Origin of the sequence: Mesorhizobium sp. B2-6-1 (assembly GCF_006440475.1) — a bacterium.
In the GTDB taxonomy this organism is placed as follows: Bacteria; Pseudomonadota; Alphaproteobacteria; order Rhizobiales; family Rhizobiaceae; genus Mesorhizobium.
Map to the genome: position 1 here is coordinate 56445 of NZ_VFUH01000006.1, position 56645 is coordinate 113089.

The 56645-nt window shown below is 63.8% G+C and carries 53 protein-coding genes, 1 tRNA gene and 2 riboswitches (2 of these 56 cut by a window edge); of the genes, 14 read left to right on the forward strand and 40 right to left on the reverse strand.

The features are described 5' to 3' along the window. The 3 genes in view from FJ443_RS14460 to FJ443_RS14470 are tightly spaced (each overlapping or abutting the next) and all read left to right on the forward strand, a layout consistent with a single transcriptional unit that may run on beyond the window. A protein-coding gene (locus tag FJ443_RS14460) for an FAD-dependent oxidoreductase (RefSeq protein WP_140664579.1) crosses the window boundary here: on the forward strand, window positions 1-2084 show its 3' portion. It extends 370 nt beyond the left edge of the window; the window shows 2084 of its 2454 coding nt (coding positions 371-2454); its start codon lies off the left edge, out of view; the stop codon is at window positions 2082-2084. Next, window positions 2084-3265, forward strand: a complete 1182-nt coding sequence (locus FJ443_RS14465; RefSeq protein ID WP_140495619.1) for a pyridoxal phosphate-dependent aminotransferase — start codon at window positions 2084-2086, stop codon at window positions 3263-3265. Before FJ443_RS14460 ends, FJ443_RS14465 begins: the two co-directional genes overlap by 1 nt. Continuing rightward, the gene (locus FJ443_RS14470) at window positions 3262-5721 is read left to right on the forward strand and encodes an FAD-dependent oxidoreductase (protein WP_140664582.1); all 2460 of its coding nucleotides are present in this window, start codon (window positions 3262-3264) and stop codon (window positions 5719-5721) included. The genes FJ443_RS14465 and FJ443_RS14470 overlap by 4 nt, the downstream gene beginning before the upstream one ends. Window positions 5722-5767: 46 nt before the next feature. Here FJ443_RS14470 and FJ443_RS14475 read toward each other — a convergent pair whose 3' ends face one another. The 7 genes from FJ443_RS14475 to FJ443_RS14505 form a co-directional block, all read right to left on the reverse strand. Next, entirely contained in the window at window positions 5768-6355 is a 588-nt protein-coding gene (locus FJ443_RS14475; protein ID WP_140516377.1) for an NAD(P)H-dependent oxidoreductase, read from the reverse strand. Then, on the reverse strand, window positions 6355-6936 hold the full coding sequence (locus tag FJ443_RS14480; protein WP_140664585.1) for an NAD(P)H-dependent oxidoreductase: 582 nt from the start codon (window positions 6934-6936) through the stop codon (window positions 6355-6357). The genes FJ443_RS14475 and FJ443_RS14480 overlap by 1 nt, the downstream gene beginning before the upstream one ends. 286 nt (window positions 6937-7222) lie before the next feature. After that, entirely contained in the window at window positions 7223-8626 is a 1404-nt protein-coding gene (locus FJ443_RS14485) for an FAD-binding oxidoreductase (RefSeq protein ID WP_140664588.1), read from the reverse strand. Further along, window positions 8626-9927 carry a cytosine deaminase gene (locus FJ443_RS14490; protein WP_140664591.1) on the reverse strand — a complete coding sequence of 434 codons (1302 nt, stop codon included), beginning with the start codon at window positions 9925-9927 and terminating at the stop codon, window positions 8626-8628. The genes FJ443_RS14485 and FJ443_RS14490 overlap by 1 nt, the downstream gene beginning before the upstream one ends. A gap of 4 nt (window positions 9928-9931) precedes the next feature. After that, window positions 9932-10780, reverse strand: coding sequence for an ABC transporter permease (locus FJ443_RS14495; protein ID WP_140516383.1), 849 nt, complete (start codon window positions 10778-10780; stop codon window positions 9932-9934). Continuing rightward, a complete protein-coding gene (locus tag FJ443_RS14500; RefSeq protein WP_140664593.1) occupies window positions 10767-11588 on the reverse strand; it encodes an ABC transporter ATP-binding protein in 822 nt (273 codons plus the stop codon). Before FJ443_RS14500 ends, FJ443_RS14495 begins: the two co-directional genes overlap by 14 nt. An 11-nt stretch (window positions 11589-11599) precedes the next feature. Next, a complete protein-coding gene (locus FJ443_RS14505) occupies window positions 11600-12604 on the reverse strand; it encodes an ABC transporter substrate-binding protein (protein WP_140664595.1) in 1005 nt (334 codons plus the stop codon). Between the two features lie 269 nt (window positions 12605-12873). Between FJ443_RS14505 and FJ443_RS14510 the strand changes: the two genes are divergently transcribed. Both FJ443_RS14510 and FJ443_RS14515 read left to right on the forward strand, forming a co-directional pair. Further along, window positions 12874-13257 (forward strand): RidA family protein, encoded by a 384-nt coding sequence (locus FJ443_RS14510; protein ID WP_140555017.1) that lies wholly within the window; start codon window positions 12874-12876, stop codon window positions 13255-13257. A gap of 54 nt (window positions 13258-13311) precedes the next feature. Beyond that, a complete protein-coding gene (locus FJ443_RS14515) occupies window positions 13312-14115 on the forward strand; it encodes a creatininase family protein (protein ID WP_140495609.1) in 804 nt (267 codons plus the stop codon). A 3-nt stretch (window positions 14116-14118) separates the two neighbouring features. Here the strand turns inward: FJ443_RS14515 and FJ443_RS14520 are convergent, their stop codons facing one another. Further along, a complete protein-coding gene (locus tag FJ443_RS14520; protein ID WP_140664597.1) occupies window positions 14119-14628 on the reverse strand; it encodes a tyrosine phosphatase family protein in 510 nt (169 codons plus the stop codon). Then, entirely contained in the window at window positions 14625-15671 is a 1047-nt protein-coding gene (cobD, locus tag FJ443_RS14525; RefSeq protein ID WP_140664600.1) for a threonine-phosphate decarboxylase CobD, read from the reverse strand. The genes FJ443_RS14520 and cobD overlap by 4 nt, the downstream gene beginning before the upstream one ends. Between cobD and cbiB the strand changes: the two genes are divergently transcribed. Next, on the forward strand, window positions 15670-16638 hold the full coding sequence (gene cbiB / locus FJ443_RS14530; protein ID WP_140623225.1) for an adenosylcobinamide-phosphate synthase CbiB: 969 nt from the start codon (window positions 15670-15672) through the stop codon (window positions 16636-16638). The two genes, cobD and cbiB, sit on opposite strands and share 2 nt — an antisense overlap. A gap of 331 nt (window positions 16639-16969) precedes the next feature. Here cbiB and cobO read toward each other — a convergent pair whose 3' ends face one another. From cobO to FJ443_RS14550, 4 genes are read right to left on the reverse strand one after another with little or no spacing between them, the layout of a single operon-like run. Continuing rightward, the gene (gene cobO / locus FJ443_RS14535) at window positions 16970-17584 is read right to left on the reverse strand and encodes a cob(I)yrinic acid a,c-diamide adenosyltransferase (RefSeq protein ID WP_140495605.1); all 615 of its coding nucleotides are present in this window, start codon (window positions 17582-17584) and stop codon (window positions 16970-16972) included. 1 nt (window position 17585) lies between these two features. Continuing rightward, a complete protein-coding gene (gene cobU, locus FJ443_RS14540) occupies window positions 17586-18101 on the reverse strand; it encodes a bifunctional adenosylcobinamide kinase/adenosylcobinamide-phosphate guanylyltransferase (protein WP_140521135.1) in 516 nt (171 codons plus the stop codon). Beyond that, on the reverse strand, window positions 18094-18891 hold the full coding sequence (locus FJ443_RS14545) for a CbtA family protein (RefSeq protein ID WP_140555010.1): 798 nt from the start codon (window positions 18889-18891) through the stop codon (window positions 18094-18096). The genes cobU and FJ443_RS14545 overlap by 8 nt, the downstream gene beginning before the upstream one ends. Window positions 18892-18906: 15 nt before the next feature. Continuing rightward, window positions 18907-19086, reverse strand: coding sequence for a CbtB domain-containing protein (locus FJ443_RS14550; protein ID WP_140495602.1), 180 nt, complete (start codon window positions 19084-19086; stop codon window positions 18907-18909). A gap of 35 nt (window positions 19087-19121) precedes the next feature. Further along, a riboswitch (cobalamin riboswitch) is annotated at window positions 19122-19318 on the reverse strand. 140 nt (window positions 19319-19458) lie between these two features. On the opposite strand from FJ443_RS14550, the gene FJ443_RS14555 reads away from it, so the two are divergent. Then, window positions 19459-20628, forward strand: a complete 1170-nt coding sequence (locus FJ443_RS14555; RefSeq protein ID WP_140579844.1) for an aromatic ring-hydroxylating dioxygenase subunit alpha — start codon at window positions 19459-19461, stop codon at window positions 20626-20628. 3 nt (window positions 20629-20631) lie between these two features. Here the strand turns inward: FJ443_RS14555 and FJ443_RS14560 are convergent, their stop codons facing one another. After that, a complete protein-coding gene (locus tag FJ443_RS14560; protein ID WP_140495600.1) occupies window positions 20632-21831 on the reverse strand; it encodes an MFS transporter in 1200 nt (399 codons plus the stop codon). A gap of 231 nt (window positions 21832-22062) precedes the next feature. Here FJ443_RS14560 and FJ443_RS14565 point away from each other — a divergent pair, with 231 nt between their 5' ends. Continuing rightward, window positions 22063-23067 carry a DUF1624 domain-containing protein gene (locus FJ443_RS14565; protein WP_140664603.1) on the forward strand — a complete coding sequence of 335 codons (1005 nt, stop codon included), beginning with the start codon at window positions 22063-22065 and terminating at the stop codon, window positions 23065-23067. Then, window positions 23064-23540, forward strand: coding sequence for an isoprenylcysteine carboxylmethyltransferase family protein (locus FJ443_RS14570; protein WP_140664606.1), 477 nt, complete (start codon window positions 23064-23066; stop codon window positions 23538-23540). Before FJ443_RS14565 ends, FJ443_RS14570 begins: the two co-directional genes overlap by 4 nt. Window positions 23541-23712: 172 nt before the next feature. Here the strand turns inward: FJ443_RS14570 and FJ443_RS14575 are convergent, their stop codons facing one another. The 3 genes from FJ443_RS14575 to FJ443_RS14585 all read right to left on the reverse strand — a co-directional run bounded on the left by FJ443_RS14575 (window position 23713) and on the right by FJ443_RS14585 (window position 25923). Then, a complete protein-coding gene (locus FJ443_RS14575) occupies window positions 23713-24099 on the reverse strand; it encodes a MerR family DNA-binding transcriptional regulator (RefSeq protein WP_006203215.1) in 387 nt (128 codons plus the stop codon). A gap of 125 nt (window positions 24100-24224) precedes the next feature. Continuing rightward, window positions 24225-25643 carry a magnesium transporter gene (gene mgtE / locus FJ443_RS14580; RefSeq protein ID WP_140495597.1) on the reverse strand — a complete coding sequence of 473 codons (1419 nt, stop codon included), beginning with the start codon at window positions 25641-25643 and terminating at the stop codon, window positions 24225-24227. Window positions 25644-25838: 195 nt separating this feature from the next. Then, a tRNA-Leu gene (locus FJ443_RS14585) sits at window positions 25839-25923 on the reverse strand. Between the two features lie 180 nt (window positions 25924-26103). On the opposite strand from FJ443_RS14585, the gene lipB reads away from it, so the two are divergent. Continuing rightward, the gene (lipB, locus tag FJ443_RS14590; protein ID WP_140516401.1) at window positions 26104-26847 is read left to right on the forward strand and encodes a lipoyl(octanoyl) transferase LipB; all 744 of its coding nucleotides are present in this window, start codon (window positions 26104-26106) and stop codon (window positions 26845-26847) included. 16 nt (window positions 26848-26863) lie between these two features. Here the strand turns inward: lipB and FJ443_RS14595 are convergent, their stop codons facing one another. The 23 genes from FJ443_RS14595 to FJ443_RS14705 all read right to left on the reverse strand — a co-directional run bounded on the left by FJ443_RS14595 (window position 26864) and on the right by FJ443_RS14705 (window position 52009). Beyond that, window positions 26864-28111 (reverse strand): site-2 protease family protein, encoded by a 1248-nt coding sequence (locus FJ443_RS14595; RefSeq protein ID WP_140516403.1) that lies wholly within the window; start codon window positions 28109-28111, stop codon window positions 26864-26866. 718 nt (window positions 28112-28829) lie between these two features. Then, complete coding sequence (locus tag FJ443_RS14600; protein ID WP_181165304.1) at window positions 28830-29513, reverse strand: ABC transporter ATP-binding protein; 684 nt, start codon at window positions 29511-29513, stop codon at window positions 28830-28832. Continuing rightward, window positions 29510-30796: a lipoprotein-releasing ABC transporter permease subunit gene (locus FJ443_RS14605; protein WP_140516404.1), complete on the reverse strand. Its 1287-nt coding sequence runs from the start codon at window positions 30794-30796 to the stop codon at window positions 29510-29512. The genes FJ443_RS14600 and FJ443_RS14605 overlap by 4 nt, the downstream gene beginning before the upstream one ends. Next, window positions 30793-32121: a proline--tRNA ligase gene (gene proS / locus FJ443_RS14610; RefSeq protein WP_140664608.1), complete on the reverse strand. Its 1329-nt coding sequence runs from the start codon at window positions 32119-32121 to the stop codon at window positions 30793-30795. Before proS ends, FJ443_RS14605 begins: the two co-directional genes overlap by 4 nt. Before the next feature lie 631 nt (window positions 32122-32752). Next, window positions 32753-33037, reverse strand: coding sequence for a DUF1467 family protein (locus FJ443_RS14615; RefSeq protein WP_140495592.1), 285 nt, complete (start codon window positions 33035-33037; stop codon window positions 32753-32755). Beyond that, complete coding sequence (gene mce / locus FJ443_RS14620) at window positions 33034-33438, reverse strand: methylmalonyl-CoA epimerase (protein WP_140495591.1); 405 nt, start codon at window positions 33436-33438, stop codon at window positions 33034-33036. The genes FJ443_RS14615 and mce overlap by 4 nt, the downstream gene beginning before the upstream one ends. Before the next feature lie 86 nt (window positions 33439-33524). Then, window positions 33525-35195: a ribonuclease J gene (locus FJ443_RS14625; RefSeq protein WP_140495590.1), complete on the reverse strand. Its 1671-nt coding sequence runs from the start codon at window positions 35193-35195 to the stop codon at window positions 33525-33527. A gap of 94 nt (window positions 35196-35289) precedes the next feature. Further along, window positions 35290-36111, reverse strand: coding sequence for a biotin--[acetyl-CoA-carboxylase] ligase (locus tag FJ443_RS14630; protein WP_140516406.1), 822 nt, complete (start codon window positions 36109-36111; stop codon window positions 35290-35292). 4 nt (window positions 36112-36115) lie between these two features. After that, window positions 36116-37552: an NADH-quinone oxidoreductase subunit NuoN gene (nuoN, locus tag FJ443_RS14635; protein WP_140495588.1), complete on the reverse strand. Its 1437-nt coding sequence runs from the start codon at window positions 37550-37552 to the stop codon at window positions 36116-36118. Window positions 37553-37571: 19 nt separating this feature from the next. Continuing rightward, entirely contained in the window at window positions 37572-39077 is a 1506-nt protein-coding gene (locus FJ443_RS14640; RefSeq protein ID WP_140521140.1) for an NADH-quinone oxidoreductase subunit M, read from the reverse strand. After that, the gene (nuoL, locus tag FJ443_RS14645) at window positions 39077-41050 is read right to left on the reverse strand and encodes an NADH-quinone oxidoreductase subunit L (protein WP_140664611.1); all 1974 of its coding nucleotides are present in this window, start codon (window positions 41048-41050) and stop codon (window positions 39077-39079) included. The genes FJ443_RS14640 and nuoL overlap by 1 nt, the downstream gene beginning before the upstream one ends. Before the next feature lie 10 nt (window positions 41051-41060). Further along, window positions 41061-41369, reverse strand: coding sequence for an NADH-quinone oxidoreductase subunit NuoK (gene nuoK, locus FJ443_RS14650; RefSeq protein WP_019858930.1), 309 nt, complete (start codon window positions 41367-41369; stop codon window positions 41061-41063). 1 nt (window position 41370) lies between these two features. Then, window positions 41371-41991: an NADH-quinone oxidoreductase subunit J gene (locus FJ443_RS14655; RefSeq protein WP_140495585.1), complete on the reverse strand. Its 621-nt coding sequence runs from the start codon at window positions 41989-41991 to the stop codon at window positions 41371-41373. Between the two features lie 226 nt (window positions 41992-42217). Further along, window positions 42218-42709 carry an NADH-quinone oxidoreductase subunit NuoI gene (gene nuoI / locus FJ443_RS14660; RefSeq protein ID WP_140495584.1) on the reverse strand — a complete coding sequence of 164 codons (492 nt, stop codon included), beginning with the start codon at window positions 42707-42709 and terminating at the stop codon, window positions 42218-42220. Then, entirely contained in the window at window positions 42709-43752 is a 1044-nt protein-coding gene (nuoH, locus tag FJ443_RS14665) for an NADH-quinone oxidoreductase subunit NuoH (protein WP_140664614.1), read from the reverse strand. Before nuoH ends, nuoI begins: the two co-directional genes overlap by 1 nt. 2 nt (window positions 43753-43754) lie before the next feature. Continuing rightward, entirely contained in the window at window positions 43755-45836 is a 2082-nt protein-coding gene (gene nuoG / locus FJ443_RS14670; protein WP_140664617.1) for an NADH-quinone oxidoreductase subunit NuoG, read from the reverse strand. A 73-nt stretch (window positions 45837-45909) separates the two neighbouring features. Then, complete coding sequence (locus FJ443_RS14675; protein ID WP_140664620.1) at window positions 45910-46605, reverse strand: NADH-ubiquinone dehydrogenase; 696 nt, start codon at window positions 46603-46605, stop codon at window positions 45910-45912. A gap of 76 nt (window positions 46606-46681) precedes the next feature. Then, a complete protein-coding gene (gene nuoF / locus FJ443_RS14680; RefSeq protein WP_140521143.1) occupies window positions 46682-47986 on the reverse strand; it encodes an NADH-quinone oxidoreductase subunit NuoF in 1305 nt (434 codons plus the stop codon). Window positions 47987-47996: 10 nt separating this feature from the next. Continuing rightward, the gene (locus tag FJ443_RS14685) at window positions 47997-49274 is read right to left on the reverse strand and encodes an NADH-quinone oxidoreductase subunit E (RefSeq protein WP_140495579.1); all 1278 of its coding nucleotides are present in this window, start codon (window positions 49272-49274) and stop codon (window positions 47997-47999) included. Then, the gene (locus FJ443_RS14690) at window positions 49275-50465 is read right to left on the reverse strand and encodes an NADH-quinone oxidoreductase subunit D (protein WP_140495578.1); all 1191 of its coding nucleotides are present in this window, start codon (window positions 50463-50465) and stop codon (window positions 49275-49277) included. Then, entirely contained in the window at window positions 50465-51067 is a 603-nt protein-coding gene (locus tag FJ443_RS14695) for an NADH-quinone oxidoreductase subunit C (protein ID WP_140495577.1), read from the reverse strand. Before FJ443_RS14695 ends, FJ443_RS14690 begins: the two co-directional genes overlap by 1 nt. 4 nt (window positions 51068-51071) lie before the next feature. After that, window positions 51072-51653, reverse strand: coding sequence for an NADH-quinone oxidoreductase subunit B (locus FJ443_RS14700; RefSeq protein WP_140495576.1), 582 nt, complete (start codon window positions 51651-51653; stop codon window positions 51072-51074). Then, complete coding sequence (locus tag FJ443_RS14705; protein WP_140495575.1) at window positions 51644-52009, reverse strand: NADH-quinone oxidoreductase subunit A; 366 nt, start codon at window positions 52007-52009, stop codon at window positions 51644-51646. Before FJ443_RS14705 ends, FJ443_RS14700 begins: the two co-directional genes overlap by 10 nt. 333 nt (window positions 52010-52342) lie before the next feature. On the opposite strand from FJ443_RS14705, the gene FJ443_RS14710 reads away from it, so the two are divergent. The 4 genes from FJ443_RS14710 to FJ443_RS14725 all read left to right on the forward strand — a co-directional run. Further along, window positions 52343-53542 carry a winged helix-turn-helix domain-containing protein gene (locus tag FJ443_RS14710; RefSeq protein ID WP_140664623.1) on the forward strand — a complete coding sequence of 400 codons (1200 nt, stop codon included), beginning with the start codon at window positions 52343-52345 and terminating at the stop codon, window positions 53540-53542. A gap of 29 nt (window positions 53543-53571) precedes the next feature. Beyond that, a riboswitch (cobalamin riboswitch) is annotated at window positions 53572-53776 on the forward strand. A gap of 37 nt (window positions 53777-53813) precedes the next feature. Further along, the gene (locus FJ443_RS14715; RefSeq protein WP_140495573.1) at window positions 53814-54260 is read left to right on the forward strand and encodes a DUF1636 family protein; all 447 of its coding nucleotides are present in this window, start codon (window positions 53814-53816) and stop codon (window positions 54258-54260) included. A gap of 2 nt (window positions 54261-54262) precedes the next feature. Beyond that, on the forward strand, window positions 54263-55315 hold the full coding sequence (gene cobW / locus FJ443_RS14720; RefSeq protein ID WP_140664626.1) for a cobalamin biosynthesis protein CobW: 1053 nt from the start codon (window positions 54263-54265) through the stop codon (window positions 55313-55315). Between the two features lie 16 nt (window positions 55316-55331). Continuing rightward, window positions 55332-56645: the beginning of a cobaltochelatase subunit CobN gene (locus FJ443_RS14725; protein WP_140664630.1), read on the forward strand. 2430 nt of this gene lie beyond the right edge of the window; 1314 of the gene's 3744 nt are visible here — the first part of the coding sequence; it begins with the start codon at window positions 55332-55334; the stop codon falls past the right edge of the window.

Sequence of the window (56645 nt, forward strand, 5' to 3'; positions counted from 1 at the left end):
CGGACGAGATCAAGCGCCGCTATCCCTTCATCGAGACGCATGAGCTGGAAGGCGCCCTCTACGACCCGAGCGACGGCGACATAGATCCGGCGCAGCTGACCCAGGCGCTGGCCAAGGGCGCGCGCGACATGGGTGCCCGGATCATACGCTTCTGCCCGGTGACAGGCGTGCGCCGCGAAAGGGACGAATGGGTGGTCGTGACGCCGCAAGGCGAGATCCGCTGCGAGATCGTCGTCAACGCCGCCGGCTACCGTGCCGCCGAAGTCGGAAAAATGTTCGGCCGCGAGGTGCCGATGATGGTGATGAGCCATCAGTATATCCTGTTCGAGGAGATCCCCGAACTCGCGGCATGGTCGAAGGAACAGGGCAGAAAGTTGCCGCTGCTGCGCGACGTCGATACCTCCTATTATCTGCGCCAGGAAAAGAACGGCATGAATCTCGGTCCCTATGAGCGCAATTGCCGCGCGCATTGGGCTGGTCACAACGACCCGATGCCGGAGGATTTTTCCTTCCAGCTTTTCCCCGACGATCTCGACCGGCTGGAACACTATCTGGCAGACGCCGTCGCCCGCGTGCCGATCCTGGGTACCGCCGGCCTGTCCAAGGTCATCAACGGCCCGATCCCCTATGCGCCGGACGGCAATCCGCTGATCGGGCCGATGCCGGGCGTCCCCAATGCGTTCGAGGCCTGCGTCTTCACCTTCGGCATCGCGCAAGGCGGCGGTGCAGGCAAGGTGTTGGCCGAATGGGTCACGCAAGGCCAGACCGAATGGGACATGTGGTCTTGCGACCCGCGCCGCTTCACGTCCTTCGCTTCGGCTCCGGATTACTGCGTTGCCAAAGGCATGGAGATCTACGGCAACGAATACGCCATCCAGTTTCCGCGCCATGCCTGGCCGGCGGGACGCGACAGGAAATTGTCGCCGATCCATGATCGCATGAAGGCGTTCGGCGCGCGCTTCGACGCCTATAATGGCTGGGAGCGCGCCACCTGGTATGCGCAGGATGGCGACGACGTCTCGGAGGAAGCAACGCTCACCTTCCGTCGCGACGGGCCGTGGCAGCACCGCGTGCGCGAGGAATGCCTGGCCGTCCGCGACGCCGCCGGCATCCTCGACCTGCCGGGTTTTTCGCGCTTCAACCTCGAAGGTCCGGGCGCCGCCGAATGGCTTAGCCGGCAAGTGACCGGCCTCGTGCCGAAGCCCGGCCGCATCGGTCTCGTCTATTTCTCCGACGACAAGGGCCGCATCGTCACCGAAATGTCGGTGGTGCGCCACGGCGAGGAATCCATGACGCTGATCACCGCGGCGGTGGCGCAATGGCATGATTTCGAATGGCTGAAATCGCACATGCCCGTGGATGCGACTTTCAAGCTGATCGACCGGACCGAGGAATTCTCCACCCAAATCCTGGCCGGACCCAAGTCGCGGGAAATCCTCGCCGCCGTCTGTGAGGCCGACCTGACCTTGCCGTGGCTCACGCATCAGGAAACCAAGATCGCCGGGCGCTGGGCGAAGCTGGTCCGCGTCTCCTTCGCCGGCGAACTCGGCTGGGAAATCCACACCAGGGTCGACGACACCGCCGCCGTTTTCGACACCATCTACGCGGCGGGACAGCCGCACGGCCTGAAACCATTCGGCATGTACGCGCTGGATTCGCTGCGGCTCGAAAAGGGCTACCGCACCTGGAAGGGCGACCTTTCGACCGACTATTCGATCCTGCAAGGCGGGCTCGAGCGGTTCGTCAAATGGGACAAGCCCGAGTTCCGCGGCAAGGCAGCGCTGCAGAACGAGAAACAGCAGGGCGTCAGGAAGCGCTTCGTCACGCTGGTGGTGGAAAACCCCGGCGATTGCGACGCGCCCTACATGTCGACGCTGTGGCGTGAAGGCCAGATCGTCGGCGAGACGACGTCGGGCGGCTGGGGTCATCGCGTCGGCAAGTCGATCGCGCTCGGCATGCTGCGTGCCGATCTGGCGGAGCCCGGCACCGCCGTGGAGATCGAGATCTTCGGCGACCGTTTCAAGGCGGTCGTGCAGAACGATGAGCCTTTGTGGGATCCGAAAAACGAAAGGTTGAGAGCCTGATGCCAAAACCATCATCGCGCATTTCAGGCATCGTGCCGTCGGGCAAGGATGGCTGGGAAGTCCATTTCGCCGCGTGGGCCCGCAAGGAAGCCGGCGAGGACATCATCATGCTGTCGGTCGGCGATCACGATTTCGACACACCTTCCGAAACGATCGAGGCCTGCGTGACCGCGGTTCGCGGCAGCAATCACCACTATACCCCTTTGCCCGGCCTGCCGCGCCTGCGCAAGGCGATGGCGGCGGCCTCGGTCGCCTGCACGGGCGTCGGGACGACGCCGGACCAGGTCATCGCCACGCCGGGCGGCCAGGCGGCGCTCTACGCCGCCGTGCAGGCCGTGCTCGATCCGGGCGACCACGCCATCGTGGTCGCGCCATACTACGCGACCTACCCCAACACCTTCAGCGCCGCGGGCGCGACCTTCACGGTTGTCGAGACGCCGGCCGAGGACGGTTTCCAGCCCCGCGCCGACATGATCCGGGCGGCACTTCGGCCGAATACGCGCGCCATCCTGATCAACACGCCGAACAACCCGACCGGAGCCGTCTATTCGCGCGAACGGTTGGAACAGCTGGCCGAGGTCTGCCGCGAGCACGATTTGTGGCTGCTGTCCGACGAAGTCTACTGGACGCTCGGCGGTGGCGAGCACATCTCGCCGCGTTCCCTGCCCGGCATGGCCGAGCGCACGCTGGTCATCAATTCCATGTCCAAGAGCCATGGCATGACCGGTTGGCGCATGGGCTGGCTGACCGGCCCCAGCGAGATGATCTCGCTGCTGACCAACCTCAATCTGGTGACGACCTACGGCCTCCCGGCCTTCATCTCGATCGCTTGCACCGAGGCTCTGGAGAAGGGTTATGGCGTGAAGGAAATCGCCGAACGCTATGCGGCGCGACGCGCCGTCCTGCTCGACGCCGTGCGAGGCATGAACGATGTCGGCGTGCGCGGCTCCGAAGGCGGCATGTATGTCATGCTCGACATATCGGCCGTCGAATCCGACGACGAGAAATTCGCTTTCGCCTTCCTCGACAAGGAGAAGGTCGGCGTCATGCCCGGCTCCAGCTTCGGCGAGGCCGCGGCAGGCCATATCCGCGTCAGCCTGTGCCAGCCGGAACCCGTCTTGCGGGAAGCAGCACTCCGGCTGCGCCGCTTTGTCTCCAGCTACCGCCGCGAGGCCGCATGAACATCCCTTCCCCCAGAACCATTCCCGCCAAGGCAAGGGCCGTCATCATCGGCGGCGGCGTTTCGGGCTGCTCGGTCGCCTATCACCTGGCCAAGCTCGGCTGGACCGACATCGTCCTTCTGGAGCGCAAGCAGCTGACCTCGGGCACGACATGGCATGCCGCCGGCCTGATCGGCCAGTTGCGCGGCTCGCAGAACATGACGCGGCTGGCGAAATATTCGGCCGACCTCTACGTCAAGCTGGAAGCCGAGACCGAGGTCGGCACCGGCATGCGCCAAGTCGGCTCGATCACCGTCGCGCTGACCGAGGAGCGCAAGCACGAGATCTATCGTCAGGCGTCACTCGCCCGCGCCTTCGATGTCGACGTGCGCGAGATTTCGCCCAGGGAAGTCAAGGAGATGTACCCGCATCTCAACGTGTCCGACGTCGTCGGCGCCGTGCATCTGCCGCTTGATGGCCAGTGCGACCCCGCCAACATCGCCATGGCGCTGGCGAAGGGCGCGCGCCAACGCGGCGCCACCATCGTGGAGAATGTGAAGGTCACCAAGGTCCACACCAAGGCGGGCCGCGTCACCGGCGTGTCCTGGGCGCAGGGCGAAGAGCAAGGCACGATCGAGGCCGACATCGTCGTCAACTGCGCCGGCATGTGGGCGCGCGAACTGGGCGCCCAGAACGGCGTCACCATCCCGCTGCACGCCTGCGAGCATTTTTACCTCGTCACCGAGCCGATCCCGGGGCTGAGCCGCCTGCCGGTGCTGCGCGTGCCCGACGAGTGCGCCTATTACAAGGAAGACGCCGGCAAGATGATGCTCGGCGCCTTCGAGCCGGTGGCCAAGCCCTGGGGCATGGACGGCATCCGCGAGGACTTCTGCTTCGATCAACTGCCCGAGGACATGGACCATTTCGAGCCGATCCTGGAAATGGGCGTAAACCGCATGCCGATGCTGGCGACCGCCGGCATCCACACCTTCTTCAACGGCCCCGAGAGTTTTACGCCCGACGACCGCTACTATCTCGGCGAGGCGCCGGAACTGCGTGGCTACTGGATGGCGACCGGCTACAATTCGATCGGCATCGTCTCGTCAGGCGGCGCCGGCATGGCGCTGGCACAGTGGATCAACGACGGCGAGGCACCGTTCGACCTGTGGGAAGTCGACATCCGCCGCGCCCAGCCTTTCCAGAAGAACCGCCGTTACCTCAAGGAGCGCGTCTCCGAAACGCTCGGCCTGCTCTATGCCGACCATTTCCCCTATCGCCAGATGGCGACATCGCGCGGCGTGCGCCGTTCACCCCTGCATGAGCATCTGAAGGCGCGCGGCGCCGTGTTCGGCGAGGTCGCCGGCTGGGAGCGCGCCAACTGGTTCGCGCGCGAGGGACAGGAGCGCGAGTACCGCTATTCCTGGAAGCGGCAGAACTGGTTCGACAACCAGCGCGAGGAGCACCTCGCCGTCCGCAACAAGGTCGGCCTGTTCGACATGACCTCGTTCGGCAAGATCCGCGTCGAGGGCCGCGACGCCTGCGCGTTCCTGCAAAAACTCTGCGCCAACAACATAGACGTGGCGCCGGGCAAGATCGTCTACACGCAGATGCTCAACCGGCGCGGCGGCATCGAGAGCGATCTCACGGTGTCGCGCCTGTCGGACACCGCCTATTTCCTCGTCGTGCCCGGCGCCGCGCTGCAGCGCGACCTCGCCTGGCTACGCCGGCACGTCGATGAGGCGTTTGTCGTCATCACCGATGTAACCGCTGCCGAAAGCGTGCTCTGCCTGATGGGCCCGGATGCGCGAAAACTGATCCAGAAGGTCAGCCCGAATGACTTCTCCAACGAGAACAACCCGTTCGGCACCTTCCAGGAGATCGAAATCGGCATGGGACTCGCCCGCGCCCATCGCGTCACCTATGTCGGTGAACTCGGCTGGGAGCTCTATGTCTCGACCGACCAGGCGGCCCACGTCTTTGAAGCCATCGAAGCGGCCGGCGCCGATGTCGGCCTCAAGCTGTGCGGGCTGCATACGCTCGATTCCTGCCGCATCGAAAAGGCTTTCCGCCATTTCGGTCACGACATCACCGACGAGGACAATGTGCTGGAAGCCGGCCTCGGCTTCGCGGTGAAGACGGCCAAGGGCGATTTCATCGGCCGCGACGCGGTGTTGAAGAAGAAGGAAGCCGGATTGAGCCGCCGGCTGGTCCAGTTCCGGCTGAAGGACCCGCAACCGCTGCTCTTCCACAACGAGGCGATCCTGCGCGACGGCAAGATCGTCGGTCCGATCACCTCAGGCAATTACGGCCACCATCTCGGCGGCGCGATCGGGCTGGGCTATGTGCCCTGCCAGGGCGAGACCGAGGCGGATGTGCTGGCCTCGTCCTATGAGATCGAGATCGCCGGCGAGCGGTTTGCGGCAGAGGCATCGCTGAAGCCGATGTATGATCCGAAATCGGAACGGGTGAAGATGTAGCGCGTTTTTCCCTTCTCCCCTTGTGGGAGAAGGGAAGTTCACCCCCTCAAAACCGCTCCAGCTTCGCCCGCACCTTCGCCAGAAACGCGGCCCTCGTCTTCGGCGTCGAGGCGTCCATCAGATAGTGCGCCATGAAGAAAGTCCGGCAGCGCGTGGCGCACAGCGCGCGCATGCCGCGCAGCAAGGTCTTGCGCCCGGGCTGGCCGACGACGACGCTCCACCATGTCGGCGCGCCGCAGGTGGTGATGACGCCGACCTTGGTCACATGCCGCATCAGCGACTTGATCCGCCCCTTGCCGGCCGGCAGCTTGAAGGCGACGTCCGTCGCCCACACCCGGTCGAGCCAACCCTTCAGCATCGCCGGCAGCCCGTACCACCAGGTCGGATAGACGAAGAGGATTGCCTCGGCCCAGTTGAGCAGCTCGAAATGCGGCTTCAGCGCAAGGTCCTGCGGCGCCTGGTTGTTGTAGAAACGCCGTTCCTCGCAGCTCATCACCGGATCGAACTTCTCGGCATAGAGGTCGAGCAGCCGCACCTCCCAGCCCTTTCGCGTCAGCACCTCCACGGCGGTGTCGCGGATAGCGGCGCAAAAACTCTCCGGCACCGGATGGCAATAAACCACCAGCGCGCGCATCAGAATCTGTCCATGCTGGCCGTGACCTTGGCCAAGAACGCCTTGCGCGTCTCGTCGCTCGAAATGTTCATCGAATAATGCGCCAGGTAGGAAACCGAAGCGCCCGGCTTGACTGTGGCGCGCAGCATGCGCTGGACCAGTTTGCGCGGCGGGTCCCCCATCAGCATGGCGCGGAACCGGCTGCCGCCATAGGTGGTGACCGCCGCGATCTTCCCGATGTTGTGCAGCGACGGCTGCGCCTTGCCGTCGACCAGCTTGAACGACACGCCGGGCAGGAAGACGCGGTCGAAGAACCCTTTCAGAATTGCCGGAAAGCCGTAATTCCAGACCGGATAGGAAAGCACCAGCGCATCGGCACGCAACAGGCGTTCGACATACGGCGCCGCAGGGTCGGCGGAGCCGCGCGGATTGTGATAGTCTAGCCGTTCCTGGCGAGAGAGCCGCGGGTCGAAATCCTCGGCATAGAGGTCGCAGTCGTCAATCGCATGACCGGCAGCCGTCAGTCGCTCGACGATCGTCCGGTGCAGGCCGGCATTGAAGCTGGTTTCGACCGGATGGGCGTGGAGGACGAGGATGTTCATGGCGAGGCATTGCCTGGGTCAGCGCGAGGCACCCCCCTCTGCCTTGCCGGGCATCTCCCCCGCAAGGGGGGAGATCGGACTATCTCCTTGCTTTCGCCAATTGTCAGCGCGGCAGGTTGGCGGCAGCGCTTAAGCTGCCGATCTCCCCCCATGCGGGGGGTGAGGAGTGGTCCGCGCAGCGGACGGGAAGCCAATTTCTTGGCTTTCCGAGCGACGAACGCCCGAAGCGACAGCGAAGGGCCCGGGCCGGCAGGCCAGAGGGGGGTGTTCAAGCGCGAACCTCTCCTCATCCCGTCCTCTGCAGCCCCTTGAACAGAAAAGTTCGTCCCGAACGGTAGTCATAATCCGGGTTTTCCCAGGCGATCATCTTGCCGGGATTGAGCAGTCCTTGCGGATCGGTCTCGCGCTTGAAGGCGAGTTGCACCGCATCGGTCTGCTTCATGCCGCCCTCTTCCAGCGTGTAACGATGCGGGTTGAAGATCGGGCAGCCATTCTCCTCATGCAAGCGGATGATCTCGTCGAGCCGCGCCTCGGTGGTGAACTTGACCAGCGGCAGGCCGAAGCAGGTGATGTTGCCATCCAGCCGCACGAACTCCAGATGCGAGAATACTTCGCCTGGAAACATCGCGTCCATTTTCTCGACCAGCGCCAGCTGGTTGGGAAAGGGATAGAGCGACTGCAGATAGGTGATGTCGGGGTCGATTCGCAGCGCCCTGAGCGTCGTGTGGTTCCAGGCCAGTTCATAGGCCGGCGGCAGACCCTTCTTCTCCTCCGGCGTCGCCGTGGCGGCGTTGAAGATCACCTCGCCTCCAGCCCGCCGCGTGAAAGCGAGAAAGGCGTCCAGCCCATGCCGCGCCACCATGACGACGCAGATGCTCTGCCCATCCTTCAGGAATTTCTGGTGCCGTTTGAAATAGAGCTGCGGCACCGGTGCCGCGATCGGCGTGATCAGCTTGGTCAGGATGCCGTCCTGGCAGGCCAGCGCGTTGCCGTAGCGCGCCGCATTCATGAAGGCGTCGAAGCCGACAATGATGTCGATCCACTCATAGGCCGCGGTCAGCGGCATCTCGACTTCGGTGATGATACCGTTGGTGCCGTAGGCGTGGGTCACCTTGTGCAGATCCTCGCCTGTGAGTTCGAGCGCCCTCGGCTCGGCCTCCATGGTTACCACGCGCAGGCGCAGCACATTGCCGAAATCACGCAAGCCGCCGAAATTGATCGAACCGACGCCGCCCGAACCGCCGGCGATGAAGCCGCCGATCGAGGCGGTGTTGTAGGTCGAGGGTGAGAGCCGCAGTTCCTGCCCTGAATGCGCCCGCGTTGCCTTGTCGATGTCGGCCAGCACCGCGCCCGGCCCGGTCACCACGCGCCCCGGCGCGATCGACTTGATCTCGTTCATCTCGGCGAGATTGAGCACGACGCCGCCCGAGAGCGGCATCGCCTGGCCGTAATTGCCTGTGCCGCTGCCGCGCGGCGTCACCGGCACGCCATGCCGGTGGCAGGCGGCGAGCACGCGGATCAGCTCGGCCTCGTTCTTGGGTGTCACGACCAGGTCGCCGGTGACGTGATCGAGCTGCTGCTTCAGCACCGGGCTGTACCAGTAGAAATCGCGGCTTTTCTGCTGGACGATGGCCGGATTGTCGTCGAGTTTGATCCCGTCGAGATCGCGTTTCAGCGCGGCGATATCCATCAGTCCACCATCAGCTCGTCGAGTTCGGCATAGTCGGGCAATTGCCGGTCGATCGCTCGCCCGGCGCGCACCACGATGCGATCCGATTCGGGCCGAGACAGCAATTCCGTCCAGCTGCGGCCCTTGAAGACAATGAAGTCGGCATCGCCGCCGGCGGCAAGCGTGCCGAAACCATCGAGCCGCATCACGTGAGCCGGCGTTGCCGTGACGGCCCGCGGCCAATCGGCGACCGGATGATCGAAATGCAGGATGCGCGTCGCCATGCGGTAGACCTCCAGCATGTCGAGATCGCCATAGGCATAGAAGGGATCGCGCGTGTTGTCGGAAGCGACCGCGACCGGAATGCCCCTCGCCTTCATCTCGTGCAGCATCGTCACCCCGCGCCAGCGCGGCGTAGTCTGATCGCGCCGCCGGTCCTGCAGATAGAGATTGCACATCGGCAGCGAGACGATCGCCAGCCCGGCTTTCGCCACCTTGTCCAGGGTGTCCAGCACGTCGAGGTCCGGCTGGCGCGCCAGCGAACAGCAGTGGCCGACGAGGATCTTGCCCTCGAAGCCGCTCCATAGCGACGCCTCGGCGATCTTCTTCAGCGAGATCGCCGCGACGTCGTCGGTCTCGTCGGCATGGAAATCGAGATCGAGGCCATGCTTGACGGCTTGGGCGAAGACATGGTCGAGCAGTTCTTCCAGATCCGGCACCATGTAGGTGACGACGCCAAGCACGCCCTTGGCGGCGGCCACCCTTTTGGCCAGCCTGTCGAACCAATTCTTGTCGCGCACGCCCTCGACGCCAATCAGGCAGGCGCCCTGCAACTCGATGCGGCCGCGCCACCTCTCGCGCATCGTCTCGAACACCGGCCAGGAGATTTCCTCCTGCGGCGGGACACTGTCCAGATGCGTGCGCAGTGCTTTGGTGCCATGCGCGTAGGCGCAGCGCAGCGAGAAATCCATGCGCCGCGCCACGTCCTCGGCACTCCAGCGGTCAGTGCGGTCGGCACCTGTGGCATTCAGCGCCCCGATGAAAGTGCCGTCAGGATTGGGTTTTCGCGGCCAAATATGGCCCTTGTCGATATGGGTGTGGCAATCGATGAAGCACGGCAGCAGAATCCGCCCGCCGAGGTCGATCGCATCGGCAGGTGCGTTCGATCTGCCAGGAACAGCAATGCTGGAAATCTTGCCGTCGCCCACCGCGATGTCGGCAAGTGCGAAACCGTCGCCGTCGAAGGGCGCGGCAAGGCCAGGCGTGACGGACCGATGAACGCGTGCGTTGGCGAGCCGGTATGAACCTGTGTTTGGAATCAAGGCGCTACCGCTCCTGCTTCAGCGCGCTCTCGTGCCAGCGCCGTAAGATGAGATGCGAAATCAGCGACAGCACGAGGAAGATCAGGATGCCGGTCAGCGAGATCAGGAACAGCGCCGCGAACAGCCTGGGCGCGTTCAGCCGGTAGCCTGCCTCGATGATGCGCGAGGCGAGGCCCGAAGACTGGCCGGTGGCGCCGGCGACGAACTCGGCCACCACCGCGCCGATCAGCGACAGGCCGCCGGCGATCTTCAGCCCGCCGAGAAAATACGGCATCGCCGCCGGCAGCCTGAGATAGCGCAATTGCTGCCAGCGCGTTGCGCCGTTGAGCTTGAACAGGTCGCGCAGATTGCGGTCGACCGAGTTCAGGCCGAGGGTGGTGTTGGAGAGGATCGGAAAGAAGGCGACGATCCAGGCGCAGAGCAGAAGCTTGGTCGTCTGGTTGTCGACATAGATGTTGATCAGCGGGAAGATGGCCACGATCGGCGTCACCTGCAGCACGATGGCGAAGGGAAAGAACGACATCTCCACCCATTTCGACTGCGCGAACAGCACCGCCAGCCCGACGCCGCCGATGACGGCAAGGAGCAGACTGAGGAAGGTGATGCGCAAGGTGACCAGCAGTGCGGAGAACAGCAGGCCGGCGTCGTTGTAGAGCGTTGCCAGCACCACACCGGGACGCGGCAGGATGTATTGCGGAATTTCATTCCACACGCAGATACGGTCCCACAGCCAGATCGCCAGGATCATGATCGCCAGCGGCAGAACCCAGCGGCCGATCCGCTCGAGCCGCTCCTGGCGCGCGCGGCGTGCTTCCTCGGGGTCGAGTTTCAATGCACCGTCAAGGGTCGTCATGATGCGAGCCTGCAATTGAATTGATGGCCTTGGCCAGCACGTCGGACGTCTGCCGGCACAGCGCCGCATAATCGGGGGAGGTGCGAAAGGCCTCGTCGCGCGGATAGGCCGCATCGATGGCAAGCTCGTCGAAGATCCTGCCTGGCCGCGCCGCCATCACGACAACCCTGTTGGACAAAAACACGCTTTCGAAGACGCTATGCGTGACGAAGACGACGGTGAAGCGCTCGTCCTGCCACAACTCCAGCAGATCGTTGTTGAGCTTGAAGCGGGTGATTTCGTCGAGGGCCGCGAACGGCTCATCCATCAAAAGCACGCGCGGTTTGGTCACCAGGGCCCGTGCGATCGAGACGCGCATCTTCATGCCGCCCGACAGTTCGCGCGGCACCGCGTTCTCGAAACCGGTGAGATGAACCCTTGCCAGCATCTCGGTCACCACCGGTGCCGCCTTGGCGCGGCTGACGCCCTTCAGCCTAAGCGGCAGCCAGACATTGTCGAAAACGCTGGCCCAGGGCAGCAATGTCGGCTCCTGGAACACGAAGCCGATGTTCGAGCGGTCGAGCGAACCGCCCGCACGCCAGTCGAGCATGCCGGAGGTCGGCGTTGACAGGCCAGCGATCAGCCGCAGCGCCGTCGACTTGCCGCAGCCGGACGGCCCGAGCAGGCTGAGGAAATCCCCTTCCCGGATCGTCAGGTCGACGTCGGCGAGCGCCGCCACGCCATTGGAAAAGACTTTGCCGACGCCCCGCAGCGCCAACAAGGAGACCGAAGTCTTCACTGGCGCTTGCGCCACCTTTTCCTGCATCATGCCGGGACGGCCTATTTCTTCAGCTCGAGCCCGACGCCCTTGTTGACGAAGGCCAGCGTGTAGGCTTTCGTGATGTCGATGCCGGCGGGCGTGACCTTGGCCTTGACCATCTTGTCGTAAAAACTCTTGATCCGCGCCTCGTTCATGGCGCCGATGCCGAGCTTCTCGGTGTCGCCGGAATCGGCTAGGCCGAACTTCTTCATCTGCTCGATCGAGAAAGCGATCTGCTCATCCGTCATGTCAGGATTGTCTTTCTTGATCATGTCGTTGGCGGCCTTGTTGTCGCCGTAGAGATATTTGTACCAGCCCTTGGCCGAGCCATCGACGAAGCACTGGACCACCTCCGGCTTCTTGTCGATCGTGTCCTGCATCACCTCGATCGTCGTCGAATAGGTGTCCCAGCCATAGTCGGCGAGCAGGAACTGGTTGGGCACGAAGCCGCCTTCCTTTTTGACCGCGAACGGCTCGGAGGTGACATAGCCTTGCTGGATCGACTTCTTGTTGGCGAGGAAGGGAGCAGTGTTGTAGGTGTAGGGCATGCGCTTGGCCGCGTCGAAGCCGAGCTCGATGATCATCCACTGGAAGAAGGTCTGCGCGCCCTCGTCGCCCAGAATGTACTGCTCGGCGTTCTTCAGGTCCTCCCATTTGTCCAGCCCCTCGCCGGGATGGGACATGATGACCTGCGGATCCTTCTGGAAGTCCGCCGCCACCACGCGCATCGGAATGCCTTGCTGGACGGCGTCGAAGGCCGACAGCAGGTTGCCGCCCATGTAGAAATCGATCTTGCCGGCCAGGAGCATCGGCCGGCCGCTGACCTGCGGGCCACCCTGCATGATGGTGACGTCGAGGCCGCAGGCGGCATAGGTGCCGTCGGCCACGGCCTGGTAGTAGCCGCCATGTTCCGGCTCGGCCAGCCAGTTGGTGCCGAAGGTGACTTTTTCATTTGCCGCGGCACCAAGCGTGCTCGCTGCAAGCACGGCCAACGCCGCTACCGACATCTTCAGTTTTCCGTACATCGACACCACCACCCTTTGTTTGCTCCGGCGCGCCACGCGCCAGGCTCGACACCAGAGATTCAAGAAGCAAGACACATGCCACCGGCGTCTCGCGCCGGGACCCGCCCGCCTGCACCACAGCCATCTGCGAACGCCGGAAAGGTCGTGCTGCACCGGAGGCATCGTGCCTATTTTTTAAACGCCTGTCCACAATCGCACCGGCGACATGCACCGCCATCTTGAAGCTGTGATGAATCCAGTCTTAGGCTGGCGGTATCCAGGAGATTGCCATGTTCAAGTTCCTCACCCCGAAGTCGATCAAGCCGCCTTTTGCTCGCTACAGTCACGGCGTCGAAGTGCCCCCGGGCAAGCGGCTGGTGTTGTGCTCCGGCCAGGTCGCGATCACGGCGGACGACCAGATCCCCGAAGACGCTGGCGCCCAGGCCGAGCTCTGCTTCAAGAACATCGCCGCGATCCTCGGCGAGGCGGGGCTGGGGCTCGGCAATATCGTTCGCATCAACGCCTATGTCACCGACCGCGCGCATCTGCGACCCTATATGGATGTCCGCGACCGGCTGTTTTCGAACCCAGCGCCGGCCTCGACGCTGATGATCGTCAGCGGATTTGCCCGGCCTGAATTCAAGGTCGAGGTCGAGGCCATCGCGGCCGGGTGATCGACACACCGCCTATCTCGCGGTAGGTCTCACCGTTCATCGAAGAGGCATGACATGACCGTAGCAAAAAGACGCGTGTGGTGGGGTGACTATCGGACCACCGAATATGCCTCGATCGATCCCGAAGCGACGATCGCCGTACTGCCGGTGGCGGCGATCGAGCAGCATGGACCGCATCTGCCTGTCTCGACCGACACCTCGATCATGAACGGCATGCTCGACACGGTGATCGCCCGCCTGCCCGACGATCTCGACATCCGCATCCTTCCGGTCCAGGCGGTGGGCAAATCGAACGAGCATCTTCACGCGCCGGGCACGCTTACTTTGCCGGCAACGACGCTGGCGGACGCCTGGACCGAGCTTGGCGTGTCGATTGCGCGGGCAGGCGTGCGCAAGCTGGTCGTCGTCAACTCGCATGGCGGCAACGAGGAGATCATGGGCATCGTCACGCGCGAATTGCGGGTGCGCGAAAAGATGCTGGCGGTGAAGACCAGTTGGCAACGCTTCGGCCGCCCGGCCGGCATGTACACCGAACTCGAGGACCGCCACGGCATCCATGGCGGCGACGTCGAGACCTCGCTGATGCTGCATTTCCGGCCGGATCTCGTCGACATGGCCAGGGCCGACAATTTCGTGTCCAATGTCGCCAAGGCCGAGAAGGAATTCGCGCTGCTGCGGCACACCGGCACCCACGCCTTCGCCTGGATCGCCAGCGATCTCAACCCGAACGGCGTGGTCGGCGACGCCAGCATTGCCACGGCTGAAAAAGGTCGGCTGACAGCGGAACATCAGGCTGATGGTTTCGTCAGCCTGCTTAGGGACGTACGCAAGGCGAAGCTCGCCGATTGGCTGAAGTAGCCTCTAGCCGTCGATCCTCAGTTCGAACGGTGTGCCTTCAAAGGCATCGGCGCCGCGCCCGATCGCTTCGATTGCCGCGATCATGCGGCCGCCTCGACCAAGCAGCGCGTCGGCCACCGCGATCAGCCGCGGATTGGGCGTCGCCGAAGGCGACAACCTCCGCAACGTCCGGGCCAGCTCGGCCTCGTCGCGTTTCGGCGCCAGCGCGGCAGCGATGATATAGGCGGAGGCTGTCGAGCGGCTGATGCCGGCATAGCAATGCACGACCATCGGCCTTGCGCGGTCCCAGCGGCGCGCGAAATCGAGCAGATTGCGCACATGCTCCTCGCCCGGCATGGTCATGCCATCCTGCGCCGCCGCGATGTCGTGCATGACCAGGTGCAGATGGTTTTCCCTCATGATCGAGGCCGGGCGGAGCACATCGGTGCCGGCGGCCAACAGCGACAGCAGCCGCTCGGCGCCGGTCCTCGCCACCGTTTCCTCGACCTTTGCCAGCGAGCAGACATGGATCATGGTTTGATACCTTCCGCTCGATCCTCGCGCCGGGCCGCCCATTCGGCAAGCGCGGATTCAAGCCGCAGCCACTCCTCCCCGTTCCCCGGCAGGCCGGCCCGCAGGACATGCGGGCGGTCGGTGAAATGGCGAAGCAGGATGCCGCGTTCCCCAAGCACAGAAAACAAGCCGGCGGCATCCGACAGCCTGAGATAGCGGAACAATGTGGTGCCGCCCGCGGCAGGCACGCCGAAACGACCGAACAGCCCGTCGAGCCGAGCCGATGCCTCCGCCAGCGACGCGCGCATCGCGTCCTGCCAGCCGATATCGGCAAGTGCGCGAATGCCATATTCCAGCGCCGGGCCGGCGACGGCCCAAGGTCCGAATTGCGTTTCCAGCCGTTGGGCCGTCGGCGCATCGGCAAGCGCGAATCCAAGCCGCAGGCCGGCCAGCCCAAAAAACTTGCCGAAAGAACGCAGCACGACGATGCCGCCCTGGCCGACATCGCCGGCAAGGCTGTGTTCGCGCGGGCCGACATCCATGAACGCCTCGTCGACGACCAGCAGCCCGCCCTTGGCGCGCAAACCGGCGGCCAGCGCCAGCAGCCGGTCGCGCTCGACGATGCGCCCATCCGGGTTGTTCGGGTTGACCACGACGGCAAGGTCGGCATTCGCCAGATCAGCGAAATCGCTGACTTCGGTCACCTCGTGCCCCGCGATCGCCGCCGCGCGGGCATGTTCGGCATAGGTCGGCCCTAGAACGAGCGCCCTGCCCGGCGCGACCAGCGATGCCACGCGCGGCAGCAGGATCTGCGTACCGGGCGCAGCGACGACATTGGCTGGCGAGGGCGCACCATAGCTACTGGCTGCGATCGCCGTCAGCTCACGCGCCCGCCCCGCTTCCGGCAATCGCGACAGCGAGGTGGCGGGCAGCTCGAAAAGCGGGTAGGAGTGCGGATTGATTCCGGTCGAGAGGTCGACGAAAGGCTGGGGGGCGTTGGGGAAAAGCGCCCTTGCCCGGCCGAGACTTCCACCATGGTCCACCGCTCCTTCAAGAAGCTTCATGTCAGTCCTGATCGCTTTCCTGTCATTGGCCATCGAATCCGCGCTGGGCTACCCCGACTGGCTGTTTCGCGCCATCGGCCATCCCGTGACGTGGTTTGGCTGGCTGATATCCTTTCTCGATCGCAGGCTCAACCGCGCCACTGATCCCGACGCACTGCGTCGCCAACGTGGTGTCCAGGCGCTTCTGGTCATCGTGCTGGTGCCGGCGCTAATTGGCCTGTGCGTGCAGATCCTGCTCTGGTTCATTCCCCTGGGACTGTTCATCACCGCCCTTCTGGCAACATCGTTCCTGTCGCAGCGGAGCCTTTATGAGCATGTCGAGGCCGTCGCCGATGCGCTCGACTCGGGCGGCCTCGACATGGGCCGCGCCGCCGTCTCGCGCATCGTCGGCCGCGATCCCGAAACCCTCGACAGGGCCGGCGTCTGCCGCGCGGCGATCGAGAGCCTGGCCGAGAATTTTTCCGACGGCATCGTTGCCCCCGCCTTCTGGACGGGCGTCGGCGGCCTCGCCGGCGGCGCCGCCTACAAGGCCGCCAACACCGCCGATTCGATGATCGGCCATCGCACGCCGCGCCACGAAACGTTCGGCAGGGCAGCCGCACGCTTCGACGATTGGATCAACCTGCCGGCGTCGCGGCTGACGGCGTTGCTCATCACGTTGGCGGCTTTCCTGGTGAAAGGCGCCGACGCGAAAGCCGCATGGCAGGCGGTGCGGCGCGACGCGAAAAAGCACCGCTCGCCCAATGCCGGCTGGCCGGAGGCGGCGATGGCGGGCGGGCTCGGCCTGGCCCTCGCCGGGCCGCGCAGCTATGGCGGCGTAACGGTCGACGACGCGTTCATGGGCGAAGGCGGCCGGCGCGAAGCCGACAGCATCGACATAAGGCGGGCGCTGAAACTTTATCGTGTCGCCGACTGCCTGTTGATCGCGCTGTTCGGCGTGGTTTCGGCGATCGTCATTCTGGCATGATCTCACCCCCCGTGAGTTCTCTCCCGAAGGGGAGGAAGGGAGCCGGGCTGCAACAGGTTCGCGCCTTTCCTCTCCCCCGTCGATCGGGGGAGAGGTGGCTCGGCGAAGCCGAGACGGAGTGGGGGTCGACGAGCTCGGCAGTCGCGGTTCTCGCACCCGCCGGGTTGCGCCTGCCTGTCTGCGGACCGCGCGTTCGATCACCGCCTTCCCCCAATCCGTCGCTGCTTCGCAGCGCCACCTTTCCTCCCTCCGGAGGGAAAGGAAGTGAGCCCTGCTGGAAGCGTTTGGCGACCAGACTTGAATGCTCATCCACAAAAGGGGACAACAGCTCTCAAAACTCCACCCCCTGCTGCGCCTTCACGCCCGCCGCGAAATGGTGTTTGGTCAGCCCCATCTCGGTCACCAGGTCGGCCGCCTCGACCAGCGCCGGCTTGGCGTTGCGACCGGTGACGACGACATGCAGGCCCTCGCGGCGCGCTTTCAGCGCGGCAACCACCTTGTCCAGATCGAGATACTCGTAGCGCAGCGCGATGTTGAGTTCGTCGAGCACGACGAGACTGATCGACGGATCGGCCATCAGCTCCAGCGCCTTGGCCCAGGCGGCCTCGGCCGCCGCGATGTCGCGCTTCAGATCCTGTGTCTCCCAGGTGAACCCCTCGCCCATCGCGTGCCAGACGACGCGGTCGCCGAAGGCGGCGAAGGCCTCCTTCTCACCCGTATGCCATTTGCCCTTGATGAACTGGACGACGCCGACGCGCTTGCCGTAGCCGAGCATCCGCAGCGCCAGGCCAAAGGCAGCCGTGGTCTTGCCTTTGCCCGGGCCGGTGTTGACGATCAGCAGCCCCTTTTCGACCGTCTTGCTCGCCACCTCGGCGTCTTGGACCGCCTTGCGCTTGGCCATCTTGGCGCGGTGGCGCTCTTCGTCCTTTTCGTCGATGTCGGTCATGTCACTTCACCTTGAGCGGCAGCCCCGCCACCATCAAAAGCACGGTCTCGGCAATCGCCGCGACCTGCTGGTTGAGCCGGCCGGCGGCGTCGCGGAACCGGCGCCCCAGCGCATTGTCGGGCACGATGCCTTGCCCGACCTCGTTGGATACCACGAACCAGGGTCCGCGCGGCCGCGACAGCATGTCAGCCAGCCGCCGACATTCGGCCTCTACATCATGATCGGCCAGCATGTGATTGGTCAGCCAGAGCGTCAGGCAGTCGACAAGGACCGGCTGGTCCTCCGGTAGGGCCTCGAGTGCACCGACAAGGCCAAGCGGTGCATCGATGGTCGTCCAGCCCTCGCCGCGCCGCGACCGGTGCAACGCGATGCGCTGCCGCATCTCGTCGTCATAGGCTTGCGCCGTGGCGATGTAGGTCCATGGCGAAGGCAAGGCCGTCATCAGCGTTTCGGCGTGCGCGCTCTTGCCGGAGCGCGCACCGCCGATGATGAAGGTCAGTCTTCCGCGATCAGGCAAAGCTGTCGCGCAGGCTCGTCGCGCTGCCGGTGAAGCGTCCGCGCACCACGCCGACGACAGCGCCGAGCACGAGCCAGAACACCAGGTTGGTTACGGTTACCGCCACCACGAACTGATGGTGCAGGCCTTCCGGAATCGGCGTCTCGAAACTGTCCGGCTGCGGCGCGCCGACAATATGCGGCGCGACGATCAACACCACGCCCAGAATCGCCAGCGGCAGTGATTTGCGGAAGGCGATCAGGGCAAGGCCGATCGCCGTCGCCGCCACCGTCGCCGTCCACCAGATCTGGCGTGGCAGAAGCTCGGCGGCAGGCATGGCCGGCAGTTCCGGCGGCAGGCCGAGGCCCGGCGCCAGCGTGAACACGGCAAAGCCGGCCAGTCCCCAGAACACGCCCTGGCGCCAGTTGCCGATGCCGCCGGCGAATTCCGAAACCGCGACCAGGACCAGCGCGAAGCCGATGCCGGTGACGATGTTGGCAAGCACGCTGAAGGCGAAGCGCTCGAAGCCGTCGGCCGGCGCCCAGCCTTCCTCTTCAGCCGGAACAGCTTCAGCGGCTGCCGGCGCGGCGGAGCTCATGGCATTGCCCGCCGGGGCGGCAGAGTTCATGGCGTTGTTGTCGGTCGGGGCCGGTGCGGTATGGTCGTGGTGGTGGCCGCCGCCGGCCTGTTCGTAGACTTCCGCCTTCAGGATCAACGGCACGGTGGCATAGGCCTGCATGCAGGCGAGAACGACACCTGCCACGAGCCCTGCGATCGCCGCGATGAACACGACGTTGCGAAACAGGTTCATGATGTCAAATCCCTATCAGTGGCAGGGAAACGCCATCGAGTGGCGATAGTCGTGCGCGGCATTGTGGACCGCGTCGATATGCGAGAAACCGACAAAGCCTACGACGAAAACGCCGAGCAGCGCCGCGAGCGCGAGCTGCAGGAGGCGCGACTGCGAGGAGATGGAGGCGCCGAGGGAGACGGAAGCGGTATTCATGTCTTGTCCTTTCACCCTCCACCCGAGGGCATCGAAGTCAGTTTCCTGTCGCCGGCAGGTCTCCTGGCTCGCGGATCAGCGCCCTTCCCCACCTTCCCGAAGAAAATCTTCAGTGGCATATGGAGAGGACTACCGCACACAGTTGCGGGGGCAGCGACGGCTTTGGGCGACAGGTCAGCCCGCACCGCATTCCCTCTTGGTTCCAAACGGAACCGACGACAGACTGGACTATAGGCAGAATCGGCGCTCGCGGCAAACCAAATTCCGCCAGCAACCATCGCGAATACGCCGTGCTGTCCTGGAACCGCCGATGCCCCAATTGACAATCTTGCCGGCCAGGTGTCGGCTTGCGCGCATCACAGGAAGCCAGCCATGCAGCCCAGCTCGAGCAACCCCGCATCCCACAATGGTTTGACCCGGGCGGAAGCGACGTTGCCGTCGGCGGCCTATTGGGATGCAGGCGCCTATCAACAGGATCTCGACGCCATCTGGTATCGGAGCTGGCTGCTCGTCTGCCGCGAGGCCGAGCTGGCCCACCCCCTGGATTTCCGCACCTTCCGCGTCGGCACACAGGAGATCGTCTTGCTGCGCGACGAAACCGGCGAGTTGCGCGCTTTCCACAACACTTGCCGGCATCGCGGCTCGCAGCTCTGCCAGGTGAGCGAGGGCCGACTGAAGGCGCGACTGATCACCTGCCCTTACCACGCCTGGTCCTATTCGCTTCGCGGCGACCTCGTGCGCGTGCCGTCGAAATCGCTGCCGGACGGCTTCGACAAGGCCGATCATCCGCTTTATGGCGTCGCACTTTCGGTGTGGCGCGGCTTCGTGTTCATCAACCTGCAAAAGGATGCGGCCGGCTCGGCGCAGGCCTCCTTCGACCCCGCCTCCGGCAATCTTGGCAGTTGGCCGCTGGAGGCGCTGGTCACCGGCCATGCGCTGCGCAAGGTGATGAACTGCAATTGGAAGGTCTTTTGGGAGAACTTCAACGAGTGCCTTCATTGTCCTGGCGTCCACAAGGACCTGTCGCGGCTGGTGCCGATCTATGGCCGCGGCCTGATGAGCCGCCACGACGATCCCGAATGGACCCTCCACGCTGACAACGACGCGCCGGAGTTTTCCGGCGGGCTGCGCGCCGGGGCCGAAACATGGTCGCGCGATGGGCGGACGCACGGGCCGGTCTTCGCCGGCCTGACACCGGCTGAGCACGCCGCCGGCCAGACCTACGTCACCAGCCTGCCTTCGATGTTCATCGTCGGTCATGTCGACTATGTCAGAACCGTGCGGCTGGCGCCGCTCGGACCAGAGCAGACCGAATTGACCGCCGAATGGCTGTTCGCGCCCGAGGCGCTCGCCGCGACCGATATCGACAACATCGTCGGATTCGGCACCCAGGTGCTGGAGGAGGATGCCGCGATCTGCGAGGTCAACCAGAAAGGGCTGCGCTCCATGCGCCATAAGGCCGGCGTGCTGATGCCGGAGGAGTACGACCTCCACCGCTTCCACGATTGGGTACGCGAACGACATGCTGCGCTTGCGCCGTAAGCTTCACAGCGACTTCGGCAGATACCGCCAGGTGACATAACCGCAGACCGCCGCAAGCAGGCCGAGCGTGACGAAAACCGAGCCCAGTCCGAAAAAGGCCAGCACCACCGAGTAGACCAGCGGCGGCGTCAGTTCGGAAAAGTCGAGATAAGTGCGGTAGACCGCAGCCATCTGCGCCCGCTCATAAGAGCGGACCGAGCGCATGAAGGCGGTCGAGCCCAGCGCGTCGAGCGCGATGGTGAAGAAGGCGCCGCACAGCAGGAAGGCGCCGGTGACGAGCGGCGCGCTTTCGCCGACGGCACCCGCCGCCAGCAGCACCACCGACATGGCGAAATAGGCAAAAGTCATGGTCCTGCGGCCGCCGAAGCGCTTGCCGGCCTTGCCCCAGAAAATCGCCATGAACAAAAGCGCGTTGCCTGCCGAAACCAGAATGCCGCCGGCAAGTTCGCCCTCACCGGTGATGACCATGAACAGCGGGCCATAGACGAAAAATGTCGTCCAGAAGCAGGAGCGGCCGAAGGCGATCAGCCAGGCCAGCCTCAGCCTCGGCTGCGCGACGAAGCGGCCGATATTGGCTAGCGGGTTGACCGGGCGCGTCTTGCCCGGCCGGATCGAGGGATTGTCGCCGAGCCGGTAGGTCCAGAACAACGCCAGCAGGGCCAAGGCGAATACGGCGACCGCGCCATGCGCGGCATAGATGCCGAAGCGTGTGTAGAGAAAGATGCCGAGCGTCGGCCCACCCGTCCAGGCAAACATCGACCACGCCATGCGCAGCGATTCGGCCTGCATGAAATCGGTCTTGCGGATGTGGTCCATGATGTAGAGGTTGAGCGTGATCGACAGCGCGCTGGCGCCCATGACACGGCACAGCATGCCGGCCAATTGCCCGGCGAGCGTATGCGTGACGAAGAACAGCGAGCCGATCGCCAGCAGGCAGGCGCCCGCCGTGTAGACCCAGCGCCGCGCGAAACGCTGGATCAGCATCGGCATGAACAAGGTCACGGACAGGCCGAGCATCGCCACTATGGTGTAGAGGATCGAGACGATCTGCTCGTTGTGGAGGATCTCGTAGGCCTGGATCGGGATGACGCTCGACACCGTGGCGCGAGCGAAGGATTCGACCGCGTAGAGCGAGGCGAAGGTGCGGGCATCCGCGGCCTTGAGGGCCGGTAGCCAGATCGGATGGCGCACATGCGTGGACATTGCTTCCCCAAAGCAGAATCACCAGCCAAATCTGCGGCCATCATTTCGCGACCGGTAACAGGAAACCGACGTGCCCCGGTTAAAACGAAGCCGGTCAAAGGCTTTCCGGTGCTGGCCTAAAGGGGTGCCTGATGCAGCGCCGGCTGATCGTCCGTATCGAAGCTCACGGCCTTCTTTTGTCCGGCGTAACCGTGATAGTCCTCGTGCGGGGCTGAATCAGATCGCGAGACCATGAGCATCCAGACGCCGACCATGCCCGCCGCGGAGTTGCCGAAGACCAAGCGCATCGTCGCCGTCGACATGCTGCGCGGCATCGCGCTGATCGCCATGGCGAGCTACCATTTCACCTGGGACCTGGAATTCTTCGGCTACACCGATCCCGGCCTGACCGCCTTCGGCTGGTGGAAGTTCTATGCTCGCTGCATCGCCTCGACCTTCCTGTTCCTGGTCGGCGTCAGCCTGTATCTCGCCCATGGCAAAGAGATCCGCTGGAACGGCTTCTGGAGACGCTTCGCCATGGTCGCCGGAGCGGCGATCGCCATTTCGGTCGCCACCCGTATCGCCACGCCGGACGGGTGGATCTTCTTCGGCATCCTGCACCAGATCGCGCTGGCGAGCCTGCTCGGGCTGGCATTCCTGCGCCTGCCGGCGCTGCTCACACTGCCGATCGCCGCGGCGGTCATCGCCATTCCCTTCTATTTTCGGCTGGAATCGTTCGATCACCCCTGGCTGTGGTGGGTCGGCCTTTCCGCGGTCAACCCACACTCCAACGACTATGTCCCGCTGTTCCCGTGGTTCGGTGCGGTGCTTGTGGGCCTCGGAGCGACCAAGCTTGCCTCCGGCTTCGGCGCCGTGGCGCGCCTGGCAGATGTGGCACCCGGGCGCTGGTCCAACCCGCTGGGCTTCATCGGCCGGCACAGCCTGGCCTTCTACCTGATTCACCAGCCGCTGCTGATCGGCAGTGTCTGGTTGTTCTCGCAAGTAATGCCGGCCAAGGTCGAAACCCCGCAGGTGAACTTTCTCAAGACCTGCCAGATCTCGTGCGAGCAGCAGCGCGACAGCAAGTTCTGTTCGAGCTATTGTGGGTGCATGCTGGACACGCTGGAGGGCGAGGCAACGCTTGATCGGCTCTACAAGAACGACCAGACCGCCGAATGGAGAGCGCATCTGGCGGATCTCGCCGGCACCTGCACGGCCCAGACCGACAGCAAGATGACGGAGGAAGGTGTCGAATGACCGAGACCCCGCCCAAACCTGGGCTGATACCGTGGCCGCCGCTGATCTACATCGCCGCCATCGCCATCAGTATCGCGCTCGGCCTGCTCTTTCCCCTGCCCTGGATCGGCGACCTCCTGGGCGACCTCCTCTACGCGGCCGGCTGGGTGGCGCTGTTCGGCGTCGCCGCACTCTGGTTCACCGCCATCCGCACCATGACGCGGGCCAAGACCACGCTCAACCCCAACGCCGTCCCAGACCATCTCGTCACCACGGGTCCTTTCGGCGTCACCCGCAATCCGATGTACCTCGCCAACACGCTGCTGTTGATTGGCGTCGCCTTCATCTCCGGGATCGTCTGGTTCCTGCCGCTCGCCTTCGTCGCCGCCTTCGTCACGCAGAAGGTCGCGGTGGAAAAGGAAGAAAAGATGCTGTCGGCAAAGTTCGGCAAAAAATACCGCGACTATGCCAAAAGAGTGCGGCGCTGGATTTGATCCGCGCCATGGTTTCCGCCGTGAATCGCACTTCGGCCATTAGCCGAAACGTCCATTCCGTCGTCATCCTGGGCGAAGCAAGGAGCGCAGCGACGCAGCGCAGACCCTAGGATGAAGTTCGGAGGGCTCGGCTAATCTCGAATGTTTGCCATGGCCGCTCAAACGCGGTCCGCTACGTATTAACCCCGAGCTCCACCAGCCGCTCGACGCAGGATTCCTCGGCCTGGTCGAGTTCGGCCAATGTCTCCTCGAGGTCGCGGCGCTTTTGCCTCAGATCCTCGCGCTTTTCCTCGATGCGCTTGATCATCAGCTTGAGCTGGCCGACCTCGCCGGGCGGTTCCTTGTACATCTGGATGATTTCGCGGATCTCGTTGATCGAGAAGCCGAGCCGTTTTCCGCGCATGATCTGCCGGATCAAGTGTCGGTCGGATGGACGAAACAGCCGCGTGCGGCCCCGCCGCACCGGCTGCACCAGTCCCTCGTCCTCGTAGAACCGCAGCGTCCGCGTCGAGACGTCGAATTCGCGCGTCAGCTCGGTGATCGAATAATATTCCCGCATTCTCGCCCCATAGCCGGAGATTGGCGACTGCTGCTCTCCGTCCGCGGCAGACCTGCCGGAATCGGCCGCAGTCTGCCTGTCGCCGAGCCTCGCACGGCATTTACGTAAAAGTCAATTGAGCCGGATCAATGGACGCCGAACCACCACGTGGCAAGGCCCAGAAAAGCGAAGAAACCAACGACGTCGGTGACCGTGGTGACAAAGACCGCCGAAGCGACCGCGGGATCGACCTTGAAGCGGTCGAGCAGCAGCGGGATCAGGATGCCGGCAAGGGCCGCAACGAACATGTTGATGATCATGGCCGCGGCGATGATGCCGCCCAGATTGGCATCGCGGAACCAGACGGCGGCTACGATGCCGATCAATATGGCGAAAACGATGCCGTTGATGAAGCCCACGCCTATCTCGCGGCGAATGATGCGGCCGGCATTGTAGATGTCGAGATCCCTTGTCGCCAGCGCCCGCACGGTGACGGTCATGGTCTGCGAACCGGCATTGCCGCCCATCCCGGCCACGATCGGCATCAGCACGGCGAGCGCCACAATGCGCTCGATCGTGTGGTCGAACAGGCCGATCACCGATGCCGCAAGGAAGGCGGTCAGGAGATTGACAAGCAGCCATGGCACACGCGAACGCGAGGTCGAAAAGATGCTGTCGGAAAGCTCTTCGTCGCCGACGCCGCCCATGCGCAGGAGATCTTCCTCGGCTTCCTGCTGGATGACGTCGACGACGTCGTCGATGGTCAGCACGCCGACCAGCCGCTCGTTCTCGTCGACGACGGCGGCGGACAGAAGGTCATATTGCTCGAACTCCCGCGCGGCCTCTTCCTGGTCCATCGTGGCCGGAATGGCGTGCCGCGTCTCATGCATGACCTCCTCGACCTTGACCGAGCGCTTGGTGCGCAGGATCTGGTCGAGGTCTATGGCGCCAAGCAGCTTGAAGCTCGGGTCGATGACGAAGATCTGGCTGAAGCGGTCGGGAAGGTTCTTGTCCTCGCGCATGTAGTCGATGGTCTGGCCGACCGTCCAGAACGGCGGCACCGCGACGAACTCCGTCTGCATGCGCCGCCCGGCGGTCTCCTCGGGGTAGTCGAGCGAGCGACGTAGCCTGATGCGCTCGGTAAACGGCAGCTGCGACAGGATCTCGTCCTGGTCCTCCGGTTCGAGATCCTCGAGGATGTAGACCGCGTCGTCGGAATCGAGTTCCTGCACCGCCTGGGCAATCTGCGCGTTGGGAAGATTGTCGACGATGTCCATGCGGATCGCCTCGTCGACCTCGGTCAGCGCGGAAAAATCGAAGTCGGCCCCCAAAAGCTCGACAAGGGCGCGCCGCTGGTCGGGATGCAGCGCCTCGATCAGGTCGCCCATTTCCGACTGGTGCAGGTCGTCGACCTCACGCTTGAGCGTGAGCGTATCGCGGTCGGCGATCGCCGCGCCGATCTGGGCGAGAAAGGACGAAAGGACAGCGCCGTCCTCACCGTAGATGTCGGCGCGGTGTTCGTCAGCGACCCCAGCGCCGGTCGTCCGTTCGTCCTGGCCTTCCACCAGCGCCTCCCGCCATTGCAATCCTGGAAAAGGTGCATCTCAGGTCTAGAACATCGGACCCGAAAGTGGAAACCGGTTTCGGGAAAATCCGACGCTCAAAAAGAAACTGGCGTAACGCGCGGGAATATCAAACGAAATGCGCGGTGTCCGTAGGGCTGGAGGTGCCGCTACAAATCAGATTCTGGGGAGAGAGAATGGTGCGGTCGAGAAGACTCGAACTTCCACGGGTTGCCCCACAGCGACCTCAACGCTGCGCGTCTACCAATTCCGCCACGACCGCACGTGGTAGGAGCCGGAACCGACCGGCTCGCGGCGTGTAGCAAATCGTTTCCGGCGAAACAAGTGCGCCCCGAGCATTTAATCGCTGGGAATTGCCATAACGGATCAAAGCGCCAAAATGCACCGCGAACTGGACGTTTCGGCCCGATATCGCCATATGGAGTACAACAAGAGACATCCCATGCCAGAACGCAGCCAGATCGCCACGTCGTTCCTGCCTTTGCCCGGTTCGGCGCCCGTCGAATGGGCGATCGAGCCCGGCCTCACCGCCTACCCCGAGGCGCTTGCCTTCATGGAGGCGCGCGCCGAAGCGATCCGCAGCGGGGCCGCCGGCGAGATGGTCTGGCTGGTCGAGCATCCGCCGCTCTATACCGCCGGCACGAGTGCGCGCAGCGAGGACCTGATCGACGCCAACCGGTTCCCGGTGTTTTCGGCCGGCCGCGGCGGCGAATACACCTATCATGGGCCGGGCCAGCGCGTCGCCTACGTCATGCTCGACCTGAAACGCCGCCGCGAGGATGTGCGCGCCTTCGTCGCCGCCCTCGAACAGTGGATCATCGGCACGCTCGCCGCCTTCAACGTCAATGGCGAGCGCCGTGAGGATCGCGTCGGCGTCTGGGTGGTGCGGCCCGATCGCCCTGCCCTGCCGGACGGCTCTGCCGCGGAGGACAAGATCGCGGCAATAGGTATTCGGCTCAGGCGCTGGGTGAGTTTTCACGGCATCGCCATCAATGTCGAGCCGGACCTCGGCCATTTCAGTGGTATCGTGCCGTGCGGCGTGCAGGACCACGGCGTCACCAGCCTTGTCGATCTCGGGCTGCCGGTGACGATGGCCGATCTCGATCTGGCGCTGAAATCAGCGTTCGAGGATGTCTTCGGCCCGGCTACGGCCTTGCCCTTGGAAACAGCCCGCGAGGCCGGCTGAACGCTTCCCGGACAGCTCAGATCAGCCGTGCCGACGCCCAGAGCACTCCATAACCGTGGATGACGAACACCGCCAGCAGCGCGCCGGCGATGACGAAACGGTCGGCCGTGCGGATCGGCTTCAGTTCGTGGCGCGGCCTCACCCCGCTGCCCGCTGTCAGAAGGCTGAGGATTGCAAAGACCGCGCCGGCCGCGAGCAGAAAGCCGATGGAAAAGCCGGCCCGCCAGCCAAGCGCCAGGAACGCCGAGAGCAGGAAGAAGGAGGCCAGCGCCAGCGCGACCGGCCCCGGGCAGATCTGGCGCAGCACCTGGCCGCCATCGAATTTCCACACCGGCACCAGATTGGCGATGTTGAACAGGGCAGCACAGCCCGCCAGTGTCGCCAGCAATGTCGCGGCAAGCCAGTGCCCTTCCGCGCTTGCAAACGTGCTGCCCATCATCGCCAACGGCACCAGGAAAGCAGAGAACCCGGCGCCCATCAGCGCCACGAACGCAACTTCGAAACGGCTGTCATAGGGCCGGCCGCCAATGGCGAGGCCGCCGAGCAGCGGGATGAAGATCATGCGCGCCCTGCGGTGGCCCATCAGGCGGAATGCCGCCATGTGGCCGAGCTCGTGCAGGGCGACAACGGAAGTCAGGATCGCGGCCAGAGCAAGCCCGCCGCGGTGAAGCCCGAAGAACGGCCACAGGATGAATGCCGAGAGAGCGGCGAAGCCGAGCTGACTCAGCGGATGTTCGAACCAGCCGCCCTTGCGATACCGCCCTGTCCTGGCCCAGCCATCCAGCTTGGCGAGTTCGCGGCGCATGGCGAAATAGCGGAACGCCAGGAAGGCCACGCCGCGGTAACGGTCGGTCTGGGTGAGCGTAACCCGGGTGGCCTCGCCAATCGAGACCAACTGCGCGGTTTCCCGATAATGCGCCCAGAAAGACGGATCGAGCGCCGTGTCCTCGATGACGCGCATCGAAAAGCACCTGCCATGCACGACATTCTCGAGCAGGGCCTTGCGTTCGATCGGCAGGCCGTCCCGGCCCTCCCAGGACATTCTGGTGCGGACCACTCCCTCGCCCAGCATCTCCGCCGAGAGGATTTCGCCGGACCAGCCGGCATTGCTCCCGAGCGGCCACAGCGCCTGCCACAGACGCTGCCGGTCGGCCGCGACCGTGCGGCTGAGCCTGATTGTGCGCAAACCAAGCGGCACGCTCATCAGGAGAAAAATCAGCCCTAGATTGCTGGCCACGAGGAAGGCGGCGACGATGGGCGACACGCGGCGCTCCTGCTTTCAGGAGCGACACCCTAGCGCCATGGGCGGCAAGAAAGGCTTAACGGCAAAGCGGACTTTCGTCCGCCGGAACAGCGACGGCAGACACTGTCACCTCACATGGCTCCGATCCAGATCGCCATGGAAATGAGGAAGGTGCTCATGCAAACCAGCGAGATGACATCCTGAACCAGATCGGTCATAACTCTCTCCTGTTGTTGATATGTTCGCAATTTGTTCTAATTTTGTTTCAAAGTCAACGAGCGGAATCCGTCCGCTGCCGGAATTTTCGAGCGATCAAACCGGCAGGGTTAAGAAAAGGTTGACGGCGCGGGACCTATCAACAGGTCAGGAAGATGTCGGCGACGCTATCGTCAGTTAGCGTATGGGATGAGCGCCTGCTTGCACTCAACGTCAGTCGAGACAATAGTGGGTAAGCTAAGACTGCCGAGTGATGGACGTGAGGCAACACCAAGGCGCCAATCAAGCTGATCGCTGGCGAAAGCGCATGAGGCAAGGCCACCGGTGGCGCCTCTCGCGCAGCTTTGTAACCTGGCTGCTCATCCTGGTGATGATCGCGATCTCTTCCACCCTGATCGCACTGAAGGCTCATTGGCGGTTCTGATCCCGGAGGGATCAGTATCCCCGACGGGAAACTAAACCCGCGGAAATCTCGCTGGACGTTGTTAAGGTTGGACCCAATCTCGCAGCGGACATCAGAGTTCTACAGCGGCACCACCTTGCCCTCGGCCAGGGTGACGCGCCGGTCCATGCGCGCTGCCAGCTGGTGATTGTGGGTGGCGATCAGCGCCGCGAGGCCCGATTGCCGCACCAATGCCTCCAGCGCCTCGAACACATAGGAAGCAGTGACCGGGTCGAGATTGCCGGTCGGCTCGTCCGCCAGCAGCACCAGCGGCGCATTGGCGACCGCACGCGCGATTGCCACGCGCTGCTGCTCGCCGCCCGACAGTTCGGACGGCCGGTGCGATGCACGCTTGCCGATCTGCATGTAGTCGAGCAGCTGCGCCGCGCGCTCGGCCGCCTCCTTGCGCGGCAGACCTTTGATGAGCTGCGGCATCATGATGTTTTCCAGCGCCGAAAACTCCGGCAGCAGATGGTGGAACTGGTAGACGAAGCCGACATCGTTGCGGCGGATCGAGGTGCGCTCGTCATCGGATAGCCGGCCGCAGGCCCGGCCGGAGAGAATCACGTCGCCGGCGTCGGGCCGTTCCAAGAGCCCTGCCGTATGCAGCAGCGTCGATTTGCCGGTGCCGGACGGCGCCACCAGCGCCACCATCTCGCCGCGCTTCAGCGAGAAGTCCGCACCGTTCAGAATGGTGAGCTTGCGCGGCCCCTGGACATAGTGCCGCTCGACGCTCTTCAACTCGATAATGGCCTGCGCCATCATTCGTACCTCAGCGCTTCGACCGGATCGAGGCGGGCCGCCCGCCATGCCGGAAACAACGTCGCCAGGAAGGACAGGCCGAGCGCCATGATGACGACATAGGTCGTCTCGCGCGGATCCATCTTCGCCGGCAACTGGCTGAGGAAATAGAGCTCCGGATTGAACAGCACCTTGCCGGTCATCCAGGAGAAGAACTCGCGGATCGATTCGATGTTGAGGCAGATGATCACGCCGAGCAGCACGCCGGCGATGGTGCCGGTGACGCCGATCGCCGCGCCCGTCATCAGGAATATGCGCAGGATGGCGCCGCGCGAGGCGCCCATGGTGCGCAGGATGGCGATGTCGTGCCCCTTGTCCTTCACCAGCATGACCAACCCGGAGATGATGTTGAGCGCCGCCACCAGCACGATCAGCGTCAGGATCATGAACATGACGTTGCGCTCCACCTGCAGGGCGGAAAAGAAGGTCTCGTTGCGTTGCCGCCAGTCGACGAGGTCGATGGGTCGCTGCGCCGCTTCTTCCACCTTCGGCTTCAGCGCGTCGACATCATCGGGATTGTCGACATAGATCTCGATCGTCTGCGCCCGTCCGTCCATGTTGAAATAAAGCTGCGCTTCCGAGAACGGCATGTAGACGATGGAGGCGTCATATTCCGACATGCCGACTTCGAAGATCGCCGCGATCTTGTAGCCCTTCATGCGCGGCGTCGTGCCGAGCGGCGTCACGTCGCCGTCCGGCGAGATCAGCGTGATCGTGTCGCCGAGCGCCAGGCCGAGATTCTCCGCCATCCGCTTGCCGATGGCGACACCCTCGCCCGTGTCGAAATCGGCGATCGAGCCTTGCTTGATATTGCTGGCGACGATGGCGATCTTACCAAGGTCCTCGCCCCTGATGCCGCGTACCAGCGCGCCGGAGCCGCCGCCGACATTGCCTTGCGCCAGCACCTGGCCATCGATCAGCGGAATGGCGTATTTCACGCCGGCCACGCCGTTGATGCGGCCGGCGACCTGCGCATAGTCCTCAAGCGGCGAATCCAGCGGCTGCACGATCAGATGGCCGTTTACGCCGAGAATGCGGGTGAGCAGCTCGGCCCTGAACCCGTTCATGACGGCCATCACCACGATCAGCGTCGCCACCCCAAGCATGATGCCGAGGAAGGAGATCGAGGCGATGACCGAGATCACCGTCTCCTTGCGTCGCGAGCGCAGATAGCGCCACGCCACCGTGCGTTCGAAGATGGAAAACGGTCCGGCGCCTGCCGGTCTCGCTGCCGCCGCCTCGCTCATGCAGCGGCACCGAAGCGTTTTTTCGCATCGGCGATCGGCAGCGTCACGCGCTCGCCGGTCTTGCGGTGCTTGATCTCGACCTCGCCGGCGGCCACGCCGCGCGGTCCGACGATCACCTGCCAGGGCAGGCCGATCAGGTCGGCGGTGGCGAACTTGCCGCCCGGCCGCTGGTCGGTGTCGTCATAGAGCACATCCTTGCCGGCGGCAGTGAAAGCTGCGTTGAGTTCATCGCAGACACGGTCGCAATCGGCATCGCCGGCTTTCATGTTGATCAGGCCGATGTCGAACGGCGCCACCGCTTCCGGCCAGATGATGCCGTTCTCGTCATGGCTGGCTTCGATGATCGCCGCAACCAGCCGCGACGGGCCGATGCCGTAGGAACCGCCGGAAGCGAAATGATCCTTGCCGTCGGGCCCGGTCACCTTGGCGCCCATCGGCTTGGAGTATTTCTCGCCGAAATGGAAGATATGGCCGACTTCGATGCCGCGCGCCGAAACCTTGTCGCTGTCGGGAACCTCAGCCCAGGCCGCTTCGTCATGCATTTCGTCGGTGGCGGCGTAAGGCGTCGTCCAGGTCTTGACGATGCCTGATATCTCGGCGTCGTTGGAGAAATCGGTGTTGGCTCCGGGCACGCCGAGCGACAGATAATCGCGATGGCAGAACACCTGGCTTTCGCCGGTGTCGGCCAGGATGATGAATTCATGGCTGAGATCGCCGCCGATCGGACCGGTGTCGGCCCGCATCGGGATCGCCTGTAGGCCCATGCGGGTGAAGGTCCGGAGATAGGACACGAACATCCTGTTGTAGGCGGCTCTCGCGCCTTCGAAGTCGAGATCGAAGGAGTAGGCATCCTTCATCAGGAATTCCCGGCTGCGCATGACGCCGAAGCGCGGCCGCACCTCGTCGCGGAACTTCCACTGGATGTGGTAGAGGTTGAGCGGCAAGTCCTTGTAGGACTTTACATAGGCGCGGAAGATCTCGGTGACCATTTCCTCGTTGGTCGGGCCGTAAAGCATGTCGCGGTCCTGGCGGTCCTTGATGCGCAACATCTCCTTGCCGTAGTCGTTATAGCGGCCGCTTTCGCGCCAAAGGTCGGCCGACTGGATGGTCGGCATCAGGATTTCCAGCGCGCCGGCGCGGTTCTGTTCCTCGCGGATGATCTGGCAGACCTTGTCCAGGACCCGTTTGCCCAGCGGCAGCCAGGAAAAACTGCCCTGCCCCTGCTGGCGGATCATGCCGGCGCGCAGCATCAGCCGATGCGAGACGATCTCCGCCTCGCGCGGATTCTCTTTGAGGATGGGCAGGAAATAGCGCGACAAACGCATGGACTGGTCCGTGAATGAGGAGGCCGCGCCAGAATCGGTGCGACGCAGGCTTGCTTGCCCCGGCTTCATAGCCATTTCATGGCGCAATGGGAACCCGGACGCATCGACCCGGAAATCGGAAATTCACCTTTCGAACGGCGTGGCGCGCGGAATGAAAACGTTTTGAGCACCCCTCGCGCACGCCGCGAATGCTGGACGATCGAAGGAGCCACGGTTGCATAAAACGCCCGGCTGGTGGTTTCCCAAGCAAAGCCTGCCGTACTATTGTGCAGTGCAGCACGAGAATGCCCGTTTCAAGGCAAAATTCTTCGTGACATTTTCATTTCCGTTGGGCTAATGTGCCCCGATAACCGAGAGAGCAGAGAAAAATCTGTTCTCCTACGCGGTCAAAGTCTTGGGAGGATGCGATCTAGGCGCGGTTACTCGCTGCCGCCGGAAACCGGAAACAGATCGGACGCGTTTAAATTGCAAGGCCTTGTGCCTTGCATTTTTTTTGTGCAATCACCTGCTTAGCGCAATGCGTTGCCAAACCACCTTACCCTGCGTCATGATTTTTGAAGCCTGAACAGATGAGCCGGCGCCGAATGGCGGCATGACCTCGCCCGAAGCGCAAGAGCCGGTTTGAATGCTGCTATTTTGCCGTGGCCTGGCCGAATTCCGGCACGATGTGCGGGATGTCGTTGAGGCTATATCCCAGCCCGTGCGTCAGGCCGTAGAAAATGCCCATGAGCACCGCCGTGGCGACGGTGGTGCGGATCACCGCACGCAGCATATGTGGTCCGCGCGGCGCGCTAGGCACCGTGCCCAGCGTCACGTCACGATCGTCATCCTGCGTCCTGACGCTGAACGGCAGAACGGCAAACAGCACCACCCACCAGGTCGCGAAAAACAGTGCGGTGAACGAAACCCAGCTCATGGTTGCTCCAGTTCGATCAGCGTGCCGAAGAAATCCTTCGGATGCAGGAACAGCACAGGCTTGCCATGCGCGCCGGTCTTCGGCTTGCCGTCGCCCAGAACCCGGGCGCCGGCCGCCTGGAGCCGGTCCCGCGCGGTAAGGATATCGTCGACCTCATAGCAGAGATGGTGCATGCCGCCCGACGGGTTCTTCTCGAGGAAAGCCGCGATCGGCGAACCCTCGCCGAGCGGCTCCAGCAACTCGATCTTGGTGTTGCCGACATTGACGAACACCACGGTGACGCCATGCCCGGGCAGCGCCTGTGGTTCGCTCACTTCGGCGCCTAGCGTGTCGCGATAGCAAGCGACAGCCGCAGCCAGATCCGGCACCGCAAGCGCGACATGGTTCAGGCGTCCAAGCATAGAGCGCTCCGCTTTAGGGGAGTAGGGAAGAAGAAAAGCAACGGCTCATTCTCCCCTACTCCCCTACTGCCTTATTCCCCTATTCGTCACCGCGTGACGAATACAGTCACCAGCGGTTTCTTGCCCCAGGCTTCGTTGGCGGCGCCACGTACGGCACGGCGTACCGCCTCCTGCACCAGATCGAGATCTTTTCGGCGCTGACGGGGGATGGAGTCCACCGCGCCGATTGCCGCATCGATCATCAGGTCCTCCAGCGTCTCGCCCCTGGCGTCGGCCTCGGCGACGCCGATTGCGACGAGATCGGGATCGCCGGCGAGCTCATACTTCTCGTCCAGCACCACATTGACCGCGACATGGCCGGCAAAGGACAGTTTGCGACGGTCGCGAATGCCCATCGCCTGGTCGGTGCCGATCAACCTGCCGTCCTTGTAGATGCGGCCGAACGGCACCTGGTCGATGATCGTGGCAGGGCCGGGAGCAAGCCGCAGCATGTCGCCGTCGCGCACCTGCGCCACCTGGCCGATGCCCGACGTCGACATCAGCGAGCCCTGGGCCACCAGATGCGCGGCCTCGCCATGCACTGGAACGCCGATCTGCGGCCGTACCCATTCATACATCTTGCGCAATTCGCTGCGCCGCGGATGGCCGGAGACATGCACCAGCGCATCGCCGTCCTCGATGATCTTGATCCCGAGATCGACGAGGCGGTTCTTAATTTCGAGGATCGCCTTCTCGTTGCCGGGAATGGTACGCGAGGAAAACACCACCGTGTCGCCGGCCGTCAGCGACACCGACTTCATCTCGTCGCGCGAGAGCTTGGCAAGCGCCGCCAGCGGCTCGCCCTGGCTGCCGGTGCAGATGACGACCAGGTTTTCGCGCGGAATGAAGCCGAAATCCTCCTCGGCGATGAACTCAGGCAGACCGTCCATGTAGCCGAGTTCGCCGGCGACATCGATGACGCGCTTCAGCGACCGGCCGAGCACCAGGCACTGACGGCCGGCATCGCGCGCCGCCTTGGCGATGGAAACGATACGGCCGACATTGGACGAGAAGGTGGTGACGGCGACGCGGCCCTTGGCGGCCTGGATAACCCCTTTCAGCCCCTCGCCGACCGCGACTTCCGATGGCGATTCGCCTTCGCGCATAGCATTGGTCGAATCGCAGACCAGCGCCAGCACGCCCTTGTCGCCATAGGCGCGGAACCGTGCTTCGTCGGTCTTGGGTCCGATCGTCGGCGCCGGGTCGATCTTCCAGTCGCCGGTGTGGATGACGGTGCCTGCCGGCGAGGTGATGGCCAGCGACATCGGTTCGGGAATCGAATGCGCGACCGGGATCGCCTCGATTTCGAACGGACCGACAGTGAATTTTTCGCCCGCGCGGTAGATGGTCAGCGGGATCTTCGGCGCGCCCTGCTCGCCCTGGCGCTTGGCTTCCAGCAGCCCGGCGCTGAACGGCGTCATCCACACCGGCGCCTTGAGCCTCGGCCAGATATCCAGCAGCGCGCCATAGTGGTCCTCATGCGCGTGGGTGATCACGATACCGCGCAAATTGGCGATGTTCTCTTCGATGAAGCGCGTGTCGGGCAGGATCAGGTCGACGCCCGGATGCGCCGCGTCGGGAAAGGTGACGCCGACGTCGATGACGATCCATTCGCGCGCGCTCGGCGGACCATAGCCGTAGAGAGCGAAGTTCATACCGATCTCGCCGACGCCGCCCAGCGGCACGAAGACGAGTTCGGCGTTTTCCGCTTTCGCCATGATTTTTTCCTTCCTGGCCCTCAGGCCAAGCCATTGAAGCAATTCCGGGAAAAGTCTGTAACGGTTTTCCGTCTGGAATTGCGCAAAAACAAAACTATACCCGGGCGGATGCGACCGCGCCGAAATGCACATCGCCGGCGGCGATCGTCAAAACCGAGCCCTCATCGTCGCGGATCACGAAACGGCAGTCCTCGTCAATGGTCTCGAACACCCCGCGCACCACATTACCGTCAATTCTGACAGCAACCTCGCCGCCAAGCCCTGCCGCGCGTGCCAGCCAGCGCCGCCTGACGGCGGCAAGTCCCCGCCCGTCGTCCCACAGGCGGGCATTCTCGCTCCAGGCATCCGACAGCGCCAGGAACAGCGTTTCGGCATCGCATGCCGCACCCAGTGCGTGAAGCGACGTCGCGGGATACGGCAAATCCTCAGGGTACGCCACAACATTGACGCCGATGCCGACCGCCACCGCGAAACGGCCGCCGTCCAGCATGGCCGATTCCAGCAGGATGCCGGCGAGCTTGGCGCCGGAGGCGAGCACGTCGTTCGGCCATTTCAGCTCGAAACGGTTCTTGCCTTCATTGCCGCCGTCGAGGCCGATGGCGATCCGGCCCGCCGGCACCACGGCGTCGAGCGCATCGGCCAGCGCCAGGCCGGCGACGAAACCGAGCGTCGCGGCGAGGCGAAGCTCGCCCCCGGTGAGGACGAGCAGCGTCGCCGCCAGATTGCCCTCGGGTGTCGCCCAGACGCGGCCGCGCCGCCCGCGCCCGCTTTCCTGTTTCTTGGAAACGACCCACAATCTGCCGGGGTCGCCGGCCCGGGCGTGATCCAGCGCCAGCGCATTGGTGGAGCCGACGCTGTCATGCGCCTCCAGCCGGAATCCTTCCGACGCCGAGGTTGGAGCCAGCCGAAATGCCATCCCGTCAGAAGAATGTCTTGGCGGCGGCTTCGGCATAGGTGCCGATCGGACCGCCGATCAGCACATAGAACAGCACGAAAGCGCCGGAGACACCGAGTACGAGGCGCAATTCACTGGCCATCGGCACGAAGCCGCCGACCGGTTCGTCGAACCACATGATCTTGATGATGCGCAGGTAATAATAGGCGCCCACTACCGAGGCCAGCACGCCGATGATCGCCAGCGCGTAGAGGTTGGCATTGATGGCGGCGAGAAAGACGTACCACTTCCCCCAGAAGCCGGCGAGCGGCGGGATGCCGGCCAGCGAGAACATCAGGATGGTCAGGATCGTCGCCATGATCGGGTTGGTCGAGGACAGGCCTGCCAGGTCGCTGATCTGCTCGACATTGCCTTCCTTGCGCCGCATGGCGAGAATGAAGGCGAAGGTGCCGAGCGTCATCACCAGATAGATCAGCATGTAGATCGCGACGCCGCGCACGCCGGCCTGGCTGTTGGCGGCAAGGCCAACCAGCGCGTAGCCCATGTGGCCGATCGAGGAGTAGGCCATCAGGCGCTTGATGTTGGTCTGGCCGATCGCCGCGAAAGAGCCGAGCGCCATCGAGGCGATGGAGATGAAGACGATGATCTGCTGCCAGTCGGAAGCGATCGGCTTGAACGCGCCCATGGTGACGCGCACGATCAGCGCCATAGCCGCCATTTTGGGTGCCGCCGCCAGGAAAGCCGTCACCGGTGTCGGCGCACCCTCATAGACGTCGGGCGTCCACATGTGGAACGGCACCGCCGAGATCTTGAAGGCGAGGCCGGCCAGCACGAAGACCAGGCCGAAGACGAGGCCAAGCTGGCGCTCTCCGCCGCCCAGCGCCGTCGCGATCTCCTGGAACCCGGTGTTGCCGGTATAACCATAGACCAGGCTGATGCCATAGAGCAGCATGCCCGACGACAGCGCGCCGAGGACGAAGTACTTCAGGCCCGCCTCGGTCGAGCGCAGGTTCTCGCGGTTGATCGCGCACAAGACATAGATCGCCAGCGACTGAAGCTCGAGGCCGAGATAGAGCCCGATCATGCCGTTGGCGGAGATCATCAGCATCATGCCGAGCGTGCACAGAAGGATCAGCACCGGATATTCGAACTTGTCGAACCGCTCCGCCCTGGCGAAGCGCATCGACATGATCAGCGTCACCGCCGAGCCCACCAGCGCCAGCAGCTTCATGAAGCGGGCAAAGGAATCCTGGATGAAGGCATTGCCGTAGGCGCTGCCCTGCCCGGTGGAGAAGATCAGCCAGGCGCCCGATATCACCAGCACGGCAACGGCAAGGCCGGTCACGGTGTTGGCGGTGTTGGCGCGCGAATAGGCCCCGACCATCAGCAGCGCGAGCGCGCCGATGGCAAGGATCAGCTCGGGCGTCGAGAGCGACAGGCTGGAGAGAAGGTCCGGCGTCATGGTTCGCAAAACCCCTGGGTCAGTTCGCCGCCGCGGTCTGCGCGGCGCCGATGGATGCGGTGACATTGGTGACGAGCGACTTGACCGACTGGGCCGTCGCGTCGAAGACGGGAGCGGGATAGACGCCGAAGAAGATGACCAGCACAACCAGCGGATAGATGATCGCCTTCTCGCGTGTCGACAGGTCGAGCAGGCCCTTGAGGCTGTCCTTGGTCAGCGCGCCGAAGATCACCCGGCGGTAGAGCCAAAGCGCGTAGGCGGCCGACAGGATGACGCCGGTGGCAGCGAAGAACGCCACCCAGGTATTGACCCGGAACACGCCGAGCATGGTCAGGAACTCGCCGACGAAGCCTGACGTGCCCGGCAGGCCGACATTGGCCATGGTGAAGATCAGGAACACGGTGGCGTATTTCGGCATGTTGTTGACCAGGCCGCCATAGGCGGCGATCTCACGCGTGTGCATGCGGTCATAGATGACGCCGACGCACAGGAACAGCGCGCCCGAGACCAGGCCGTGGCTGAGCATCTGGAAGATCGCGCCCTGCACGCCTTCCTGGTTCATGGCGAAGATGCCCATGGTCACGAAGCCCATATGGGCGACCGACGAATAGGCGATCAGCTTCTTCATGTCCTCCTGCATCAGCGCCACCAGCGAGGTGTAGATGATGGCGACGACCGAAAGTGCGAAGACCAGCGGCGCGAACATCTCGGAGGCCAGCGGGAACATCGGCAAGGAGAACCGCAGGAAGCCGTATCCGCCCATCTTCAACAGAATGGCGGCCAGGATCACCGAACCGGCTGTCGGCGCCTCGACATGCGCATCCGGCAGCCAGGTATGCACCGGCCACATCGGCATCTTCACCGCGAAGGAGGCGAAGAAGGCGAGCCACAGCCATGTCTGCATGTTGGCGGGGAAATTGTGCGTCAACAGCGTCGGGATATCGGTCGTGCCGGACTGGTAGAACATCGCCATGATGGCGAGCAGCATCAGCACCGAGCCGGCGAGCGTGTAGAGGAAGAACTTGAAGGAGGCATAGACGCGGCGCTTGCCGCCCCAGACGCCGATGATGATGAACATCGGGATCAGGCCGGCTTCGAAGAAGACGTAGAACAGCACGATGTCGAGCGCGCAGAACACGCCGATCATCAGCGTCTCGAGCAGCAGGAAGGCGATCATGTAGGCCTTGACGCGCTTTTCGATCGCTTCCCACGACGCCAGGATGCAGAGCGGCATCAGGAATGTCGTCAGGATGACGAACAGCATCGAAATGCCGTCCACGCCCATATGATAGGAGATGCCGGAATCGAGCCAGGCGACCTTCTCGACGAACTGGAAGCCGGCTTGCGAATTGTCGAAGCCGGTCCAGATGAACAGCGAGATGATGAAGGTGAACGTCGTCGTCAGCAGCGCGATGGCGCGGATGTTGCGGCGTGCGTTTTCGCTGTCGTCGTTGATGAACAGGATGAGCAGCACACCAACCAGCGGCAGGAAGGTGACCAGCGAGAGAATTGGCCAGGCGGTCATCAGAGCATCATCCAGGTGACGAATGCGGCAACGCCGATCAGCATGGCGAAGGCATAGTGATAGAGATAGCCGGTCTGCAACTTGACGACGCGGTTGGTGACATCGACGACGCGTGCCGAAATGCCGTCAGGCCCGAGACCGTCGATGACGGTGCCGTCGCCGGTCTTCCACAGGAAGGAACCGAGGCGTTTGGCCGGCCGCACGAACAGGAAGTCATAGAGCTCGTCGAAATACCATTTGTTGAGCAGGAAAGCATAGAGCCCGCGATGCTGGGCGGCCAGATTGACCGGCATTTCCGGCGAGCGGATGTAGAACTTCCACGCCAGCGCCAGGCCGATCAGCATGGCGATGAACGGCGACAGCTCGACCCATAGCGGCAGTTCGTGAATGTCGTGCAGGATGTGATTGTCCGGCAGCGTGAACAGCGACGCCTTCCAGAATTCGGCATAGCCTTCGCCAATGAAGGCACCGTGGAAGATGATGCCGGCAAACAGCGCGCCCGCCGCCAGCACGAACAGCGGCACCAGCATCACCGGCGGCGATTCATGGACATGGTGCATCACCTCATGGCTCGCCCGCGGCCTGCCGTGGAAGGTCATGAAGATCAGCCGCCAGGAATAGAAGGAGGTGAAGCCGGCGGCGATCACCAGCAGCACGAAGGCGAGGCCCGCCACGGAATTATGCCCGGCAAAGGCCGTCTCGATGATGGCATCCTTGGAGAAGAACCCGGCGGTGCCGATGACGGTGACCGGAATGCCGACGCCGGTCAGCGCCAGGGTGCCGATTACCATCATCCAGTAGGTCGTCGGGATCAGCGTCCTCAGGCCGCCCATCTTGCGCATGTCCTGCTCGTCGGAAACCGCATGGATGACCGAGCCCGAGCCGAGGAACAGCAGCGCCTTGAAGAAGGCATGCGTGAACAGGTGGAAGATCGCCGCACCATAGGCGCCGACGCCGAGCGCCACGAACATGTAGCCAAGTTGCGAGCAGGTCGAATAGGCGATGACGCGCTTGATGTCGTTCTGGACCAGGCCGACGGTCGCCGCGAAGAAGGCGGTGAAGGCGCCGATGAAGGTCACCACCGTCAGCGCCGAATGCGACAGCTCGAACAGCGGCGACAGCCGCGCCAGCATGAACACGCCGGCCGTCACCATTGTGGCGGCATGGATGAGCGCCGAGACCGGCGTCGGACCTTCCATGGCGTCCGGCAGCCAGGTGTGCAGCGGCACCTGCGCCGACTTGCCCATGGCACCCATGAACAGCAGCAGGCAGACGATCGTCATCGCTGCCTGCCTGTCCAGCGCATAACCGAGGAAGGTCAGCACCGCAGCACCTTGCGGGGCGCCTTCAGCCGGGATGAACGTCGCCGCATTGGCGAAGATGGTGCCGAGATTGACCGAGCCGAACAGCACGAACACGCCGAAGATGCCGAGCGCGAAGCCGAAATCGCCGACGCGGTTGACGACGAAGGCCTTGATGGCCGCGGCGTTGGCCGAGGGCTTCTTGTACCAGAAGCCGATCAGCAGGTAGGACGCCAGGCCCACCCCTTCCCAACCGAAGAACATCTGCACGAGGTTGTCGGCCGTCACCAGCATCAGCATGGCGAAGGTGAACAGCGACAGATAGGCAAAGAAACGCGGCCGGTTCGGATCGTGGTGCATGTAGCCGATCGAGTAGATATGGACCAGCGCCGACACGGTGTTGACCACCACCAGCATGACCACCGTCAGAGTGTCGATCCTGAGCGCCCAGGACGCCTCCAGTCCGCCGGACTGGATCCAGCGCAGCACCGGCACGGTGAACACCTCGCCATGGCCGAAGCCGACGGTGAAGAAAGCAACCCACGACAGCACCGCCGCGATCACCAGGAAGCCGGAGGTGATGTATTCGGACGCCTTGGCGCCGAGCGACGTGCCGAACAGGCCGACGATCAGGAAGCCGAGCAGCGGAAGGAAGACGATGGCCTGGTACATGGTGGTTCCGTCAACCCTTCATCATGTTCACGTCTTCGACCGCGATCGAGCCGCGGTTGCGGAAGAAGACGACGAGAATGGCAAGTCCGATGGCGGCCTCCGCCGCTGCGACCGTCAGCACGAACAGCGCGAACACCTGGCCGACGAGGTCGCCGAGAGCCGCCGAAAAGGCGACGAAATTGATGTTGACCGCAAGCAGGATCAACTCGACCGACATCAGGATGACGATCACGTTCTTACGGTTCAGGAAGATGCCGAACACGCCGAGCGTGAAAAGGATCGCCGATACGGTCAGATAATGTGCGATGCCGACGACCATCTCAGACTCCTTCGCCCGACTTGACCTTGCGGATTTCCATGCCCGTCGCCGCCGTGCGGGCGACCTGGGCTGCGATCGACTGCCGCTTGACCCCTTCCTTGTGGCGCAGCGTCAAAACGATGGCACCGATCATGGCCACCAGCAGCACGAGGCCCGAGATCTGGAAGTAGTAGAGGTAGTCCGTATAGAGGATGTCGCCGAGCGCTGCCGTATTCGAGCGCGCCGCGAGATCGGGAATCGGCTTCGATACCGTCGAGGCGAGCTGCGGCGCGAAGGTATAGCCGCCGAGCACCACGATCAGTTCCGCCGCCAGGATCAGCCCCACCAGAGCGCCGATCGGCGCATATTGCAGAGCGCCCTCCTTCATCTCGGCGAAGTCGACGTCGAGCATCATGACGACGAACAGGAACAGCACCATGACAGCGCCGACATAGACGACGAGCAGGATCATCGCCAGGAACTCGGCGCCTGTCAGCATGAACAGGCCGGCGGCGTTGAAGAAGGTCAGGATCAGGAACAGCACCGAATGCACGGGGTTGCGCGACGAAATGACCATGAACGCCGACGCCACGGCGACAAAGGCGAAGAGGTAGAAAAAGGCCGCCTCTAGTCCACTCAGCATTGGGGTTCCCCCGGGTTCCTGTCCAAACAGGACGTTCGTCCTGTTTGTTGTCTGTGGCTTCGTTCCGCCTCCGGTGCGAAGCCGCGTTGTCCTAGCCCATGTTCCAACCGGGTTGAAAGACCCGGCGCAAAGAAACATGGGCAACTCTGAAGTCCTGAGGGATGACCTTGCCTGAAATGCTTCGGGTCATCCCCGGACAAGGGCCCTCGCCCCTGTCCATGCGATATCAGCGGTACGGTGCGTCCAGCGAGATGTTGCGCGCCAGTTCGCGCTCCCACCGGTCGCCATTCGCCAGCAGCCTGTCCTTGTCGTAGTAGAGTTCCTCGCGCGTCTCGGTCGCGAATTCGAAATTCGGCCCCTCGACGATGGCGTCGACCGGGCAGGCTTCCTGGCAGAAGCCGCAATAGATGCACTTCACCATATCGATGTCGTAGCGCACGGTACGGCGCGTGCCGTCGTTGCGGCGCGGGCCGGCCTCGATGGTGATGGCCTGCGCCGGACAGATCGCCTCGCACAATTTGCAGGCGATGCAGCGTTCCTCGCCATTGGGATAACGGCGCAAGGCATGCTCGCCCCGGAAGCGTGGGCTCACCGGCCCTTTCTCGTGCGGATAATTGATCGTCTCCTTCGGCGCGAAGAACTGGCGCATCGACAAGAAGAAGGCGCTGACGAAATCCTTCAGCAGCAGCGATTTGGCGGCCTGGGACAGAGCGGACATCACGCAAACCCCGTGATCTTGAGGAAGGCGGCGGTCAGCACCACCATGAACAGCGAGATCGGCAGGAACACCTTCCAGCCAAGCCGCATCAGCTGGTCGTAGCGGTAACGCGGCACGAACGCTTTCACCATGGAGAACATGAAGAACATCAGGCAGATCTTGAGCACGAACCAGATCACCCCCGGCACCCAGGTGAAGGGCGCGAAGTCGAACGGCGGCAGCCAGCCGCCGAGGAACAGGATGGTGGCCAGCGCGCACATCAGCACGACGGCGACATATTCGCCGAGGAAGAACAGCAGGAACGGCGTCGACGAATATTCGACCATGTGGCCGGCGACCAGTTCCGATTCGGCTTCGACGAGGTCGAAAGGCGGGCGATTCGTCTCGGCTAGCGCCGAGATGAAGAAGATGACGAACATCGGCAACAGCGACAGCCAGTGCCAGTCGAGGAAGGTGTTGGGCAGGCCGAGCCTGGTGCCGAGCCCATCCTGCTGCGACAGCACGATGTCGGACAGGTTGAGCGAGCCGACGCAGAGCAGCACGGTGACGATGACGAAGCCGATCGAGACCTCGTAGGACACCATTTGTGCTGCCGAACGCAGCGCCCCGAGGAACGGATATTTCGAATTGGACGCCCAGCCGCCCATGATCACGCCATAGACCTCGAGCGAGGAGATGGCGAACACATAGAGGATACCGACATTGACGTTGGCGACGGCCCAACCCTGGCTGACCGGAATGACCGCCCAGGCCGAGATCGCCAGAACCGCCGATACCAACGGCGCCAAAAGGAACACGCCCTTGTTGGCGCCGGACGGGATCACCGGCTCCTTGAAGACGAACTTCAACAGGTCGGCGAAAGCCTGCAGCGTGCCCCAGGGGCCGACGACGTTCGGGCCGCGGCGAAGTTGCACCGCCGCCCAGATCTTGCGGTCGGCATAGAGCAGGTAGGCGACGGCGATGAGAAGCACGACGATCAGCACGACCGACTTCAACACGATGATCAGCGCCGGCAGCACGTACAAGGAGAAGAAGGTGTCCATGCTTATTCCGCCGCCTGCTTGAAGCCGCTCTTGGCCAGCGCAGAGCACTCCGCCATCACGGCAGAGGCCCGCGCGATCGGGTTGGTCAGGTAGAAGTCCTGGACCGGCGACGTGAACGTGCCCTTGTTCAGCCGTCCACCAAGCTTCGCCACATTGGCGATATCCTCGGCATTGCCCGCAGCAACCTGGTCGATGCGGGCAAGATGCGGGTATTCGCCGTAGAGTTTAGCGCGCAGCTGCGGCAGCGAATCGAACGGCAACTTCTTGCCCAGTACATCCGACAATGCCCTGACGATGGCCCAATCCTCGCGCGCGTCGCCCGGCGCGAAGCCGGCGCGGTTGGTCTGCTGCACGCGCCCTTCCGTGTTGACATAGGTGCCCGACTTCTCGGTGTAGGCAGCGCCCGGCAGGATGACGTTGGCGCGGTGCGCGCCGGCATCGCCATGGGTGCCCACATAGACCACGAAAGCGCCGCCGGTCTTTGCCATGTCGATCTCGTCGGCGCCCAGCAAGAACAGCACGTCCGTCTCGCCCAGCATGCCGGCGACGTTCCTGCCGCCCTCGCTCGGCACGAAGCCAAGGTCGAGGCCGCCGACGCGTCCAGCCGCATTGTGCAGCACGGCAAAGCCGTTCCAGTCCGCGCGCGCGGCGTTCACGGCCATGGCGAGCTTCGCTGCCTGGCCGAGCACCGCCGCGCCATCGGGGCGTGCCAGCGCGCCCTGGCCGACGATGATGAGCGGATGCGTGGCCTTCTTCAGCACCTGGAAGAACTTGCCATCGCCGTCGGCCAGATCCTTGAGCGATTCCGGTCCTGCGCCCAGCAGTTCGTAATCATAGCGTGTATCCCCGACATCGCCGATGACGCCGACCGGCAGATTGCCGACCCGCCAGCGCTTGCGGATGCGGGCGTTGAGCACCGAGGCTTCGAAGCGCGGATTGGCGCCGATGATCAGCACCGCGTCCGCCTGTTCGATGCCTTCGATGGTGGGGTTGAAAATGTAGCTTGCCCGGCCAAGCGCCGGGTCGAGCGCGGCGCCGTCCTGGCGGCAATCCATGTTCTTCGAACCAAGTGCGGCCATCAGGAGCTTCAGTGCGTAGATTTCCTCGACCGCGGCAAGATCGCCCGCTATGGCGCCGATCTTCTCGGGCGTAGTCTTCGACACGGCGTCCTTGATTGCCGCGAAGGCCTCGGCCCAGCTCGCCGGAGCCAACTTACCGTCCTTGCGTACATAGGGCCGGTCGAGGCGCTGCGTGCGCAGGCCGTCCCAGATGAAGCGGGTTTTGTCGGAGATCCATTCCTCGTTCACAGCCTCGTTGACGCGCGGCAGGATGCGCATCACCTCGCGGCCGCGGCTGTCGACGCGGATCGCCGAGCCGACGGCATCCATGACGTCGATGGATTCGGTCTTGGTCAGTTCCCACGGCCGTGCCTGGAAGGCGAAAGGCTTGGAGGTCAGCGCGCCGACGGGGCACAGGTCGATGACATTGCCCTGCAGCTCCGAGGTCATCGCCTGCTCGAGATAGGTGGTGATCTCGGCATCCTCGCCGCGGCCGATCAGGCCGAGTTCGGAAATGCCGGCAACCTCGGTGGTGAAGCGAACGCAGCGCGTGCAGTGGATGCAGCGGTTCATCACCGTCTTGACTAGCGGGCCGATATACTTGTCTTCGACCGCGCGCTTGTTCTCGTGATAGCGCGAGGAATCAACGCCGAAGGCCATCGCCTGGTCCTGCAGGTCGCATTCGCCGCCCTGGTCGCAGATCGGGCAATCCAGCGGATGGTTGATCAGCAGGAATTCCATCACGCCTTCCCTGGCCTTCTTGACCATCGGCGTGTTGGTGAAGATTTCCGGCGCTTCTCCGTTCGGACCGGGACGCAGGTCGCGCACGCCCATGGCGCAGGACGCTTGCGGCTTGGGCGGCCCGCCCTTCACCTCGATCAGGCACATGCGGCAATTGCCGGCGATCGACAACCGCTCGTGGAAGCAGAAGCGCGGCACTTCCGCGCCCGCGTCCTCTGCCGCCTGCAGCAGCGTGTAATGGTCGGGTACAGTGATTTCTTTCCCGTCGACCTTGAGCTTTGCCATTCGCCTCAAACCTCTGCGGATTTCCCGCAATCTCATTTCCCGGGCGCGACAGACGCGGCGCCCGGCATTTCACTCACTTCTTCGCGGCCAGCACAGCCGCCTGGGCAATCCAGTCGTCGCGCACGATACGGCCGTTGAACGACAGGTAGTCGTCGACCCAGGCGATCTCTTCGGGTGACCAGTCGGCGATCTGGCGGAACGTCCAGACGCCGAGCCCGTTGAGCACCGTCTCCAGCTTCGGGCCGATGCCCGATATCTTCTTGAGATCCGAAGGCTTCGCCGGCCTGTCCACAGCCTTGGGCTGCCTGAAATCCTCGGGCAGCAGCACATCCGGAAGCTCGTCCGCTGACCGCCCCGCCTGTGCCGCCGGCACCGTGGTGGCGGCCTCCCTGGCGGCAATGTCGGTGACTTCCTGCGCGAAGGACTGCGCCTCCGCAATCAGGGTCTTGGCCGTCGCCCGCGCTCTGGTGGATGAAAGGCTCGCATCCTCGAATTGTTCGACGCGCGCCTCGAAATCCTCGATGAGCGGCTGCATGAGGCGTTGCGACGCCTCGGCTGCGCCCGACAGCGCGCCCAACCAGACGCCGAAAGCGTGGTTGGCGAGCCCAAGTCCCAGAGCCGACATCGCCGCCGCGCCCGCGACAGGGTGCGCCAGAAGGTTGACGGCGCCGGCCATCTCCTTCGGCATCATCCTGGTCAGGTCCTGGTTCATCTTCTCGATCTGGTCCAAATTGGGCATCAACGGGTGGGGTGTCGAATACGGCGCCATAGAATTCTCCTGGTCGTTTCTTCGTTCGCCCCGCCCCGTTCTTCTCGCTCCGGGCTATCGCCCATTCAATGCTTCTCTATTCCGCCGCCACCAACACCGGCTCGGCCCGGTGCGCGTTGCGCGAAAATTCGTCGATGCGCCGCTCCACCTCGCCGCGGAAGTGCCGCATCAGGCCCTGGATCGGCCAAGCGGCCGCGTCGCCCAGCGCGCAGATCGTGTGGCCTTCGACCTGCTTGGTCACGTCGAGCAGCATGTCGATCTCGCGCTTCTGCGCCTCGCCGCGCACCAGCCGCTCCATCACCCGCCACATCCAGCCGGTGCCTTCACGGCACGGCGTGCATTGGCCGCAGCTCTCATGCTTGTAGAAGTAGGACAGCCGCGCGATGGCTTTGACGACATCGGTCGACTTGTCCATGACGATGACGGCCGCCGTGCCGAGGCCGGATTTGAGGTCGCGCAGCGCGTCGAAATCCATCGGCGTATCGATGATCTGCTCGGCCGGCACCAGCGGCACCGAGGCGCCGCCAGGAATGACCGCCAGAAGATTGTCCCAGCCGCCACGGATGCCGCCGCAATGCGTCTCGATCAGCTCGCGGAATGGGATCGACATCGCCTCTTCGACGGTGCACGGATTGTTGACGTGGCCGGAGACGCAGAACAGCTTGGTGCCGACGTTGTTGGGCCGGCCGAAGGATGAGAACCAGGCCGCGCCCCGGCGCAGGATCGTCGGCGCCACCGCGATCGATTCGACGTTGTTGACGGTGGTCGGGCAGCCATAAAGGCCGACATTGGCCGGAAATGGTGGCTTCAGCCTGGGCTGGCCCTTCTTTCCCTCGAGGCTTTCGAGCAGCGCCGTCTCCTCGCCGCAGATATAAGCCCCGGCGCCATGGTGCATATAGACGTCGAAATCGTAGCCTGAAGTGTTGCCCTTGCCGATCAGCTTGGCCTCATAGGCCTCGTCGATGGCACGCTGCAGCGCCTCGCGCTCGCGGATGAACTCGCCGCGCACATAGATATAGGCCGCGACCGCGCCCATGGCGAAGCCGGCGAGCAAGGCGCCTTCGACCAGCGTGTGCGGATCGTTGCGCAGAATGTCGCGGTCCTTGCAGGTACCGGGCTCGGATTCGTCGGCATTGATGACGAGATAGCTCGGCCGGCCGTCACTCTGCTTGGGCATGAACGACCATTTCAAGCCGGTCGGGAAACCGGCGCCGCCGCGGCCGCGCAGGCCCGACGCCTTCATCTCGTTGACGATCCACTCGCGCCCCTTGGCGACGATGCCGGGCGTGTTGTCCCAGGCGCCGCGCGCCATTGCGCCGGCCAGCGACTTGTCGAAGAGGCCGTAGATGTTGGTGAAGATGCGGTCTTTGTCCTGAAGCATTGTTCGTCCCTCAGACCGGCTTCTTGCCGAAGACGCGGATATATTCGGCGACGCCGCCCTTGGCGAGCGCCTTGGCCTGCTTGACCCAGTCGTCTCGCTCGATGCGGCCGCGGAAGGAGAGATAGCTGTCCACCCACTCCCGTTCGGCCTTCTTCCAAGACGCAACCTGGGCGAAGGTGAAGATGCCGAGCGAATGCAGGATGCTCTCGGTCCTCGGGCCGACGCCGGAGATCAGCTTGAGATCGTCGACCAGCGCCGGCCTGGCGATGCCGGCCGGCCGGTTCTTGTCTTCCAACGAAGGCTTGGCCGCTTTGGCGGGAAGCTTGGTTTCCGGCGACTTGAACGCGGAAGCCGGCTCAGCCTTGTTCAGGGGGCCGCTGCGCGGCTTCAAAACTTTCTCGACCTCGGGCGCCGCCTTGTTGGCGTTTGTCGCCGAGTGGCGGGGAGCCGCGACGCTCGCCGCTTTTTCCGTTGCCGACGCGACCTTGGCCGGCGACGGCGTTTTCAGCGCCGGGCTGGTTTCAGCCGCATCGGTTTTCGGCTTGCTGGCATTGGACGGCGCGACAGGGGTGGCGGCCGGCGTTGGCACCGGCGCCGCGATGATCGCGTCGGGTGCCGCCTTGGCGGCCTTGGCGGCTTCCCTGGCCTCCCTGTCACGGGTCGACTTGAGGATCGCCTTCTCGCTTTTCAGCGTCGTGAGGCCGGCGGCCGGCTCCGAGCCGGTGCGGCCGTTCTGCGGCCCCGGCGTCACCGAGGCCCCCTTGCCCGCATCGTAGAGATCAATGATTTCGGCCAGCCGTTCCGGCGTCAGGTCTTCGAACGTGTCCTTGAAGATCATGACCATCGGCGCGTTGACGCAGGCGCCGAGGCATTCGACCTCTTCCCACGACAGCGTTCCCTTGTCGTTGGTGTGGAACTGGTCATGGTGGATCTTGGAGCGGCACACGTCCATCAGCGCTTCCGAGCCGCGCAGCATGCAGGGCGTGGTGCCGCAAACCTGGATGTGCGCCCGCGTGCCGACAGGATTCAGCTGGTACTGCGTGTAGAAGGTCGCGACCTCGAGCCCGCGGATGCGCGGCATGCCGAGCATGTCCGAAATCGTCTCGATCGCCGCCTTGGTGACCCAGCCTTCCTGCTCCTGCGCCAGCATCAGCAGTGGAATGATCGCAGACTGTTCCCGGCCCTTCGGGTACTTCTTGATCCATTGCTTGGCCGCGGCCGCGTTCGCCCGGTTGAAGGCGAAGGATGCTGGCTGGACGCTGGCTTCTGCGAGACGACGGACTGACATTTAGCGATCGACCTCACCAAACACGATGTCGAGGGAGCCGAGGACGGCGGTGACGTCGGCCAGCATGTGACCGCGGCACAGGAAATCCATGGCCTGGAGATGCGCGAAACCGGGCGCGCGCAGCTTGCAGCGATAAGGCTTGTTGGTGCCGTCGGAGACCAGATAGACGCCGAACTCGCCCTTGGGCGCCTCGACCGCCGCATAGACCTCGCCGGCCGGCACGCGGTAGCCCTCGGTGTAGAGCTTGAAGTGGTGGATCAGCGCTTCCATCGAGCGCTTCATCGCCTGGCGCTTTGGCGGCACGACCTTGCCGTCGAGGTTCGACACCGGCCCGGCGCTTTCCTTGCCGAGCAGGAGATCGATGCACTGGCGCATGATCTTCGCCGACTGGCGCATCTCTTCCATGCGCACGAGGTAGCGGTCGAAACAGTCGCCGTTCTTGCCGATCGGAATATCGAAATCGAGCTCCGAATAGCATTCATAGGGCTGCGATCTGCGCAGGTCCCAGGCAGCGCCCGAGCCACGCACCATGACGCCGGAAAAGCCCCAGGCCCAGGCGTCGGCCAGCGAAACCGTGCCGATATCGACATTGCGCTGCTTGAAGATGCGATTGCCGGTCAGCAACTGATCGAGGTCGTCGATCGACTTCAGGAACGGATCGATCCACTTGCCGATGTCCTCGAGCAGCTTCTGCGGCAGGTCCTGGTGAACGCCGCCCGGACGGAAATAGGCGGCATGCATGCGCGAACCCGAGGCGCGCTCATAGAACACCATCAGCTTTTCGCGCTCGACGAAGCCCCACAGAGGCGGCGTCAGCGCGCCGACGTCCAGCGCCTGCGTCGTCACATTGAGGATGTGCGACATGATGCGGCCGATCTCGCAGTAGAGCACGCGGATCAGCTGACCGCGCTTCGGCACCTCGATGCCGAGCAGGCGCTCGGCGGCCAGTGCGAAGGCATGCTCCTGGTTCATCGGCGCGCAATAGTCGAGCCGGTCGAGATAAGGCACTGCCTGCAGGTAGGTTTTGTGCTCGATCAGCTTTTCGGTGCCGCGATGCAAGAGCCCGATATGCGGATCGACACGATCGACCACTTCGCCGTCCAACTCCAGAACCAATCTCAAAACACCATGCGCGGCAGGGTGTTGCGGTCCGAAGTTGATGTTAAAATTGCGGACGGAGGTTTCAGCCATTACTGCTTTGCCTTCTCATCCCCTGGCAGCACGTAATCGGTGCCTTCCCACGGGGACAGAAAATCGAAATTGCGGAATTCCTGCTTCAGTTCCACCGGCTCGTAGATGACGCGCTTGGCCTCGTCGTCGTAACGCACCTCGACGAAGCCGGTCAGCGGGAAATCCTTGCGCAGCGGGTGACCGTCGAAACCGTAATCGGTGAGGATGCGCCGCAGATCCGGGTGACCCGAAAACAGCACGCCATAGAGATCGTAGGTCTCGCGCTCGAACCAGTCGGCGCCGGGATAGACGCCGGTGATCGACGGCACCATCGTCTCCTCGTCGGCCTGCACCTTGATGCGGATACGCACGTTCTGCTTCGGCGACAACAGGTGATAGACGACGTCGAAGCGCTTGGCCCGTGACGGATAATCGGCGCCGCAGACATCGATGACCGAGATGAATTGGCAGCGCGGATCGTCGCGCAGGAAAGTCACCACTTCGATCAGATCGCGCGGCTCGACATGGATGGTGAGTTCGCCATAGGCGAACACTGCTTCATTGACGCGGCCAATCAATTTTTCGCCGAGATAGGTCGACAGTTCGCTCAGGGATGCGGCCATGGATTTACCGTTCGATCGTGCCGGTGCGGCGGATCTTCTTCTGGAGCAGAAGAATGCCATAGAGCAGCGCTTCGGCGCTCGGCGGACAGCCGGGCACATAGATGTCGACCGGCACGATGCGGTCGCAGCCGCGCACCACCGAATAGGAATAGTGGTAATAGCCGCCGCCATTGGCGCAGGAGCCCATCGAGATGACGTAGCGCGGCTCCGGCATCTGGTCGTAGACCTTGCGCAGCGCCGGGGCCATCTTGTTGGTCAGCGTGCCGGCAACGATCATGATGTCGGACTGGCGCGGAGACGCGCGAGGAGCAACACCGAACCGCTCCGAATCGTAGCGCGGCATCGAGGTGTGGATCATCTCGACGGCGCAGCAGGCGAGGCCGAAGGTCATGAACATCAGCGAGCCGCTGCGCGCCCAGGTGATCAGCGCCTCGGTCGAGGTGACGAGAAAGCCCTTGTCGGCGAGTTCGTTGTTGATTTCGAGGAAGAACGGATCATCGGACCCAACCGGCCTGCCGGTATTGGGATCGATCAGACCCTTGGGCTTCGGCGCGACGAGCGTGCCGGAACTGTCGCTCAATCCCATTCGAGCGCTCCTTTTTTCCATTCATAGGCAAAGCCGATGGTCAGCACCGCCAAAAACACCATCATCGACCAGAAACCGAGCATGCCGATCTTCGAGAACGACACCGCCCACGGAAACAGGAAGGCCACTTCCAGGTCGAAGATGATGAACAGGATCGACACCAGGTAGAAGCGGATGTCGAACTTCATACGGGCGTCATCGAAGGAGTTGAACCCGCATTCGTAGGCGGAAAGCTTTTCCGGGTCGGGATTGCGGTAGGCCACCAGGAACGGCGCCACGATAAGCGCGACGCCGACAGCCGCCGCCACTGCGATAAACAGGACGATGGGCAGGTACGAACTGAGAAGTGCGTTCATGCTGCGGCTTTCCGTTGGCGCCAATCCATTTTGATTACAGCACCAGACCCCATTGCGGAAGCGTGACAGTTTAACCGCTGAACCGTTTTAAGGGGCCTTTGCTGCAACGCGGCGAGGGTTAGCGCAGCGCTTCCGGCGAAGCAAGTCAAACCTTGTTCAAAACACTGGCCTGGACGGCATAAGGGAAGAAACTGGTCCGATCCGCTCCTGTCTGATTTCCTTCGCTTTTTACTCCACTTTTCTCTCCTGACAGAGTTGCCGCCAAAACCCTGCTAGCATGGCCGGAATCAACTGTCCGAACGACGCTCAACAAGCCATCAGAGTCGCATCCGAATGAAGGAAAAGATCTCGCTTGCCACGGCCCGGCGTATCGCGCTCGCCGCCCAAGGGTTCACTGATCCCCGCCCCGCCGGCACGCCCGACCGACGCCACTTCGCCCGCGTGCTCTCGCGTACCGGCCTGCTGCAGATCGATTCCGTCAGCGCGGTGGTGCGCGCTCACTACATGCCGCTCTATTCGCGCCTTGGTCCCTACCCGTTCGCCTTGCTCGACAACGCCGCCGTCACGCGCAAGCGCACGGTTTTCGAATACTGGGCGCACGAGGCTTCCTTCCTGCCGGTCGAGACCTATCCCCTGATGCGTTGGCGCATGCAGCGCGCCGAGCGTGGCGATGAAATGTATCTGGGCCTGGCCAAATGGGGCCGTGAGCACGCCGCCTATATAGAAGAGATCTACCGCGAGGTCGCGGAGCGCGGCCCGATCGCCGCTTCCGCGCTCGAAGGCCAGAAAGGATCCGGCGGCTGGTGGGGCTGGAGCCACGCCAAGCATGCCTTCGAATGGCTGTTCTGGGCAGGACGCATCACCACCGCGCACCGCCGTGGCTTCGAACGCTTCTATGATTTGCCCGAGCGCGTACTGCCGCGGGCGATCCTCGATCTGCCGGTGCCGTCTGCCGAGGACGCGCATCGGGAATTGCTGCGGATATCCGCCCGCGCTCATGGCGTCGCGACAGCAAGCGACCTGCGCGACTATTTCCGCCTGTCGCCGGCCGACATGAAGGGCCGGCTGGAGGAGCTGGTTGAAACAGGCGAGCTGGTGCCGGTGCGTGTCGAGGGCTGGGACAAACCGGCTTACCTCCATAAGGAGGCCCGTATTCCACGAAAAATCGAGGCCCGCGCCTTGCTGGCGCCGTTCGATCCGGTCGTTTTCGAGCGCTCGCGCACGGAGCGGCTGTTCGATTTCCACTACCGCATAGAAATCTACACCCCTGCCGAAAAACGGCAATACGGCTATTACGTCCTGCCGTTCCTGCTCGGCGACAGGATCGTGGCGCGCGTCGACCTCAAGGCCGACCGGCCGGCCAGCGTGCTACGCGTCCACGCGGCCTATGCCGAGCCCAGCGCGCCGCCTGAAACCGCCGCGCAACTCTTCCAGGAATTGACGCAGATGCAGGGCTGGCTCGGCCTCGAACGGATCGAGGTTACGCCCGCCGGCGACCTTGGGCAGCCGCTCGCCGACATTGCCGTGTCGTAGACGCGCGTTGACACCGCCGCCTGCAAGAGCCTAAATCCATTCCAGACGGTCTCCTCTCGGCAAAGGGAGGAGCCAAGAGGGAATGCGGTGCGAAATCTCGATTTCAAATCCGCGGCTGTCCCCGCAACTGTAAGCGACGAGCCAAGGCCGAAAACCACTGGGACGGTCCCGGGAAGGCGGCACGAAGGCGATGACCCGCGAGCCAGGAGACCTGCCGTCTGAGACATAAGAATCCGATCGCCCGGCGGGTTTTCCGGGCAAGGAGCCCGATTTGGAACGCGACAGCAGTTTCCCGGCTGAAACAGCGGACATTTTGTCTGGCGATAGCGACTTGTCTGGCGATAGCGACGCCTTGGCCGGCGTCACTGTTATCATCTGCGCTTCCTGCCGCGACGAGACCGGTTCCGATGCCCATCCCCGCGCCGGCGAAGTTTTGGCTCAAGATACGCGCCAAGCCGCAACGGCCGACAATGTCCGTGTCCGCACCGTCGAATGCCTCGGCAACTGCAAGCGCCGTCTCAGTGCGGCGATTCTTCGCGACGGCTGCTGGAGTTATGTCTTCGGCGACCTGAACATCGCCAGCGGCGCCGATCTCGTCACCGGCGCGAAACTCTTCGCCGCTTCGACCAACGGCCTCATTCCGTGGCGTGGTCGCCCGGATTCCCTCAAGCGCGGCCTCGTCGCCCGCATTCCTCCCCTCGACATGCTGAAGGACTGATCATGACCGCCGCAGTTTCCGCCGCCACTCTCTCCCGCGTCCCCTGTACCGTGGTCACCGGCTTCCTGGGTGCCGGCAAGACCACGCTGGTCCGCCATCTCCTGGAGAACGCGGGCGGCAAGCGGATCGCCATCATCGTCAACGAATTCGGCGACATCGGAATCGACGGCGAGATCCTCAAGGGCTGCGGCATCGACACCTGCCCGGAGGAAAACGTCGTCGAACTGGCCAATGGCTGCATCTGCTGCACCGTCGCCGACGATTTCGTCCCGGCGCTCGACCAGATCCTGTCGCTGACGCCGAAGGTCGACCACATCCTGATCGAGACCTCAGGCTTGGCTCTGCCCAAGCCGCTGGTCCAGGCCTTCCAGTGGCCGACAGTGAAGAGCCGGGTGACAGTCGACGGCGTAATCGCCGTGGTCGACGGTCCGGCATTGGCCGAGGGGCGCGTCGCCAACGACATGGACGCCCTGCAGGCGCAACGCGCGCAGGACCAGACACTGGACCACGACCACCCCGTCGAGGAGGTGTTCGAGGACCAGATCGCCTGCGCCGACCTCATCATCCTGTCGAAGAGCGACCTGATGGATGCCGCAGGTTCGGCTCGCGCCAACGCCATCATTGGCGAACACTCCGCCCGCGCCGTGAAGGTCGTGCCGACGGCTCATGGCAAGGTCGATCCGTCCGTGCTGCTCGGGCTAGGCCTCGCCGTCGAGGACGACATCGAGAACCGCAAGTCCCATCATGACGGCGCCTTCGACCACGAGCACGACGACTTCGATACGTTCATCGTCGACATCCCCTCGATCGCCAACCCGGACGACCTGGCAAAGCGCGTCGCGACCGCCGCCGAACAGGAGAACGTGCTGCGGGTGAAAGGCTTCGTCGAGGTCGGCGGCAAGCCGATGCGGCTGTTGCTGCAGGCGGTCGGTCCGCGCGTCAATCATTATTATGACCGCGCCTGGACGGCTGACGACGACCGCCGCTCGCGCCTGGTCGTCATCGGCCTCAAGGGGCTGAACCGCCCGGCGATCGAGCATATCCTCGCCGGCTGAGGCAACACCGACCGCGATGCACATCCTCACCACCACATCCGCCTCGCTCGACGATCTCGCCGAGCCGGTCGATCTGCGGCAGACGCCGGCGGAAATGGTGGCGCTGTCCTTTACGGACAGCGACCTGGCCGGACTGGCAGCGGCCTGGAAAGGCGACGCCGATCGGCTGCCCACGATGCGGCTGGCCGCGCTGCGCGACCTGCGCCACCCCATGTCCGTCGACCTCTGGATCGACAGCGTCGCCCGTCACGCCAAAGTCATTCTGGTGCGTATTCTCGGCGGTTACGAGTGGTGGCGCTACGGCTGCGACCAGTTGGCCGCGGTTGCCCGCGAGCGCGGCATAAAGCTGGCGCTGCTGCCCGGCGAGAGCCATGACGAGGATATCAGGCTGATCGAAGCCTCGACGCTGCCGCGCGAGGAAATGGACGGGCTGCTCAATTATTTCCGCCAGGGCGGCCCGGCCAATATGAGCGCGCTGGTGCGCAGGCTGGCGCGGTTGGCGGGGTCTGATGCCGAATTTGCCGAACCGGTTAGCGTGCCGAAAGCCGGGTTTTATGAGCCGGGGCGCGGAGTCGTGGAGAAGCCGGACTTATCGAATGTCGGCATTCCGTCACACCCCCCTCTGTCATACCGGACATCTCGCCTGCGAGGGGGGAGATCAGCTGTCATCAAAGCCGGCTCCTCTTTTGTTGCGTCAGAAAAGGATGTGTTTGCACCATCTGAAAGGGGCAAGAACGTCGATGACGGGGCAATCTCCCCCCTTGCGGGGGAGATGTCCGGCAGGACAGAGGGGGGTGTGACGGGACTCGACGTTGACAACATCAATGCTCGCACCATTCCCGTCCTCTTCTACCGCTCGATGCTGCTCGCCGCCGATGTCGCGCCGATCGACGCGCTTTTCGAGGCGCTACGGCAGCGCGACATGCTCCCCGTCCCCATCTTCGTCTCCAGCCTGAAAGACCCGGAATCTCTGGCTTTTGTTGAAACCGCGATTGCCCAGCTCAAGCCCGCCGCCATCATCACCGCGACCGCTTTCGCGTCCGGCGCCGAACCCGGCGTCGAAACCCTGTTCGACCGCGCCGGCGTTCCCGTCTTCCAGGTCATCGTCGCCACCACCCGCCGCGACGTATGGGAGAAGAACCAGCGCGGGCTGGCGCCCGCCGACCTCGCCATGCATGTCGTTCTGCCCGAACTGGACGGCCGCATCCTCGCCGGCGCCGTTTCGTTCAAGGGCGAAAGCGAGACCGACCCGGCGCTCGGCCACCGCGCCTTTGCCAACCGGCCGGAACCCGATCGCGTCGAACAGGTGGCGGACCGGGTCGCGGCCTTC

Coding starts and splice junctions, on each gene's coding strand:
- nuoL (WP_140664611.1), bottom strand. CDS start 41,050: ATGTACCAGGCCATCGTCTTCCTTCCGCTGCTCGGCTTCCTGATCGTC.
- FJ443_RS14625 (WP_140495590.1), bottom strand. CDS start 35,195: ATGGCGAAAGCGGAAAACGCCGAACTCGTCTTCGTGCCGCTGGGCGGC.
- FJ443_RS14685 (WP_140495579.1), bottom strand. CDS start 49,274: ATGTCAGTCCGTCGTCTCGCAGAAGCCAGCGTCCAGCCAGCATCCTTC.
- lipB (WP_140516401.1), top strand. CDS start 26,104: ATGCCAGAACGCAGCCAGATCGCCACGTCGTTCCTGCCTTTGCCCGGT.
- FJ443_RS14700 (WP_140495576.1), bottom strand. CDS start 51,653: ATGGGATTGAGCGACAGTTCCGGCACGCTCGTCGCGCCGAAGCCCAAG.
- nuoN (WP_140495588.1), bottom strand. CDS start 37,552: ATGACGCCGGACCTTCTCTCCAGCCTGTCGCTCTCGACGCCCGAGCTG.
- FJ443_RS14605 (WP_140516404.1), bottom strand. CDS start 30,796: ATGAGCGAGGCGGCGGCAGCGAGACCGGCAGGCGCCGGACCGTTTTCC.
- FJ443_RS14705 (WP_140495575.1), bottom strand. CDS start 52,009: ATGAACGCACTTCTCAGTTCGTACCTGCCCATCGTCCTGTTTATCGCA.
- cbiB (WP_140623225.1), top strand. CDS start 15,670: ATGTCAGTCCTGATCGCTTTCCTGTCATTGGCCATCGAATCCGCGCTG.
- FJ443_RS14565 (WP_140664603.1), top strand. CDS start 22,063: ATGAGCATCCAGACGCCGACCATGCCCGCCGCGGAGTTGCCGAAGACC.
- cobO (WP_140495605.1), bottom strand. CDS start 17,584: ATGACCGACATCGACGAAAAGGACGAAGAGCGCCACCGCGCCAAGATG.
- FJ443_RS14575 (WP_006203215.1), bottom strand. CDS start 24,099: ATGCGGGAATATTATTCGATCACCGAGCTGACGCGCGAATTCGACGTC.
- FJ443_RS14600 (WP_181165304.1), bottom strand. CDS start 29,513: ATGATGGCGCAGGCCATTATCGAGTTGAAGAGCGTCGAGCGGCACTAT.
- nuoF (WP_140521143.1), bottom strand. CDS start 47,986: ATGCTTCAGGACAAAGACCGCATCTTCACCAACATCTACGGCCTCTTC.
- FJ443_RS14485 (WP_140664588.1), bottom strand. CDS start 8,626: ATGGATATCGCCGCGCTGAAACGCGATCTCGACGGGATCAAACTCGAC.
- mce (WP_140495591.1), bottom strand. CDS start 33,438: ATGCTTGGACGCCTGAACCATGTCGCGCTTGCGGTGCCGGATCTGGCT.
- FJ443_RS14470 (WP_140664582.1), top strand. CDS start 3,262: ATGAACATCCCTTCCCCCAGAACCATTCCCGCCAAGGCAAGGGCCGTC.
- FJ443_RS14480 (WP_140664585.1), bottom strand. CDS start 6,936: ATGAACATCCTCGTCCTCCACGCCCATCCGGTCGAAACCAGCTTCAAT.
- proS (WP_140664608.1), bottom strand. CDS start 32,121: ATGCGTTTGTCGCGCTATTTCCTGCCCATCCTCAAAGAGAATCCGCGC.
- FJ443_RS14505 (WP_140664595.1), bottom strand. CDS start 12,604: ATGTACGGAAAACTGAAGATGTCGGTAGCGGCGTTGGCCGTGCTTGCA.
- nuoG (WP_140664617.1), bottom strand. CDS start 45,836: ATGGCAAAGCTCAAGGTCGACGGGAAAGAAATCACTGTACCCGACCAT.
- FJ443_RS14695 (WP_140495577.1), bottom strand. CDS start 51,067: ATGGCCGCATCCCTGAGCGAACTGTCGACCTATCTCGGCGAAAAATTG.
- FJ443_RS14615 (WP_140495592.1), bottom strand. CDS start 33,037: ATGAGCTGGGTTTCGTTCACCGCACTGTTTTTCGCGACCTGGTGGGTG.
- FJ443_RS14560 (WP_140495600.1), bottom strand. CDS start 21,831: ATGTCCACGCATGTGCGCCATCCGATCTGGCTACCGGCCCTCAAGGCC.
- FJ443_RS14520 (WP_140664597.1), bottom strand. CDS start 14,628: ATGATCCATGTCTGCTCGCTGGCAAAGGTCGAGGAAACGGTGGCGAGG.
- FJ443_RS14570 (WP_140664606.1), top strand. CDS start 23,064: ATGACCGAGACCCCGCCCAAACCTGGGCTGATACCGTGGCCGCCGCTG.
- nuoI (WP_140495584.1), bottom strand. CDS start 42,709: ATGTCCGCTCTGTCCCAGGCCGCCAAATCGCTGCTGCTGAAGGATTTC.
- FJ443_RS14630 (WP_140516406.1), bottom strand. CDS start 36,111: ATGGCATTTCGGCTGGCTCCAACCTCGGCGTCGGAAGGATTCCGGCTG.
- FJ443_RS14675 (WP_140664620.1), bottom strand. CDS start 46,605: ATGGCGCCGTATTCGACACCCCACCCGTTGATGCCCAATTTGGACCAG.
- nuoH (WP_140664614.1), bottom strand. CDS start 43,752: ATGGACACCTTCTTCTCCTTGTACGTGCTGCCGGCGCTGATCATCGTG.
- cobW (WP_140664626.1), top strand. CDS start 54,263: ATGACCGCCGCAGTTTCCGCCGCCACTCTCTCCCGCGTCCCCTGTACC.
- FJ443_RS14550 (WP_140495602.1), bottom strand. CDS start 19,086: ATGAATACCGCTTCCGTCTCCCTCGGCGCCTCCATCTCCTCGCAGTCG.
- FJ443_RS14465 (WP_140495619.1), top strand. CDS start 2,084: ATGCCAAAACCATCATCGCGCATTTCAGGCATCGTGCCGTCGGGCAAG.
- FJ443_RS14710 (WP_140664623.1), top strand. CDS start 52,343: ATGAAGGAAAAGATCTCGCTTGCCACGGCCCGGCGTATCGCGCTCGCC.
- FJ443_RS14555 (WP_140579844.1), top strand. CDS start 19,459: ATGCAGCCCAGCTCGAGCAACCCCGCATCCCACAATGGTTTGACCCGG.
- FJ443_RS14545 (WP_140555010.1), bottom strand. CDS start 18,891: ATGAACCTGTTTCGCAACGTCGTGTTCATCGCGGCGATCGCAGGGCTC.
- FJ443_RS14500 (WP_140664593.1), bottom strand. CDS start 11,588: ATGATGCAGGAAAAGGTGGCGCAAGCGCCAGTGAAGACTTCGGTCTCC.
- FJ443_RS14510 (WP_140555017.1), top strand. CDS start 12,874: ATGTTCAAGTTCCTCACCCCGAAGTCGATCAAGCCGCCTTTTGCTCGC.
- FJ443_RS14690 (WP_140495578.1), bottom strand. CDS start 50,465: ATGGCTGAAACCTCCGTCCGCAATTTTAACATCAACTTCGGACCGCAA.
- cobD (WP_140664600.1), bottom strand. CDS start 15,671: ATGAAGCTTCTTGAAGGAGCGGTGGACCATGGTGGAAGTCTCGGCCGG.
- FJ443_RS14655 (WP_140495585.1), bottom strand. CDS start 41,991: ATGCTGAGTGGACTAGAGGCGGCCTTTTTCTACCTCTTCGCCTTTGTC.
- FJ443_RS14515 (WP_140495609.1), top strand. CDS start 13,312: ATGACCGTAGCAAAAAGACGCGTGTGGTGGGGTGACTATCGGACCACC.
- FJ443_RS14640 (WP_140521140.1), bottom strand. CDS start 39,077: ATGACCGCCTGGCCAATTCTCTCGCTGGTCACCTTCCTGCCGCTGGTT.
- nuoK (WP_019858930.1), bottom strand. CDS start 41,369: ATGGTCGTCGGCATCGCACATTATCTGACCGTATCGGCGATCCTTTTC.
- FJ443_RS14475 (WP_140516377.1), bottom strand. CDS start 6,355: ATGCGCGCGCTGGTGGTTTATTGCCATCCGGTGCCGGAGAGTTTTTGC.
- FJ443_RS14495 (WP_140516383.1), bottom strand. CDS start 10,780: ATGACGACCCTTGACGGTGCATTGAAACTCGACCCCGAGGAAGCACGC.